Origin of the sequence: Nonomuraea sp. ZG12, assembly GCF_052068115.1 — a bacterium.
Taxonomy (GTDB): Bacteria; Actinomycetota; Actinomycetes; order Streptosporangiales; family Streptosporangiaceae; genus Nonomuraea.
Genome location: NZ_JBQHCW010000042.1, coordinates 1 through 52,036 on the forward strand (window position 1 = coordinate 1; position 52,036 = coordinate 52,036).

The window sequence follows — 52,036 nt, forward strand, 5'->3', positions numbered from 1 at the left end:
GGACGTCGCCAACGGGGTGGGCGGGTTCGACACCTGCACCGCCGAGACCGAAAGCGGTTGTGAAGCCTGAGAAGGTGCCGGCTGGGGCGGATCGTCCGCCCCAGCCGGTTTCCCCAGGCACTGTTTCGGGACGAGTGTCGAATTCCGAAGTCGCGTGCGCGGGTGTCCGAACTCCTCTGCGCGTCAGGCCGTCTTCAGCCCCCGCTGAGGCGTGCCTTTCAGCCGTTATGTCGGAGGTTCAGCGCTTCTCTGCCCCAGCGTCGTCTTCTCCCGTACCCCGGGCTCTTGGAGAACTCGCGTCCAGTCCTCCCATCGTTCTTCGCTTCCTCGGATACCAGCGAATCAGTGGACGACGCGCTCCCGGCGCGCTTCTCTGTGATCGTGCGAGTAACCATCGCTCTCGTGGTCGCCATCGGCTTCTTGACGCTGACGACCCTGGAGAGCCGCCGCTTGGCTTGGACCGTGGTGGCAGCGGCTGCTGCGGTGCTCGCCTTCTGGCTCTGGTCCGTGTGGGGACGGCGACTGGGGGCTCGCGCGCGTAAGTGGCGGCGTCGGCTGCTGTACTCAGGCGTAGGACTGGCGAGCATCGTCTTGGCACTGCTCAACGGACTGCCCGAGGTGGTCGAGCGGTGGGTCACTGGCGGAAGTACCGAGGAGCTCCAACTGGGGTTCACCACGATGGCCTGGTGGGGGAGAATCGGCAAGCTGCTGCAGTTCATCGCGGCGCTCGTCGTACTGATCGACCTGGCGGACTCCAACCGGCTGCGCGCGATCGGCGCGCGTGCTGGGCTACGGCAGCGCGGCATCGATCCCAAGATCGACCGCCGGACAGGCGTGTCTGCATACCTGCGCGCGGCCGACTGGCTGACGAGCCATGTGGTGACCCGGCGGGTGATGCTGGGCGCGTACGCCCTGGGCCATCAGCACACGACGACTGGCGATCCTGAGCTCGTCGACCCGCCGGTAACCCACGTGCCCGACCACCTGCCCCTCAGCGACCTCGACTACCACGTACTTCATGCCTGGTTCAAAGGCGAGGTCGCCGATAAGCCCATCGCGCCCGAGCATGAACGCCAACTGGAAGCCATGGCGTTGAAAGTGGTGACGGACCAGCTGTCCGATTCCGAGCGCATGCAGGTGGAGAAGGCTCGCCAGCGTCGTGAGCTGGCAGGCAGGGCGGTCGGCCCCGCCGTATTTTTCTTTGGTGCCCTGGTGTTGGGGATCCGCTTCGCGCTGGACCCTGGCGACTGGTACACCCTCACCCTGGCCGCGATCGCAATAGCCGGAACAGTCGGGCTCTCGCTCGGGGAAGGCAAGCTCTACGAGCGCTGGTTGCACGCGCTCTATCTTCCGCAACGCGTGGTGGCGGAGTCGCTGGCACAACTTCTCGACCGCGAGCGGCCCGCGCACCCGCTGCGTTGGCTGGCGTTCTTCATCTTCCTGTACGGCTTCGCCCTCGACCTGCTGGCGTCCTAGCGTCATTCCCTTGGATCGCCAAGGAGATCGAATCGGCGATGTGATCGCGGGCCCATTCGGTGTAGTCGCGGCGGGGGGCGTCCGGTGGCCTGCTCCACGTCCGGCCAGACGCGCATTCGGCGTAGCCGTCGTCGCCGGTCGCGGCGTCGCCGCTGTACTCGTCGAAGCCCAGCATCAGGTCGGCCGATTCGGCGGCGAACCCCCCTTGTGCCTTCATCAGCTCACGGGCGCGCTCGCGGCTGACCTCCTCGTAGCGGACCGGTTCGCCGAGCGCTTCGCCGATGGCCGCCACCTGCTCGCGCACCGTGACCAGTCCCGGCCCGGTCAGGGTGTACGCCCTGCCATGGTGACCGTCCTGCAGCAGCGCGGCGACGTGCTCTCGAGCTCCTCGCGCTGGCCAAGCGGGCGGGAGTGAAGCAAATAAGGCCGACCTGCTCGTAGCAGTGATGCGGGAACGCTCACCCGGCTTCACGCTGCTGGCACAGGCGCTGAACGGCAGGGCAGGCACAGGAGCTCTCGTGGACAACCTCACCGCCGTGGCGCGGGCCGCGATCGCCTTCTACGGCGAGGGCTTTCCCATGCTCGCCTCGATGTTCGCCGACCCGTCCACCCTCGCCGCGCACAAGGAAGAACTGCGGCACCAAGGCGCCGGCCCGCACAAGGCCAACGAAGCCGTCGCCGCCTACCTGCGCGCCGAACAGAACCTTGGACGACTGTGGCCAGAAGCCGACATCACCGCCGCTGCCGGACTGCTCCTCGGCGCCTGCTTCCAGTACGCGTTCCTGAGCCACATGTCGCTGTCCGCCGACCGTGACGACGATGAGGCCGCGGCCTCCTTCGCCCGCACCCTCCTCCAACAGCTCGCCCCCTGAGTGATAATCAAGGCCTCAACTCGTGAAGGGACAGCGTTGGCGGAGCCAGTTGACGGCTCATGCGCCTGGGGGCGTTCGCGTGCGGGTCCTCGACTGACACTGCCCTGTTCGGGATGGGGGATCGGGCAGAAGCACTTATCTACAACCCGCCAAGGCGTGATCTATTTAGAAGTACTTTGAAATGTCCGGATTCACATTTACAATATCGCGATCTATCACTAATCTGCTGACCGCAGGGGGAAGAGTCCATGGTCCTTCCGCCGTGGAGATGACGTGGATATGCGCATTCCGGAATCCACGTCATCCTACCGCCGAACTCAGACCCCCCTGACTCGTATCGACGACCAGATCGACGCAGCCTCCATACCGAGTACCAGGCACGACTGCTCGCGTCGACGTGGCAGTTGGCGGAGTGTGTAGGGGAAATCAGCACGATGAAAAATTTGAATTCGCAGGGGTTGGGGTGTACCTCAGGCCCATCGATAAACTACCCGGCTGTTACCGCAGATGTCGATCAGCTGCGAGAAATGCTAGAGCAGCATTACTCATCTTACTACCTTCAGATTATCAAGTCGCACCCGCACGGCGCTCGATACCAGCTTCTCCACAGGGGAAAGATCGCTCTGTACACCGCGTCATATGGGGCAGAGATTCGTACCGGGACGTCGGAGTCGTTCAACTTCTATGTGATCATGCCGTTGCGAGGGGCCGGAGAGGTGACGCTCAACGGGAGGGTCGTTACCGCACCGATCTCCCTCATAGGTCCCCAGCAGAAGATCGACATGCGTTGGAGCCTCGATCACGAAGTAATGCTGATGCAGATTCCGTCGGCACTCATGCAGGAGACGCTCGAGGCTTACCTGGGTGATCCTCCCAAGGAGCGACTGCGGTTCGAACCGGGGGTGGATGCCACCAGCGCGCTCGGTCACGCGCTGAGAATGCTGTCATCGGTCGGTACGGTCGGTACGCTGCCCTTCGCGGCCTCGAAGCCGGCCGAGCATCACTTCGAGCAGTTCCTGCTGCACACCTTGCTCTCCTCCCAGTCCCACAATTACTCCCACGAACTCGGCGAGCCCCCCGCCTCGTGGACCCCTGCCGCTCTTCGGCGTGCGACCCGCTATTGCGAAGATCACGCTGGCGAACCGATCTGTCTTGGCGACATCGCCGCCGCGGCCAGGGTCAGCGTCCGCACTCTCCAGCTCGGCTTCCGCGAGCATTTGCAGACCACCCCGATGGCCTATCTCCGTTCCGTACGGCTGGCTCACGCCCACGCCGATCTGGTCCGCATCGCCGAGACGGGCAGCCAGACAACCGTCACGGATGTGGCCCTCCGGTGGGGATTCACCCATCTCGGCCGTTTCGCGGCCCTGTACAGGCAGACCTACGGCCGGCCGCCGTCCAGCACCCGGCAAGGACACCGGTAAGCGTGGCAGCCGCTCCACTCGAGCAGGCCAGTTGGCCGGTGGTGACAGGAACACGGCGATCAGCAGCTTCATCCGCCGTACACACGATCACGCCCTCAGCACAAGATCTTCAGTGCACTGCTAGGCCTCCCGAACCGGCGACCCCTAACATTTTCCTTTTTTTCGAATAGATCCTGCCGCATTGCCGGATGCCGGTTTGATTCCCGCATGAGATCTATCCGACAGGGGGCCGTACTGGCCGCGGTCACGGTCATGACGGCGGTGGTCACTCCAGTGGCAGCGACGGCCGCGTCAAGCTCGTGTGAGGCGCCGCCACGCAGCAGCTCGGCCTACAACGACTTCGTGCTCACGTACAAGTCCAACTGCGCCACGAAGAAGAACTACGACCGGACGTTCCAGGACGTCACGGCGTCTGTTCTGGTCGACAAGCGCAACAGGCTGTCGGTCACGACGTCGACGGCGCTGGCCGGCGCGATCGCGTCGGTCAAGGTGAACAACAAGGAGTTCATCTCCAGCGGCGGCCACGGTGCCGCTTTCCAGTACGCCTTCCACGCCTGGCAGCAGGGTGAGGCGTCGACCGAGTGCTACAACCCCACGCAGGCCGGCACTCGCCTCGACGACGCGGGCCAGCCGCCGCCCTACCACGGTCCCAGCACCAGCGCGCTCTACACCATGGCCAGATCCGGCAGCTCCATCCGTACGGCGGTGCGGCCCGCGATGTTCGTCACCCTCGCGGACACGAAACCGGGCTGGGGCGACTGCCGCAGCGCCGACCACCAGGACAAGCGCGCCCCGTTCACCATGGGCCTGTCGCCGTACTGGCTGCAGACCGCGATCGAGCTCGCCACCGACCACGACGCGCCCACGCTGGACAACGTCTTCCGCGCCGCCGCCACGATCACCTCGGACGACGAACGGCACGACCACTTCAGCGGCGTCCTCGTCGCCTACCTGCAGCCGGATTTCACCAAGGTCTTCTCCTACAGCCCCGCCACCGGTCGCCTGTCGCCCAAGCCCGTGGACTCTCACACGAGCAAGGACCCCATGGTCCGTTGTACGGGCGACGGCGACTACTGCCTCGGCATGTACGTCAAGCCCGACGTTCTCGGCGACAAGGCCTACTACTACACGATGACCCGCCCGCCCATGGACTACAACGGCCACTTCGGCGAGAACACCATCCAGGTCACCAGCCCCAGCGGAGCCATGGACAAGGGAGACAAGGTCACCTACGAAACCTACGTGGTCGTCGGCAACAAGAGTCGCGTCGAACACACCATGACCCAGCTCCACCGCGCCTTCAGGTAGACGGCCCTCGGCCAGGGGGTCATACCGGCGCCGATGACGCCGCAGCCTTCGCGCCCCGCGCCCGGTGATCCGCCCAGCTGCGGCCTCTGTCAGCGGCGGAACAGCTCCAGCAAATCCTCCGCTCGGCGGGTGCGGGTGATCCATACCTCGCGGCCCCTGCGCTCCCGCATGATCAGCCGTCCGGCGCTCAGCCGGTCGCAGTGGTACGTCAGGCCGCTGGGCGCGATCTGCAGGTCCGTGGCCAGCATGCTCATGGTCATGGGCTGTTCCAGGGCACAGAGCAGGTGTGCGCGGACTGGGCCCAGGATCGCCGACAGCTCGTCCGCCGCGGGCGCGACGGGCTTTCGCCACAACGAGTCCGCGCCGGGCACCGGGTAGGCGATCCAGACGGCGTCCGGGCTGTCCAGGCTGACGATCACGGCGTCCTTGCCGGCCAACATGGGCACCAGAACGAGCTTCCTGTCACCCAGCTCGAAGGTGCTCGACTCCAGGTCGGAGATGAGCAGGCCGCGCTCGCCGTAGACGATGCGCTCGCTCAGCGCGCCCAGCAACAGCTCGTGGCCGCCCCGCACCGCCGCGACGCCCACCCGCTCGACCTCCCTGTCGAATAGCGGGCGGGCGCGTTTCCACAGCGGTTCCGTGGTGTCCCAGACGTCGGCCAGGGCGCTGGCGTACCCGCGCAGCCAGTGCCCGGGCCGCTCTGCCGCCGAGCGCCAGTGCGACGGCGGCGTCCCCGGGCCGAACGCCTGCTCCAGATCCTTGATCAGAGCGTCGGGCGAGATGTCCTGCAGGGCGCTGACCTGCGACTGCACGGTTACATCGCCGTCGGTGGGGGAGCGCGGCACGATGCTGTCCGGCGCGATCGAGCTGCCGGGTACGGCCAGCGGGCGCACGGCGTCCTGGCCGAGCGGGCCGACCCGTGAGGCGATCGCCTCACGCCACAATTCGGGCAGGCCACGGCGGCGCCCCGCAAGGGCGTCGGCGATCATGGCGAGCGCGGTCAGATTGGGCGAGATCGAGATCTGGAGCTGTGGCGTGGAGCTCAACCGCAACTCGCTCCACACACTGCTCTTCGTAGCTATTTGGGTCCCCACAGGAAGGACTTTAGACAGGGGCCGCATCCCCCTTGGAATGCTTCAGCGAAACTTGAAACATCCGATGCCGACGGGTGGCAGAGGGCGGCGGGAAAGCTCTTCCGGGGTTCGGCGAACGGTGAGCGACAACCGTTCGCAGGAGGGTGAGAGCCTGACGACCGAGACACGCGAGCAAGGGGACGGCGGCGAGCGGAGGTTGCAGCGGAAATGGGACTAAATGTCCCGATTGTCCAGAAGGGTGATCCGCACGCTGTCACCATCGGCGACGGCCGCACCAGCAGCCGCCATCGCGAAACCGCTGCCCTCGACCAGAACGGTCATCACGGTCGCAACGATGCGCTTCCGAACCGGCATGGCGGCCATGTCGCGCGAAGAGGTCAGACGATCGTGTATTGCGCTGCCTGCAGCCGGTACATGGACGCGTACGGCCCGTCGGCCCGCATGAGCTCCGTGTGCCGCCCGTGTTCGATGACCCGGCCGGAATCGAACACGTAGATGCGATCGGCCCGCGACACCGACGCCAGCCGGTGGGTCACGAGGATCACCGTTCGGCCGGCGGTCGCCAGCCCGGCGACCTGCTCGAAAATCTCGATCTCCGCCTTGGGGTCGAGCGCCGAGGTCGGCTCGTCGAAGACGACCACGGGCGCGTCCCTGAACCAGGCCCGGCCCAGGCCGATGCGCTGCCACTGACCCCCGGACAGCTCGGTCCCGCCCATGAACTCCCGCGCCAGCAGTGTCTCCCATCCAGCGGGCAGGGCGGCGACCACGGCGTCGCTCCCGCTGGCCACGCTCGCCCGCCACAGCCGCTCGCGGTCCCCGGCGTCGCCAGGACGGCCAAGAGTCACGTTGACGTGGGCGGTGGCCGGCCAGCGGGCGAAGTCCTGGGCGACCAGCGCCACGCGGTCGAACACCTCTCGCCGGCGCAGCCGCTCGATCGGGACGCCGCCCCAGCTCACCTCCCCGGCAGTCGGGAGGTACAGGCCGCTGAGCAGCTTGGCCATCGTGCTCTTGCCTGAGCCGTTGGCGCCGACGAAGGCGACGATCTCGCCCGGCCGGATCAGCACGTCGACGCGGTCCAGTGCGAGCCGGGACTGGCCGGGGTAGGCGAAAGTCAGAGCGTCGGCACGGATCTCGACCGGGCCGGCGGGCAGCGGCATCGGCCCGCTGCTCATCCGGTGCTGGGCGGCCTCTTCGCACGCGCGCTCCCATTCCAGGACGTACAGACCCTGTTCGTACACCTGGTTGATGGACATGACGAGGCTGAGGAGGCTCGCCTTCGCGGTGCGGATGGCGATCACGACCGCGCCGGCGACGGCGAGCGGGATCGTGCCGGAGACCAGTAGCAACCCGAGCGTGAGGTAGGTGAGCACGGCCGCGGCCCCGGAGGCCGCGTCGCCCGCCAGCCCCAGCCTGGCCTCCTCGCGGCCCAACCGGCCCTGCTCCGCCTCGGCCTGCCCCGAGAGCCGATCGTAGTGCCGAAGCAGGAATGCCGCCGCGCCGTGCGCGCGCACCTCCGTGGCCACCTCGCGGCCGGTGAGCAGACCGCTGAGGACGTCCAGCTGACGGCCGAGCTCCATGTTCCGCTTGGCGGAGGCGAACCTGGTACGGGCCGAGCAGACCGCGCTCCACCCCTTCGGCACCACCGTGGCCAGCAGCAGCGGCAGGAGCAACGGGTGCAGCACACCGAGCACCGTCCCCACCGCGACCAAGGTGGACAGACCGCTCAGCAACTGCGCCGCCTGCGTGATCACCACGCGGGCCGCCCTGGTGCCCTGCCTGGCGGCCTCCAGCAGGTTGTGGAACGCGGGCGATTCCAGCGCGCCCAGCTCGACGTCGGCCGCCAGGGCCAGAAGCCGGGTGTAGGCCAGGCGTTCGACCGTGGGGCCGAGCCGGCTGACAGCCGCCTTGCCGGCCGCGCGGGCCAGGCTGCCCGCCGCCGCGGCGGCGGCCATCACCAGCAGTGTCGGCACCGCCGACATCAGCCGTTCAGCCGACGGGCTGCCCGTCATGAGCGGCACCAGCACGTGGTACGTCGACAGCAGCGTGACGACCGTCGCCACCGCTGAGACGGACTCGGCCACCAGCACGGTCAGGAGCTGCTTGGGCGCGGCCTGCCTGGCCAGGCGGACCGTCACCGCGACCAGGCCGGGCAGCTCGCGGACCATGGACAGGAACCCCGTCCGCACCCCGGCGCCCTCGTGTTTGAGCTGGCCGTGCGAGGCGCGGATGCCACCGCCGAACAGAGGGTCGCGGACCTCGTCAGGTGCGTGCCCGTTGCGGTGGCGTCCCATCAGGCCGCCAGGAACAACGACGACGCGAACTGGTCCCCGGCGGTGACGGTCAGCAGGGCCAGGGCTATTCCGGCGGCGCCGGTGAGCAGTCCGGGGTCCGGCACGTCGTACCCGAGCGGCCGGCGGCCGTCATAGGCGTCGCAGAGGCGATCGAACAGTTCGTTCGTGGCCGCGTCCAGGCCGAAGGCGGCACTGATCAGCATGAGACCGGCCCATCCGTGGCAGATCCCCGGCGTGTCCAGCCCCCACACCGTGGGGGCCGCCACGAGGCGGTCCATCGCTTCGATGGCGACGTGCCGGTACCGAGGCTCGCCGACCGCGTCGCCGGCCAGCCACAGGGCGCGGGCCACCCCCGGCACTCCGTAGCACCAGGAGGCGCGGCGAGATGACGGATACCGGGTCGCACCGTCGACGCCCGCCGGCCAGACCGTCCCCCACTCGTCCTGTGTGGCCTGGGCCAGCAGCCAATCGGCGACCTTCCGGATCGTCCCGGACCGGTCCGTAACGTCGGCGACGTTCGTTCCGGCAGCGCCGTCCCTCACGAGCAGCGCCAGCACGGCCAGCGCACCGGCCACGCCGTGGGCCAGGCCGCAGTCGGCGTACCCGTCGGTGACCGACCACCCGGCGGGGATCCGGTGCACGGGCATCGGATACGGCGGGCTCGCGCCCGCGGATCGCACCAGAGCGGCCACCATGTCCTCCCGTTTCTCACCTGGCGGCCTGAGGAGCAGGTAGAGGCCCGCTCCCGCCGTCCCTGAGACGAGGTCATGGTCGGGCACCACCGCCACCGCCGCGTCCGTCCGGCCGAGCAGTCGCTCGTACGCGCCGGTACTTCCGCGGAGCGACGCGGCGGCCACACCCAGCCCCGCGATTCCGCCATCGAAAAGGCCCGCTCTCCCCGCCGCTCCTGCTTTCACCGCGTCCGCGAGAAAACGATGACCCACTGTATTCCAGCCGTCTTCCGGTGCAATTCTGCCAAGTGCGGCATAAAGCATGGCGAAACCCGCACCGCCATGTGACAGCGATGCGGGATGACGCCGCGCGGAATGTTCGCCGGCGGTGAGACGGGCTGCCAATTCCTGCGCGATGGACAGGGCGGCGGCTCGCCGGGAGGCACTCGTCAGTAGCACATGCCCGGGGCCTTGGCCCCATAGGTGGGTGAGCACGTCCCACAGTCCTGGGTGCCGCTGCACGTTCCGCTCCACGACACCTGCGTACCGCACGTGGAGCCGTTATCGCTGCACGCGTAGACGGGCGGGATCGCGTCGGTCTCGAGCAGTTGCTCGATGTCGAGATCGAAGACGTCCACGGCGAGGTCGGCCTGAGCGACTGGGCTCACTTCGTGTTCCTTTCCTCCGATGAGCCCCGATCGGGCTCATGGGTAAGGGAGCTTATCCAGCGTCGACGGCGGAATATCGTCCACTTACACAAAATTCTAAGTGTCCGGTTTTCGCGTTCGCCGATGTTACGCTCTCGTCCCCGATCAGCCGAGTCCGGCGAAGCCGTATTGCTCGCACCAGCCACTGATGAGAAGGCAAGGAATGGCAGAGTTCGACGTCGCCGATTTCGCGTTGCTGCGGATGAGTACGCTGCCCGCGGGCCGTGCGGCCCAGACCCGGACCGACAGCGGCGACCCGGCGGCCTACCTCCGGTCCATCACCGCCGATCCCTTGGTCAGGGAGGCCATCGCGGTGTCCAGCCCGTCGCTCGCCCGCACGCTGGACCTCGTGCACGAGGGGCGTGCCGTCGAAGGGAAGAAGCTACGGCGCGCCGTCGTGTCGGCGACCCGGTACCTGCTCCGGATGGCCACCAGACCCACCCCGTTCGGGCTGATGGCCGGGGTGGCGGAGGTGCGCTTCGACGACCTGGGCAAGCTCCGGCTGGGCGAACGGCACCAGAAGCTGACCCGGCCCGACACCGCCTGGCTCCTGGACGTCGTCCGCGGCCACGAACGCGACCTTGAGGTGCTGCGCCGGCTGCGCGTCGTGCTGAACGGCCTGTGCCAGGTGCGCGGCGATCGTCTGGCTCTGCCCCACCTGCCCCGCGACGGCGACGCCGCGGTGCGTGAACTGTCGGTCGGCATGAGCCCGCTGGTGCGGTCCGTCATGGAGCGCGCCCGGCGGCCCGTCGCCTACACCGAGCTGGTCGACCACCTGCTCATCTCTTTCCCGCAGGGCACGAGGGAGAGGGCGGAGCAGGCGCTGGCCAACATGGTGGAGCGGGCGTTCCTGCTGACCGACCTGGTACCGCCCGACGACGCCCCTGACCAGATCGCGCACGTCACCGCCCGGCTGCCCCCGGCCGCGCGGACCGGGCTGGAGACGAGCGCCGCAGCGCTGCGCGCCTACGCCGCCGTCCCGGCGGGCAGCGGCCTGCCCGCCCTGCGGCACGCGCTGAGCAGCGCCGAGGCCGTGCGCGCCGGTCATCACGCGCCGCACGTGGACCTCAGAATGGACGCCGACGTACGACTTCCGCAGGTGGTCGCGCAGGAGCTGGCGCACCTGGGCCGCACCCTGGTCCGCATCACCCCGCCCGAGGCGGGCATCGAGCACCTGCGCCGCTACTACGACGAGTTCCTCGACAGGTACGGCACCGCCCGCCTCGTTCCGCTGAAGGAACTGCTGGACGGCGAGCTCGGTCTCGGGGGTCCGGCCGGTTACCGCGCGTCCGAGCGCCCCGAGATCGACCCCGAGCAGGACCGCTACCGCAACCGGGTGCTCGGCGAGCTGGCCCAGGGGGCCGTGCTCGACGGCCGACTCGAGGTGGAACTGGACGATGCCACGCTCGACCGGCTGACCGACCGCGACGACGGCCGCCTGCCCGAGGTCCTGGAGCTCGGCGTCCACCTGCTCGCCGACTCGATGGAAGAGCTGAACGGCGGAGACTTCCGGCTCGTCCTGGCCAACATGCCGATCTCGCGCAGGTTGGGGGCTATGACGGGGCGGTTCACGTACTTCCTGGATGAGCTGCGCGAGCAGACGGCGCGCATGTGGCGCGAGAGCACGAACACCGTGCCGGCGCAGGTGACGTTCCAGCCCGCCTGGACCCGGATCATGAACGTGGCCCGGGTGCCGTCCCTGGTCGAGCGCACCCTGCCGGTGGGCAGGTTCGCCGATCCGGGCGACGAGGCGGTGCTGTCCCTGGACGAACTGGCGGTGGGCGCCTCCGGCGACCGGCTGTTCCTGTGGTCCACCCGGCTGGAGTCGGAGATCGTGCCGGCCACCCCGCACATGCTGGTCGTCCCCCGAGTGGCCCTGGACGCCGTCCGCTTCGTGTACGAGATCGGCGAGGCCAGGCACCGGGTCTGCAAGGGGTGGGACTGGGGGCTGGCGGGCAGGCTGCTGCCGTATCTGCCGCGCGTGCGGCGGGGCCGCTCGATCCTGGCCTCCGCCATCTGGCGGCCGGCCGCCGAGCTCAACGACGTCGCGGCGCCCGATGCCGACTGGGGCCGGCGCTTCGACGCCTGGCGGGAGCGGTGGCGGGTGCCGTCGCAGGTGTACCTGACCAACGGCGACAACCGTATCGGGCTCGATCTGGACGCGCCGCTGCACCGCGAGATCCTCCGTCACGAGCTGGCCCGCCGCCCCAGCACGCTCCTGGTGGAGGCGCCAGGCGGCGACGGCTTCGGCGCCGGCTGGCTCGGCGGGCGCGCCAACGAGATCACCGCGACGCTCCGCTCGACGGCGCAGGAGCCGCCGATCCGCACAGCGGCCCGGCCGGCCCCGCCGCCGCCGCGGCACCAGCCGGGCGGAGAGTGGCTGTTCGCCAAGCTCTATGCCTCGGCCGACCGGCACACCGATCTCATCAGGCAGTGGTTGCCCGTCCTACGCGCGGCGCTGCCGCCGGCCGTGGACCGCTGGTTCTTCATCCGCTACTTCGATCCTGGCCCGCACCTGCGCATCCGCGTGCACGCGGATCCGGGCACGCTGCATCGGGAGGTGCTGCCCCTGGTGCACGACTGGGCCGCCGACCTGCGCCGGGCCGGGCTGGCCCGTTCTCTCCTGCTCGACACCTACGAGCCCGAGGCCGACCGGTACGGCGGTGTGGAGGCGCTGGAGGCAGCCGAGCGGGTCTTCGCCGCGGACAGCGACGCCGTGCTGGCCCAGCTGCGACTGCGACCGAAGCTGACCCCGGAGCTGCTGGCCGCGGCGAACTACGCCGACCTCGCCCGCGCCTTCCACGGCGAAGGCTGGCAGGACTGGCTGCTGGCCGCCTACCCCGTCGGTGAGCACCATCGGGCGTTCCAGTCGATCCGGCGCACCGCCGTGGATCTGATGGCCGACGGAGACCCCCGCCTGGAGGAGGTCTGGCGCCCGCGCGTGCGGGCCGTCGCCGAGTACGGCGAACTGATCAGGTCCCTGCGCCGCCGGACACCGCTGCCCGCGCTGCTCCACATGCACCACAACCGGCTGATCGGGGCGTCGGAGATGTCCGAGGGCGCTTCCTACGCCATCGCCCGCGGCGCCGTGCAGGCTCTGCGTGACCGCGCCAGGCACGGGCGATGACGGCGGCGGGGGAGCAGGCCGCTCAGATCGCCGAGGAGGTGGCGCGGCGGCTGGCCGACCCGGCCGCGGTCGAGCGGGTGGCCGCGGCCAACACCGATCGGTTCGCGGACGGGCGGCGCCCGCTGGTCTGGCATCCGATGTCGCTCAACGAGGGCTACCTGGGGATCGCGCTTCTGCACAGCGAACGGGCGGACCGCGACCGGGCGCACGCCTTCCTGAGCGCCGCGGCCCGCACCCGGCCCGCCCGGCACGCCCTCCTCGACGGCCTGCCGGCCCTGCTGTTCACCACGAGGGCCGCCGCCACCAGGCCCGGCGACTACGCGAGCCTGCTGAACCGGGCCGAGCCGGCAGTGCGGGAGCTGACGCGGCAGCGCGCCGCCGCCGAGCACACCCGGCTGCGACCCCGGCGCGACGGAGTCGAGTTCGCCGCCTACGACGTCGTCGAAGGGCTCACCGGGCTGGGCCGCCTCGTGCTGGAGTACGGCGACACCGAGCCGCTCTCCTACCTCATCGCCCTGACCGAGCCCATCGAGATGGCGGGCACGACCGTACCGGGCTGGCTGGTCACGCACGCCGCGGTCAGGGGCGCCCAGGCGGGGGACGGGCACTTCAATCTCGGTCTCGCGCACGGTGTCCCCGGCCCGCTGGCCCTGCTGGCGATCGCGTACAGCCAGGGCCTGCGCCTGCCGGGCCACGCGCAGGCGATGGAGCGCGTGGCGGACTGGCTGCTCGACTGGGCGCGTGGCGGGTCATGGCCGCCGACGGTGCCGCTGCACCGGCAACGCGAGCGGGCGGCCGCACCGGGACAACGGCCTCACGATCACCGGGCGCCGATCCGCCCCGCGTGGTGCTACGGCACGGCAGGCGTGGCCCGGGCGCTCTTCCTCGCCGGGCAGGCACTGGAACGGCCCGACTGGCGGGAGGCGGCGATCCGGTCGTTGCACGAGACGCTGGCCCGCCCCTGGGACACCTGGGGAATGGTGGACGCCGGACTGTGCCACGGCTGGGCGGGCATGCTCCACATCGTCGGGCAGATCGGCCGCGACAGCGGCGACGAACGACTCCTGGCCCACGCCGACGCGCTGGCCGGCCGAGTGGTGGACGCGTTCGCCGAGGACGCGCCGTTCGGGTTCCGCTACGCCGCGTCGGGGGACGCCGAGGTGTCCCCCGACCGGGTCGGCCTGCTCGAAGGCGCCGCCGGCATCGCGCTCGCGCTCCATCACCACAGCAGCGGCACACCCTCCGCGACAGGCTGGGACACCGCCCTGCTGCTGAACTGACGAACCGATCACCGGCAAGCGAAAGGACCTAATCGCATGGTGGGGTTGCCCGCCCTCGTGGGCGACGTCGAGCAGTTCTTCACCCGGCACCTCGGGAAGAGACCGCTGTTGCGCGGCGGCGCGATCGCCGACGTCCGCGCGATCGCCTCGCTCGACGACATCGACCGCGTCATCACCGGCAGCGGCCTTCGTGCTCCGGGCGTACGCGTCGTGAAGGAGGGCACGGTCATACCCCAGGACCGCTACACCTCTCCCTCCACCCTCGGCTACGCCGGCCTCACGGACGTCGTCGACCCCGCCAAGGTGACGCGACTCTTCCTGGGCGGGGCCACGATCGTGCTCGGCACGGTGGACCTCCTCCTGCCCCGCCTGCACGAGCTGTGCAAGAAGGTCGAGATGGACGTCGGCCATCCCGTGGACGCCAACATCTACATCGCCCCGCCCGGTGCGAACGCCTTCCAGGTCCACTGCGACGCGCAGGACATCCTCGTCATCCAGGTGCACGGCGGCAAGCGATGGACCTTGTTCGACCACATCGTCCCCAACCCCGGCGGCGGCAGGATGCTCCCCGGCCTGGACGCCCCCTCCACCGTGTACGAACTGCGCAGCGGCGACGTCCTCTACGTCCCGCGCGGTATGCCGCACCTGGTGCGCACCGACACGTCGTCCTCCGTCCACGTCACCCTCAGCATCAACACGCTGACGTGGGCGGATCTCCTGACCGACCTCACCGCGCAGATCATGCGCTCCGACGCCTACACCCGTCCCCTGCCCATGGGCAGCGATGTCGCCCGTCAGGCCGAGCCCCTGCTCAAGCACTATGCGGACGAGCTAGCGGCGAGGCTCGCCGACAGCGACGCCGCCGTCCTGCACCGTGCGATCTACAGCCGCCCCGCCTTCGCCGAGGGGGACCGGGCCGGGCTGCTCCGCGACGCGCTGCTCGATGCCCCGCTACCCGGTCGGCAGGACCGCATCGCCCTGCGACCGGGCATCTGGCCGGTCATCGCCGAGCAGGACGCGATGGCGGAACGTCCCGACGCGCAGGGCCGAGGGGAGGCCGTCCGTATCGAGGCCGGTGGCCGGGCGTTCCATGTCGCGCCCGAGGTGGCCGACGCCTGCCGCCGTCTGCTCGACGGCGGCCCGCTGCCCGTCGAGGCCTTGTCGGCGGATCCAGTCGACGGGGCCCGCATCGCGGAGGTCCTGCTCGGGCTCGGGTTGTGCATGATGTCACCGCACTGACAGCTGCGCCGGGACGCCGCTGGCTGGAGAGCGCCCGCTACCTTGCTTATGTGACCCTCAGGAAGATCAACGGCAGCTGGGTCGGAGACGACATCAATGACCTGGGCACCTATTTCGGCGCCGATCCGCACGAATATGTCGTGCATCAGGTGGTTGCGGCACATTGCACTCACTGCACAGGTCAGGTCTTCGTCCTCGAGACCGACGAATCCTCGACATGTGTGCGCCGCACATGCTCCCAATGCGACGAGGCCGCCTACATGCTCGACTGCGAGGAGCACTGGCCCACTACAGAGGAAGAGGCTGAGGCCGGCTACTTCGTCGAATGCACCTGCGGCTCGGACCAGTTCGAGACGGCAGTCGGCTTCACGTTCTATGACGACACGCCGACCTCTGACATCCGCTGGGTCAGCATCGCGGTCCGATGCACGACCGACGGGCTCATCGGATACTGCGCCGGCTGGAAGATCGGCTATGGGCCATCACATCAGCTGGTCGACTCGGTCTGAAACGCCGAGCTCGGCGCTGACACCAGGGTGAGATTCGCCCCGGAAGACCGGGCCTTTCTCGCCGCGCATCGAGCACGCCACCCGCGTGGTCCACGTCGCCGGTGTCACGGCGTCACTCGGCGCCCGCGTCATCAGAGCACCGGTTCGCGCTCCGCAGGCGAACGCGATAGCCGAGCTGGGTCGGCACCGTTCGGAAGGGAATGCACCGATCGGCTGCTGATCTACGATGAAGGCCATCTCCGCAGCGTCCTGCGAGCATACCAACGGCATGACGACCGGCACCGTCCCCATCGCTCACGAGACCGTCGACCACCTCAACCGCCACATACGCTTGCTCCGCCCGAAAACCTCGATCAGATCCACGACGGCCTGGTCCTGCTGGACACCGGAGCCGGCTGCTACTTCCAGCTCAACACCACCGCCGGCGCCATCATGCGTGCGTTCCCCTCACCGCCCGGCAGGCCCAGGCCGGCATCACCGGCCTGATCAACCATTTCGCCGAGGCCCGCCTCATCGTCGGCAGTGCCCTCAACGATCGGGCCAGGTCCCGATCCGCTCCCCGGTGCGTAGAGATAGGTTTCGCAGGCTGTGGTTGAAGATCGCCGGGTCTTCGGTGCCGCGGGCGAAACGCATGGCGCTCAGTGCCGGCTCGGTGCGGGGAAACGGCAAATCGCCGAAGGTGTCGTTCGCCTGGGTCTTCTTGAGGTTGCCGATCAGGGATGGCTTGCTCGGGAACGGTCACGCAGTTGCCACAGCGCGAGGAGCCCGCCGATGGCGGGGATGGTGGCGCGCCAGCGGGCGCCGGATGGGGCTGGTGGCCGGGTCAGCAGGGTGGCGGTGATGACGGTGAGGTAGGCCGTGCCGTGCAGCGGGCCGATGAGGGAGGGGATCGCTGTGATGTGGGTGGTGAACAGGTTGATCATCAGAACCATCGAGGAGACGGCCTCAACACCGGCCGCTGTCCGCAAGGTACGCACTCCGGATCACGCTTCCGGGGCATAGCCGGGACGTACGATCATCAAGACGACGACGACGGCCCACAGCAGGTTGTAGATGCCGGCGAGCATGTGCAGCGTGCGCAGCCGGTCACGGTCGCCGGGTTCGGCGAGCGCGTCGCGCTGGCGCGGATAGATCTGCAGCGCCAGCAGGACGCCCGCGGCGGCGGTGAGGACCATGGAAACGACGATCCAGATCTCTCCGCTGCGGCCTTGCATGAAGGCCAGGACGATACCGACAGCGGGCACGATCAGGCCCAACGCGCTGTAGCCACGGGTGATGCGGTGCAGCGCGACGGCCACAGCCCGGTTGCGCTCTCCTGACGCCTGCGGTGTTTCGGACGGCAGGGTGGAGTGGGCGCCCGGCACGGCTGCGCCGGCCGGCACGCCGACGATGACCGGAACGTAGCGGGGAAACAGGCTCGTCGCGACTGCCGAGCCTCCGACGAACACGATGCCGGCCATGACATGTACCGACAGCAGCAGATATTCCATGAGTTCTCTTTCTGTCCTTCAGGGTGCCTGAAGCTCAGTGCGCGGCGTCAGGCATCCTGGAAGAGGTGGGGTCAGCGAAATCACGCATGTGACCAGCGCGAGGGGGTGCGGCGACTGCGTCGATCCGAAGCAGTCACGTTCGTGCATGGGTTCGGACGAGGGCAACTGCTCAAGGGGTTGACACGTGCCGTCAGTCGTCCCAGCCGCTGGCGTCGAGGAAGCCTTCCCAGGTGGTGTAGGGAACCTCAGGATGCCGCTGGTGCAGGATCTCGCCGGGCAGGGTCATGGGCGGTGCCTTGCGCGGGTCGGCGAGGGACTGCCTGATCATGGCGTCGGTCAAGGTACGGGCGCCGCCGTGGCGAGGATAAGCGGCGTGCACGCGTTCGGCGTACCCGGCGGGCAGTTGGTCGGGGCCGCCGGTCAGGTCGATGCCGATGCCGTCCTGGGCGATCGCGATCTCCGGCGGGCGGCGCCGCGCGAACACTGGCGACTGGTGGAAGCCGAAGGAGGTGTGCAGGGCGATGCCGTCCCAGACGGTGTCGACGCGGCGGTCGGTGATGCCGTGCTGCTCCAGGAACCGGGCGGCGAAGTCGGCGCCGTCGAGTTCGAATCGCTGGCTGGTGGCGGCGCGTTCGGTCAGGCCCATGTCGTGCAGCACGCAGATGAGGAACATGACTTCGGCGTTGTAGTCCTGGCCTGCTCGGCGACCGGCCTGGGCGGCGGCTGCCCGGCCGAACAGGAAGCTGCGCAGGCTGTGGTTGCGCAGGTACGGCTGCTGCGTGTCCGCCACCAGTTGCCGGGCCGCCCGGGCGATGCGCGAGGGGGGAAAGGAGAGGTCAGCGTACTGGTTCCCGGTGTCGGCGGCTGAAGGGGGAGGCGTACCGACCGTCAGCCCCGCTACGCCGGCGAGGCCGGCTCCCAGAACTGTACGGCGGGGCAGGAATGAGCTCATGCGGTCTCCTTGAGACGTCATTCGGTGAACGGGATGGCGTGGGAGGTGTGGAAGCGTTGGCGATAAGCGGTCGGCGTCGTGCCCAGAACCTGCAGGAACGTCCGGCGCATCGTCTCGTCGGACCCGAAACCACAACTGCGGGCGACCGAGGCCACGCCGGCGGCACTGGTCTCCAGGAGGACCTGCGCCGCCTCAACCCGGATCCGCTCGACGTACTGGCCGGGGGTGAGCCCGACTTCGCGGCGGAACAGCCGGGTCAGATGACGCTCGCTCACCGCGGCACGGGCCGCCATCGAGGCGAGGGTGTGCTCTCCCGCCGGTTCGGCCGCGACCGCGTCCAGCAGCCGGCGCAACGCGGGATGGCGTGGCGTGGCGACGGCCGCGCGAACGCTGAATTGCGACTGGCCGCCTGGGCGTTGCAGGAACACGACCAGGTATTTGGCCACCGCTCGCGCGAGGTCCGGACCGTGGTCCTCCTCGACGAGTGCGAGCGCCAGATCGATTCCAGCGGTGACGCCGGCCGAGGTCACCACAGGCCCGTCACGAACGTAGATGGCATCGGGTTCCACGGCGACCCGCGGAAACCGGGACGCCAGGTCAGCGCAGGCGGCCCAGTGTGTCGTGGCCCGCCGCTCATCGAGCAGACCCGCCTCCGCCAGCAGCAACGCCCCCGTGCACACCGATGCCACCCGGCGCGCACGATGGCTGATGTCGCGCAGCAGGTCCAGGAACGCCTCGCCGGGGCGGTCACCATCGGGGTGCGCGTAACCCGGTACGAGCAACGTGTCGACCGGTCCCTCGACGTCGTCCAAGGCCAGGTCGGCCCCTAAAGGCACTCCGATGTCCGTACGCACGGACCGTCCATCGACCGAAGCGAGCCGTATGCGGTAACCGCCGGACCCGTGCAGAACCTGCACCGGTCCGGCCGCGTCCAGCAGCACCACCCCGTCATAGACGGCCACAACCACATCTCTCACACCACCAGCCTTGTGGCTCGCCGGAGATGTCCACAAGGACCACTAGCCCACAGATCCGGACATGGGGGGCGCAGGCCACGAAACGGACCTGGTTGCGACCCTCGTTCGGTGCCTTGTACCGGCGGGCGCGGCTTGGGCCGCCTGGGCGAAGACCGGAAAGATGCGCTGGTCGCGCAACAAGTACAAGCGGTTACGGAGTCGGAAGAAGGCTCAAGCCCAGTGGGGAAGGGTCGTGAAGTTCTTCGCGCACTAGATCTGGGTGAGACGCCCGGGGCGACCCGACCGGTGGCACTCGCAAGAGAGCAGCTCGCGGACCAGCGTCTCGCTCCACCACTGCTCGACGCGATCGGGCGACCAGTCGCGTTCGGCGGTGAACGTGGTGTAGACATCGATGCCGCACAGGCCCGCGTAGATGTCGACGGCGTGCTGTACGTCCAGGCCCGGGCGGAGGGTGCCGGCCGGCCAGGAGGAGAACACCGCCACCCGGGTCTCGTCGGCCCGCCTGCGGCCGTCGCGGTAGACCGCCGCCAACTCGGGCTCGGTGCGGCCGGCTTCGCGCAGCAGTGTGATGACGTCTCCGGCGCGCTCGTACAGCCGCCGGTCGTAGGCGGCCATCGCGGCCAGCTGCCGCTCAGGGCTCGCCGCCGCGGCTTCCAGCTGCGTGACCTGCTGCGGCAGGTCGGCCGACAGGTCGGCGGCGTCGGCCAGTGCCCGGGTCAGCCCGGCCTTGTTCCCGTACACCGAGTAGATCGTCGGCACGGAGACACCCGCCTCGCGGGCCACGTCGCGCACGGTCGTCGCCGCCCAGCCGCGGGCGACGAAGAGCCGGCGCGCGGCCTGGGCGATCTCGGCCCGCGTGTCCAGTGCCTGCGCTGCGCGGCGCAGCGAGTCGTAGCGCCGTCGGCCCACTTCTGCACTCATGTTCTGCACCTTAAAGGGTTTACGCTGCTTATAATGAATATAAGGCACGTAAACAAGGAGGCTTCGCATGCGCTTCTCCCGGATCAGTGGCTTCGCCGCCATCGGCTTCGCCATCACGATCGTGGGCGGCAACCTGATCATGGCCCCCGCAGGTCTGCCACTGGCCGGCGCGGAGATGGCCGAGGTCAACGCGTTCTTCGCCGAGCACGGCGACTTGGTCGGTCTTGTGTCTGGGTTCCTCCCCGCCGCCTGGGTGCTGGCGACCCTGTTCGGTGCGGGCGCGGTCGCCGCGCTGTGGACATCTGAGCGCAAGCGCGGTGAGGCCTGGTCGCTGGTCGGCTTCGCCGGCCTGATCATGCAGAACATCACCTTCACCGGCGTCATCACCGCTCGCCTCGCGCTGGCCAGGACGGCTCCGCACGACACCACCGCCACCACCGGACTCTGGGCGTTACATGACGCGCTGCTCACCCTCAACGGCACGTTCCTGGCAACCGCCCTCGTCGGCCTCTCCGTGGCCGGCCTACGCGCACAGTTCATCCGGCCCTGGCACGGCGGGCTGGGCTTCCTGGCCGCCGCACTCCAATTCACCTCGGCCAGCCTCGCCTTCCTGGTCATCAAGGAGGAGAGCCCGCTCGGGCTCATCGGCCTCACCGGCTGGCTGATCTGGGTGGTCTGGATAGTTCTGTACGGCATCCGCCTGATCCGCACGACGGCGGCGTAGCCATCCGGCCTCGACGCCCGTGACGGGCCACGTTGTTTGTCGCGCCTGCACATCCACCGCCCTGTCCCGCTCGGAAATACGGTTTCGTGCTCTGTACTCGGGTTCTGCTGCGTGATCAGGGCGGCGGCTGCGACTGTCGCGGGGTGTTGTTGTCGCTGGTCTTCCGGTCGGCGCGGTGCTTGTTCGGTCTGCTGGCGGTGCTGGTCCGCGCTGATCTGTCCAAGGATGTTGAGCGGTTGATGCTCCGCCACGAGAATCAGGTGCTGCGTCAGTTCGGTGGTCGGCCGCGGTGGGGTCACGCCGACCGGCCTTGGCTTGCGGCCGTTGTCGAGACTGGTCCACGCGGTGAGAACCGCGGTCATGGCGGCTGTCACCGTGATCGTCATCGCGACCATGTCGTCGGTATCCTCAGTGTCGGCGGGATGGTCATCCTCATCCGGCCGCCGGCTTCGCCCCCCGTCCGCCTCTCGGACCGCTGGCGGGCGAGGCACCATGCGCTGCCTAGGCGGCGACGGCGATGCGCCCCGAGAACCTCATGTCGGCCGTCGACAAGAACGCCCTCGCCCGTGCGCACGCGGCCTGCGTCGGCCGGTGAGCAATTCGAGAGACAGCGGCATGCCTGCACTGTTACGAAGCCGATATTCGATGACTCAGTTTTCGAGGCACACCATGTCATGTTATGGGAGGCAATCGGCGAGGGAGAGGGCAAGTAAATGGCCAGATTGGTGATTGTGACAACCGGCGGTAGCCAGCAGGACTATCGGGCTTTTCGTAGCTTGCTCATGAGAAGCGTCGAGAGCGTGCGGATACTCCCTGGCAGGAGACGTCTTCGGGCAGAGTTCGCTTCCGCAGACGACGTGAGCAACTTCATGCTTGTGCTCGTTACCTGGCTAGGTGAGCGACCTCAGATGGCATTCCATCTGATTACCGAAGGCGGGGAGATTGTCCTCGACGGCGACGCAAGCCCGACACTGGTGGCTCAAGCGGTGGGTGACCTTGTGGGGCAACGTCACGAGGCGGACGAGGTCCTTCCTCCAGGGGTCCTTGGTGCCCCTCGTGTGCAAAGTGAGATCGCCTGGCCTGGTCCAGTCCCCGTCGACAGCGTGCTGACGGCCGCGATCGGCCTGGCAATTCATGATCACCTCAAGCATGCCAGGGCAGCCTCAACGACGCTCGCACCAGTGACCATCTACCTCGATGATGCAAGCGGCAGTTCGCGGGTCGAGCAAGCTGTCAGGGAACTCGCTGCTGCCTTTGAGGCGGAGGCTGTGGACTGGGAACCGGCTATCCGCGGCTCCTGGTTCAGGAAGTTGTTCCTGCGCGGCAAGGAACTGGCGAACACACAGATCGCACAGGAGATCGGGAGTGAGGTCAGGCGAGCTGTCGAGCTACACGGCCTGCATCTGGCGCAGGCCGAAGTCGACGAGAAGAAGGCTGCCGCTGTCAGCAATCTCATCCAGGCGCTCCCAGAGCAGGGCAACGCGGCCATCATGATCGGCTCGATTTTGCTCCTGAAGGTGGAAGGTGCCCTTGTGGTGCGGGAACTCACCCAAAAGGAGCTCGCGCATCTGGAGCGTAATCCAGCGCTGTTCAAGGAGCCCACCGCGCTACTCGCTGCCCTGCAGCACGCCTCATGCAACGCTCCTCAGGGTCTTGGAGATGCGCTGCGCGCTGGTCCGGGTTCGCTGGAACTACCGGAGTAGCGCGAGGCCCGGCAATTCCGCTGATGGATCACTGTCGGATCGTCGACCTTGGATCACTCCGCCGTGGCGGCTTCCCCACGGCTGAAGTGGCGCAGCAGGCCGCCCGTGATCTCGCTCAGTCGCCGGAGGCGGCGCCCATGACCGGATTCTGCACGGTCGCCCAGTGGCTGCGCTCATGGCTGCCGGGGGTTGAGTAGCGGATTCGGCCGATCTGCACCTGCCGAAAATTACATCCGCCCACGTCATTCCCCTGTGAGGGCTTCGCCGTGGCGTGCGCGAGTTCCGACCATCAGGACAGGGAGGCAAGTGCGGAATGATGACCTGCAGCGAGGCGCAGGTCAGCGCGGCATCGTGGTGCTCAGACGTGGCGTAGCCGAGCAGCCGGCGCGAGAACAGGTCCTCGACCGTGGCCAGATACAGCTTGCCTTGGTCGGTGTCGATCTCCGTCACTCGCCAGCCCGCCTCATGCAGGTCACGGGTGATGCGCGGCGAGCCGTAGGTGCCGCCCGAGGCCTCGAACAGGCGGGTGATCTCCGCATCCAGGTCAGCGCGCCTGCGCTGGCGAGCGGTCGGCGCGTCGTCGCCGCGTTCCTTCTGCCACGCCGCCTTCTCCGCGGTGTGCTGCTTGACCAGCGCGGCCTTCTCCCGCCGCAGCCGGGCCAGTTCCTCCCGCTCCGACTCCTCCAGCGTTCCGCTCCCGTTGCCGTTGCACTGCTCGTCCAGCCGGTCCATCTGCACCCAAATGTGCAGCGTGTACGGGCTGATCCCCAGATCCCGCGCCACCTGGGCCACAGGCTTGCCGGTCTCCTTGACGATACGCACCGCGCCCACCCGGAACTCCGGACCAAAGCGCCGCCGCGTGACTGCTGCCACGACCAAACCTCTCCCGGCTCGGTCTCCACGTTAAGAGGGGAAGCTCAGTACCGCATTTGCGGGTGCGTAGTAAGTCGCCCTTCGAGCCGGCGGCTTGCGGGCGGCGATTGCAACCTGTAGGTTGCCAATCAATGGCAACCTACAGGTTGCGAAGGAGGGTGGGGCATGGTTTCGGACGCGATCGAACGTGTGGCGGTGCTGCGGCACCCCATCGAGCGGGTGTGGGCCGCGCTGACCACCGCGGAAGGGCTCTCGCGGTGGTTCGGCTCGGTAGCGGAGATAGATCTGCGGCCCGGCGGGCGAGCGTTCTTCCGTTGGGACGACCTCGGTGAGGAATCCGTCGCCACGATCGCGGTGGTCGACCCGCCACACCGTTTCGCGTTCAGGTGGGGAATCGAGGGCCTGCCGGCGGATGACGCACCCCAGACGCTGGTGGACTTCACCCTGGAGCCGGTACCGGACGGCACGCGGCTGCGCCTCGTGGAGAGCGGATTCGCCCAAGCCGCCGACGACATGGCCCGCTCCGCCCACAAGGCAAACAGTCAGGGATGGGACACGGAGCTCGTCGACCTGGAGACCTACCTCGATGCGGCCGCCTGATTCAGAAGGGCAGGCCGTTGCGGTGTTCGCGGCGCTCACCGATCCGACACGGCGGGCCCTGCTGGAGGAGCTCGCCCGCGGGGGTCCCGCAACCGTCACTGATCTGGCGCGGCGGTTGCCGGTCAGCCGCCAGGCGGTCGCCAAGCACCTCGGCCAGCTCGCCGAAGCAGGCCTGATCAGCACCGGCGAACCGGTCGGCCGCCGCCACCCCTACCGGCTGGAGCCAGCCGCTATCCGCACGGCCCAGGTTTGGCTGGCCAGGCTCGCCAACAGGTGGGATGACCGGCTGGCCGCGCTGGAACATGCACTGGACGCCACTGACATCGACGCCACCGACACGAACCAAGGAGTCGCGCAACCATGAGCAAGCCTGAGTTCACGGCCGGCCTGAACATCGCCATGAAGATCCCCAAGGCACAGTACGAGGCCACCGTGGCCTTCTACCGCGACACTCTGGGCTTCGACGTCAAGGAGGACGACGTCTCCTACGCTCCGACCGTCTCGAGAACTCATTCGGTGCGGTTCGGTCCCACTACGCTGTGGCTCGACTGCGTCGACAACTACAGCCAGCCCGACCTGTGGCTGCAGCTCCACACCGATGACCTGGACGCGGCGACGAGCAAACTGGCCGGCATCGGTATCCACCCGTGTGACGAGGTGGAGCCCCTGGAGAACCTCGATTCCAGAACCCACTGGATTAAGAATCCGGCCGGTGTCGTACATCTGCTCGCGGAGTCCGGCTGATCCCGATCTCCCGGTGAGGCATCCCCGTGAGGTGAGCAGCCATTCCCGGCGTAGCGCGGAGCCAAACGCCCGGCCTCCCGAGTCGCTCAAGCTTCGATGACACAAGCCCAAGGTTCCCTGTCGCAGGACATCCGCGTCCTGGTTGATCACGATTGAGTGGCGGAGCGGCTCGCCGTCGTGACATGGGAACGGCCATCGCCGATCTTTCTTTCTGCGAAGAAACGAAGATCAAACCGGCGGCCGTGGAGTTCGGTATGACGGTTGCGCCGCTGCGAGCGGGAGTGGCATCGGCGAGGAATTCGCCTGGGTGGAGCGCCTTGTGCCTCACCGAAGCCGGCATCCAGACCGTGCTGACCGGGATTCGGATGCCGCGGATGAACTCCATCATGGAACGCTGGGTGCAGTCCTGCCGCCACGAACTCCTCGACCGCTGCCTGGCCCGGAACGAACGCCACTTTGTGACACGCCCTACGCGAGTACGAACGGTTCTACAACCAGCACCGAGCCCACCAAGCCCTGAACCAAGACGCCCCGCTGCGCACCGTCCCGGAAACGATCACGGACCCCCAACGAATCACCGACCTGAACATACGCCGACGAGACCGCTCGGCGGAGTCCTCCACGGGTACTCAAATGCCGCTTGACCTGCATGGATGGAATTCTCGGCAGGTGCAGTGCCATCTCATCGTGCATCCCGAACGGTGGTTGCTCAATGAAGCACCTTGCTGAGCTCAGCACGGGATCGGATGTCAAGTTTCGGATAGACCTTGTACAGGTGGTACTCGACGGTGCGCGGGCTGAGGAAGAGTTGTGCCGCGATGTCGCGATTGGACAGGCCGGTTGCGGCGAGTTCGGCGATCTGCAGTTCCTGCGGTGTCAGTCGGCTCGCCTCGGCCGGCGTCGTACGTTGCTGGCTCGAGCCGTCGATCGCGGCCAGTTCACCCGTTGCACGCTCTACCCAGGGCCGGGCGCCCAACTGGTCGAACAGATGGCGTGCGACGTCCAGGTGCTCGCGGGCCTGGGTCTTGCGACGGGCGCGGCGTAGCCATTCGCCGTATAGCAGGGTGGTCCGGGCGCGATCGAAGGGCCGTTCGTCGACCGAGTGACATGCAAGTGCTTGAACGTACAGATCCTCCGCCGAAGCGTCAGTCGCAAGCAGGGCCCGGCACCGCAACACCAAGGCGTCGGTCCACGGCTCGCCCATGACCGCTGCCCAGGTTTCGCAGCGCCGCATCGCCTCGGCCGCATCCTCGGCACGGCCGATTCGGACGGCGGCTTCAACAAGGTCGGGCACGCTGCGTTGGACGGTGGACAGGTGCCGGGTTGGTCCCCGTTGCACGCTGGCGAGACGTTCGTACGCCTCAGCGATCCGGCCAAGTCCCAGGTAGAGCAGGCCGAGGGCCGCGCGGGCCTGGGTGCCGGTCGCCCGCTCGTCACCCAGCGAACCCGCGTCGGTGCCCGCCATCGCGAGGCAACGCGTCTCATCACCTTCGATCGCCGCCAGGTAAGCCAACGCGGAGCTCGCGTACACAGACCAGAGCTGTTGACCGGTGTCACGGCCCAGCGTGACCGCTTCGGTGCCGCTGATCAGCGCATCCCGGTGCCGACCCAGAAAGACCTGGCTCAGGCAGAGTTGGGCGAGCGCCGATGGGAGCACCGCGACCGCGCCCCGCTCGCGGGCACCCTGGATGAGCTCGGCGGCGATCTCCGCCGATGTTCTGTCCCGATTCAGCATTACCGCGAAGCTCATCACCTCGGCCAGGGCCTCGGGTCCACGTTCCCTGGCGACGCAGGCTGCGCGGAGGAGCAGCGGATCCAGTTCGGGGTAGTCGCGCGGGTCCGCCACGAGGGCCGCCACCGCAGCCCATTTCGCAAGCCACGCAACAGCATCCAGTGACGTGCCCGCGGGCGCCAACGAAGCAAGGTGATCGACAGCGGTGACGAGCTTCTCCGGATCGGTGGGCATCGACCAGACGGTGTGCACAGCGGTCAGCCCCAGCCAGAACGCACGCTCGCCGTCACCTGCCGCCATCGCGTCGCTGGCCGCCAGGAGATGGCCATAGGCCTCCTGAAGGTCACGGGCCGCGAATTCGGCCCGACCGGCAACCTCGAGTAACCGTGCGTGCTGCAACGGGCCGCCGGCCGTCGGAAGGGTCTGCAGCGCCGTCACCCTGGCCCATTCGATCCTGCCCGCATCGACAGCCGCTTCGGCTGCGTCGGTCATGCGGCGTACCGCATCGCCCGCCTCGGTCGAAAGCTCAGCTGCCCTCCCGAAGGCCGACGATGCCGCACCGTGGGCACCCCGAGCCGCCGCACGCCTGCCCGCCTGCTCCAGCGCGTCGGCGATGGCGTCGTCGCGTCCGATCGTCGCCGCAGCCAGATGCCAGACGCGCCGATATTCGTTGCCGGTGGCCGCGGCCAGGGCGCGATGGGAATCCAGCCGATCGGCCAGTGCCGCACCGTGATACGCGGCAGACCGCAGCAGCGGGTGCCGGAAGATCAGCGCGCCCTGTGCCACTCGAACCAGTCCGGCTGATTCTGCCGCAGTCAGATCGGCGAGCGATGTATCGACCGCCGGAGCCGCCCGGTGAATGGTTGCGAGATCACCGGTGTCGTCGGCCGCTACGAGCGTCAGGAACCTGCGCGTACTGGGCGGGAGTGCCCTGATCTGGCGACCGAACGCCTGCAACAGGCGATCGGTCAGCCGTACCGGGCCTTCATACGACATCGGGCCCGCGGTTGCAAGTTCATGCAGCGCCAAGGGGTTGCCTTCGGTCGATGCGACCAACTCGGTCAGGGCGACGCCTGTGAAACCGAGATCATCGAGCAGCAGCGCGGCTTCGTCTGCCGGAAGCCCGGCGAGTGTGATCTCCGGGAGTCCGGTCCCATCCGGCGCGCCGGGCTCGTCCCGGGTGGCGATCAGTACGCCGACGGCCTCGCGCCCCAGCCTGCGCGCGGCGAACATCCACGCATCCAGCGATGCCCGGTCCAGCCAGTGCGCGTCGTCGATCAGAACCAGCAGCGGTGACACTTCGGATGCTTCGGCCAGCAGCGACAACACCGCCGCGCCGATCATGAACCGGTCTCGCGCAGCCTCCCCGAGCCCGAACGCACCGGACAATGCCCGGCGCTGCGGTTCGGCCAGCGCCGGGAGATGGTCAAGGACCGGGCGGAGCGCCTGGTGCAGCCCGGCGAACGGCACCTGGCTCTCCGACTCATAACCCATGCACTGCAGTACGCGGACGTCCTCGTCCACTGCGCCGAGGGCGTACTCCAGCAGGGCGGTCTTCCCGATCCCGGGCTCCCCGCGCACCAGCAGCACACCACTCACCCCGCGCCGGACCTGCTCGAGCAGGGTGTCGATGGCAGCACACTCAACCTGCCGGCCGCGAAGCATGACGGCCAGACTACCGCCGTACTCGCCGTGCGATCACTGATACCGATACGGATTCGGGTACCGGTCGACCGCCCTAGCGTCGAGACACCACCGGCGGATTGGTGGACCAGGGCCAGGCACCACTGACTGGAGTAGATCGTGACTACTGGGAATGCGGGACCCGGAGCCGGGTGGCGGGAATGGGCTGGGCTTGCCGTGCTCAGCGTGCCCACGTTCCTCGTGACGATGGACTTCTCTGTGCTGTACCTGGCTGTACCACGCCTCACCGCCGACCTCGCACCCAGCGGCATCCAGCAGTTGTGGATCGTGGACATCTACGGCCTCCTGATCGCGGGTTCGCTGGTCACCATGGGCACCATCGGTGACCGGATCGGCCGGAGGAAGCTGTTGTTCATCGGCGCCGCGGTGTTCGGCATCGCCTCGGTGGCGGCGGCGTTCTCCACCAGCCCGGAGATGCTCATCGCCAGCCGTGCGTTGCTCGGCGTGGCAGGTGCCGCGGTGACGCCGTCGGTGCTGGCCCTGATCACCGGCATGTTCACCGACCCGCGGCAAAGCCGCCGCGCCCTGGCCGTCTATCTGGCCTGTTTCATGGGCGGGGCGACGCTCGGCCCGCTCGTCGGTGGCATCCTGCTGGAGTACTTCTGGTGGGGTTCGGTCTTCTTGGTGTCCGTGCCGGGGATCGTGGTGCTGCTGGCGTTCGGCCGCTTCCTGCTCCCCGAACAGAAGGCACTACGGGCGGGCAGGCTCGACCCGGTCAGCGTCGTGCTGTCCCTCGCAGCGATCCTTCCGTTCGTCTACGGGCTCAAGGAGCTTGCTCGCAACGGCTGGGAGTGGTTCCCCGCCGGTGCACTGGCGTCCGGCATCGCGGTAGGGCTGGTGTTCGTCCAGCGGCAGCGGCGCCTGGAGCACCCGCTGCTCGATCTGCGCATGTTCGGTAACCGCACGTTCAGCTCCGCTCTGACCTTGATGTTCGTCACCGCCGTCGTGGGTGGCGGCACCCTCTTGCTCGTCACGCAGTACTTGCAGAACGTCGCCGGTCTCACCCCGCTGGCGGCCGGCTTGCTCCTGCTGGTGCCCAACGTGCTGATGATCATCGGCAATCTGGCCACTCCTGCGGTGGCGAACCACATCCGTCCGGCGTACTTGATCGCGGGTGGACTGATCGTCGCGGGTGCCGGCTACATCATCTTCACGCTGGCCGACTCGACGTCCGGCCCGATGACGATCTTCATCGCGATGTGTGTCGTCATGCTCGGCACCGCTCCGCTGGCTGCGCTCTGCAACCACCTCGCCATGGGCGCCGTGCCGCCGGACAAGGCCGGTTCGGGGGCGTCGATCGTCCAGACGTCCGCCGAATTCGGGATCGGGTTCGGCATCGCCACGCTCGCAACACTCGGGGCCGCGGTGTACCGGCGCAACGTGGAGGGCGGTCTCGGCACGACACCTCCTGATGCGGCGGACGCCGCCCGGGAAAGCATCGACCGGGCGGTCGCCGCGGCCGGTCAGCTGCCCGCAGAGCAGAGCGGCGACCTGCTGGCCGCAGCCCGCGACGCCTTCACCTCCGGCGTGCACGTGGCGGGCATCGTCAGCGCCGTCCTCTACGTCGGCCTGGCCCTCCTCGCTGTGCAGGCGTTCAAACACGTGCGGAACTCCTACGGCGACGACACGACAACGGACGTCGGCCCGCTGCCCGAAGCCAGATCGGCCACACCGGCCACCCCCGAGCCATGAGCGCTCCCAGCCGAGCGGGCCGGACGGGATCACCGGCGGCATCGGCTCCGGTGACGGCGGTGACAGCCGGCACGTCACCATCTATGTCGAGGTGCCCGATGTCGGTACGGCTCTGGACAGGGCCGAAGAGTTGGGTGGCCGCCGGTTGTCCGGCCCGGACATCGTGCCGGGAACCAACGTCGAGGTGGGCCGGTTCACCGACCCTGAGGATCACGTGATCGGCCTGACCACCACAATCACATCCGATCAACCGCACACAAGGAGAGCATCATGACCGTTACCTACACCTGGGACGTCTACTCCACCCTCGACGGCTTCGGCTCCTACAACAGCAGCGGCGACTGGGGCGGCTACTGGGGCAAGCAAGGTCCCGATTTCCTCGACCGCCGCCTCGCCCTGTACAGCGAGGAGCAGCGGATGGTCCTCGGGGCCAACACCTTCCGGCAATTCGTCCAGGTGCTAGGCCCGAGCACCGAGGAGTCCAAGGTAAGTGACCCGGTGAACACCCGTCTGAGGAACATGCCGACAACGGTGGTGTCCACGACACTCGAAGGACCCCCCACCTGGCCCAACGCGACCTTGGCGGGCGGTGACGCCGTCGACGTCGTCGCCCGGCTCAAGAAGGAGTCCGCGGTGCCGTTGCGCTCACACGGCAGCCTGTCGATGAACCGGGCACTGATGGCCGCCGGCCTGGTCGACCTCGTCCAGCTGACGGTCTTCCCAGTGATCTCCGGTCAGACCGGAGTAGAGCCGATCTTCCAGGGCGCGGCCGACTTCGACCTCGAGCTGATGGAAAGCCGGACGCTTGACGACCACACCCAAGAGCTCATCTACCGGCCCACCCTGCACGGCTGAGCCGAGGGCACCCGGATCGGCTCGTTCCGCTTCCTCATCCGCGACCGAGATGCCGAGTTCACCAAGGTGTTCGACGAGCTCTTCGCCGTCGAGGGCGTGACGGTGGTGAAGACACCACCATCACGCCGCGGCGCCGACTGCTGTGCCGAGCGGTGAGTGCGCACCGTACGGGCCGAGTGCACGAGGCAGGGCATGCGATCGCCGGTAGCGCACGCGCGCCATCCACGCGCCAGGAGAACTGGCGCCGGTCTCCATCGACGGGCTGCGCTCACCGTGCCCACCTCCTGCACCTCCTGGTTCAGGGCGCCAAGGTGCGGATCAGCTTCTTGTTGACGAACTCCTTGATGCCGGGGCGGCCGAGTTCGCGGCCGAAGCCGGAGCGTTTGACCCCGCCGAAGGCAGTTCCGCGCTTTCGGCCAGGACGCCGTTGACGAAGACCATGCCCGCCTCGATGCGGTCGGCGACGCGTCCGGCTTGTCGAGGGTCGGTGCCGAACCCACCCGAAGACCACGCGGTAGGCGGGAATCTCTGCCCTTTTGAGACGGAGCGGAGGTCAAACTCCGCAGATCAAGCACCCTGCGATAGCCGGAAGTCAGCGAGGTTTGCCCGGGGGGTGGGTGATGGCGGGGCGGTCGTCCTCACGCAGGACGTCGTCGGCCATCTGGTCGTACTGGGCCACCCGAGTCCGCCCGGCCTCGCCCAGGGCGTCGACGACGGCCGCGATCAGGGTTTCGAGCAGTGCGACCGCCGGGGTCAACGAGTCGAACGGCGAGGGTGAAGTGACCTGGGCGGGCAGCACGACGTCCGCCACGGCTGAGACCGGCGACAGCCACGGGTCGGTCAGCAGCACGATCTTGACGTTGCGGGCTGCGGCGGCGTTCGCGAAGGCAACGGTCTCGCGCTGGTAGCGCCGGTAGTCGAAGAGCACCAGTACATCCCGTCGGCCCAGGTCGAGCAGGTGGGCGGCATGGTCGGCCGTGGACCCGGCGATGTAGGCCGTGCCGGACCGCAGCTGCTGCAGGTGCGCCACGAGGTAGTGGGCCAGGATCGTGCTGAATCGGCCGCCGGCCGCCGAGATGCGGCGGCTCGGGTCGGCCAGCAGTTCGGCCGCCCTGGTCAGCTCGCCTTCGGGAACCTGGTCGAAGGTCATGGCCGTGGCTTTCAACAGCACCTGGCGGGACCGGCCGAGCACGCCGTCCGGGTCCACCTCGTCGCCCGCTCCGGCGGAGTCGTACTGGGCCAGGGGAGAGGAGTAGCGCTGCTGGGTCTCGCGCTTGAGCGCCTGTTGAAGCTCGGGGTAGCCGTCGAAACCGAGCCGGTAGGCCAGCCGTAGCACGGTAGCCGGGCTGGTCTGTGCCTGGCGGGCGACGATCGCCAGCGGCTCCAGCCCCGCGGTCGGGTAGCCCGCCAGGAGAGCGCGGGCCACCCGCTGCTCCGCACGCGGCAGTTGCGGCAGCACGTCGCGCAGTTGTGCCGCGACTGTGCGGGGTTCGGTCGGGGGGGACACTTGGTCTCCTTCTGGATGGTCGGTGACTCGAGTGGCGCGTCACCGGGTATGGATCATGCCACGACGCGCCGGGAAAGAGAACGCTGGTCAGCGGCGGCCTGCTCACGCCGTGGCGTGGCGGAACGGTGGATGTCGGTGAGCGGCCGTCAGCGGCCGTCAGCGGGCTCGGCGAGCCCGCACCACTCGATCGCGGCTAGCGCGTACGTCTTCGCGGCCTGGACGAGCTGGGCGATCTCGACGTACTCGTTCTCCGCGTGAGCCGTGTAACCGACGCCGGGACCGTACACCAGCCCGGCCAGGCCCTTGCGGTCCATCCAGGTCAGGTCGCAGACGCCCATGAAGCCCGTCGACAGCGGCGGCCGGCCGTCGGCGGCGGCGGCGTGTGCGCCGGCCACCACGGCGCCCAGCGGCGCGTCGTCGGGCAGTGAGTACGGCGCCCACAGCAGCTTCCACTCGAAGACCGGCGGGTGCTCGCGCAGCCACGGGTCGGACTTGCAGGCGTCGGCCACGCGGCCCTCGATCTCGGCGATGACCTCCTCGTTGGTCCGGTCGGGGTGGTGGTAGACGCAGTACTCGACGGTCAGCTCGTCGGCCAGGAAGAACGGCACGTAGATGCCCGACGGGTTGGCCTGGAGCACGCCGGGCAGCAGGTTGAAGTAGCCGGGCGGGAAGAGCGGGTGCCGGTAGTGCCGGGCCCACTCGTCCTCCAGGGAGCGCAGCGCCTGGTAGACGATCCAGAACTTGTCGACGGTGTTGACCCCGAGCGCGTCGCCCTCCAGCGTCGGGTGCACGGTCATGCCGCGCAGCCCGGAGTGGGCGGTCTTGCCCTCCATGGAGATGCTGAACCAGAGCAGGCCGGGAGTCACCGGCACCGACGCGGGCAGGGTGCCCGCCTGCCCGGACGGCTCGCAGACGATGGCGGCGTCCGCGCCGAACCCGGCCTCCAGCACCGCGGTGGTGCCCGCCTCGTGGTCGCCGACCTCCTCGCCGACGACGGCCTGCAGCACGAGGTCACCGGCCAGGCGCACACCGGCGCGGCGCAGGGCCACGGCGGCGTAGGCGGCGGCGACCAGGCCGCCCTTCATGTCGGTCGCGCCGCGCCCGATCACGGTGTCGTCGGTGACCACGGCCCGGAACGGGTCGCCGCGCCACTTGTCGAGCCGGCCCGCGGGCACGACGTCGACGTGCCCGTTGAGCAGCAGCGACCGTCCGCCACCGGCGCCGGTGATGACGCCGCACGCGTTGTCGCGGCCCTTCTCCACCGTCACCTTGGTGACATCGGCCCCCGCCTCGGTGTAGAGGTCGGCCAGCAGCGCGCTGACGTCCCCCTCCGCCCCGACGACCTTGCCGTACTCCTGGCCGGGGTACTTCGGGTTGACACTGGGTACGGCGATCGCGTCGGTCAGGCTGGAGACCAGGCGTTCGGCGAGCCGGTCGACCTCGCGGGTCACGTCGCGGGCGCTGTCCTGTGCGGTCATGACGTCTCCTTCACAGTGGTGGAACTGGTGGTCACGGGTTTGCGGAGCCGGTGGCGCGCCGCGTCGAAGAGGGAGCGGGCGATGCCGGCCAGGCCCTTGGGCGCGAGCCACAACACCACGAGGATCAGCGAGGCGACCACGATGTCGCGCCAGGCGCCCGCGTCCTGGAGGGCGTCGGAGACCAGGGTGACGACCACCGCGCCCGCGATCGGCCCGTAGACGCTGCCGCTGCCGCCCAGGAAGATCATGCTGAGCAGCAGAGTGAGCTGGCCGAAGCCGAAGATGTCGGTGCTGACGACGCCGTTGAGGTAGGCGTTGAAGCTGCCGGCCACCCCGGCCACCCCCGCGCCGATCATGAAGACGATCAGGTGCTGCCGGACCCGGGAGACGCCCCGGCTGGTGGCCAGCGGCTCGTTGTCCCGCAGGGCGACCAGCGACATGCCGAGGGTCGAGCGGGTCAGGGTACGCACCAGCACGGTGACGGCGAACAGCAGCGCCGCGCCGAGGAAGTAGTAGCCGATCCGGCCGTCGGCCCGCAGGTTGAACTCGCCCAGGCTGAGCCGGGGGATGCCGACGATGCCGTTGGAGCCGCCGGTCAGCCCGGCCTGGCCGAGCACCAGATAGATGCAGAGCTGGGAGAACACGTACGTGGCCAGGCCGACGTAGATGCCGCGCAGCCGCAGCACCGGCAGGAATGCCACCAGCGAGGCCAGCATCGCCGACACCCCGGAGACGCCCATGGCCAGCCACGGGTCGACGCCGGCGCGGGTGACCAGGATGGCCGTGGTGTAGGCGCCGATGCCGAAGAAGCCGATCTGGGCGAAGTTGAAGATGCCGGCGAAGCCCAGGGTGAGGTTCCAGCTCAGCGCAAGGACGCCGTACATGGTGATGAGGATGAGCAGCAGCCGGCTGTGCGGGTCGGTGAAGACCAGCGGCAGGGCCACCAGGACGATCGCGTAGGCCGGCCAGCCGAGCAGGCCGCGTAGTTTCGGCATGACGTTCACGCGCTCCTCACCCGCGTGTGCAGCAGCCCCTCCGGCTTGACCAGCATGATGACGATCATCGCCAGGAAGACCAGGACGGGGCTCCAGGACAGCCCGAAGTAGTAGGTGGTGACGGCCTCCAGCAGGCCGATCGCGTACGCGCCCGCGATGGTGCCGGCCAGGCTGCCGGCGCCGCCGAACGCGAGCACCACGAACGCCCGCAGCAGCGGGTCGCTGCCCATCCCCGGGGAGATGAACTGCATGCTGCCGAGCAGGGCGCCCGCCACGGTGGCCAGGGCGACGGCGGCCATGACCACGAACAGGTACACCCGTCGCGGCGCGATGCCGAGCAGTTGCGCGTGCTCGCGGTTCTGCTCCAGCGCCCGGACGGTCAGCCCGATGCCGGAGCGTTTGAGCACCAGCGCGAGCAGGCCCACCAGCAGCGGGGCCAGCACGATGGTGACGAGCTGGGTGCCCTGGACGACGGCTCCCGCGATCTCCACCCGGGCCTGCCCGAACTGCGGGAGCTGCTTGATCTCCGGACCCCAGATCAGCTGGGCGCCGCTCTGCAGCAGCATGGTCGCCGCGAGCGTGGCCACCATCACCAGCATGTCGCCGTTGGGCCGCCTGATGAACGGGCTGACCAGCAGGAACTCGTAGACGGCGCCGATCAGCGCCATCACGACGACCGCGCAGATCAGCGACACCACGAGCGGCAGCCCGGTCGCCTCCAGCACCGTCCAGGTCAGGTAGGCGCCGAACATGAGCAGCGCGCCGTGCCCGAAGTTGAAGACCCGCAGGTTGGCCCAGATCAGGGTCAGGCCCGCCGCCATGAGCAGGTAGAGACCGCCGAGGACGAGCGTGCTCGTCAGGATGACGCTAATGCCGCCCATCAGCGGCCCCTCCCAGAAAGAGCGACATCATCTCGTCGCGGCTCCGGGTGCTGTCCGACACGTCGCTGTGGACCACGTCGCCGTGCAGGACGACGTGGTAGCGGTCGGTCAGGGTGAGCACCAACTCCATGTCGCCGTCGACCAGGATGATCGACGACACCTCCGCGCGGACGCGGACGATGCACTCGCTCAGCTCGTGCTTGACCTTGGGTGACAGGCCCAGCGTGGGCTCGTCGAGGATGAGCAGCGTGGGCCGGGCCATCAGGCCCATGCCGAGGCTGGCCATCTGGCGTTCGCCGCCGCTGAGGGTGCCGGTGAGCTGCCTGCGGCGCTCCTTGAGCCGGGGGAAGACGGAGAACACCTGGTCGATGCCGTCGCGCCAGTCCCGGGCGTGCCCGCTGGAAGCGGCCGAGAGCCGGAGCGCCTCCTCCACGCTGAGCTGCGGGAACAGCCGCGAGCCCTGCGGCACGTGCACGAGGCCGCGCCTGACCAGGTCGCGCGGCGACCGGCCCCGGGTGTCGCGGCAGGCGAACGCGATCGTGCCCGACGAGGGCCGGTGCACGCCCGAGACGCAGCGCAGCAGGGTGGTCTTGCCGTGGCCGTTGGGTCCCAGCAGCCCGACCGCCTCGTTCTCCGCGACGCTCATCGAGATGCCGCGCAGCACTCCGGCCTGGCCGTAGCCGGCGGTCAGGTCCTTCACGGTCAGCAGATCGGTCAGCAGATCGCTCATCATGCGGCTCCCGGTCCCAGATAGGCCTCGACGACCCGCGGGTCCGACAGGACCTCGGCCGGACCGCCGGTCACGATGATCCGGCCGCTGTCCAGCACCGCCATCCGGCCGGCCAGCGCCTCCAGCACCGACAGCACATGCTCGATGATCACCATGGTGACGCCGGACCCGTGAATGCGGGACAGCAGCCGGATCAGCGCGTCCTGGTCGGCCGGGTCGAGGCCGGCGGCGGGCTCGTCGAGCAGCAGCAACGACGGCCCACTGACCAGCGCGCAGGCGATCATCAGGCGTTTACGGTCGATCAGCGACAGCCCGTCGGCCGGGCGGTCGAGGTCGCCGCCCAGCTCCACGACGTCCAGCGCCTCGCGGCAGCGGGCGGCGTCCCAGCGCACGGCCCGGCCGGCGCCGCCGTAGGCGTGGCCGACGCGGACGTTCTCCATGACGCTCAGCGACTCGAAGACGGCCTCGGTCTGGAAGGTGCGCTTGAGCCCGGCCTTGGCGATCCAGCGGGGCGAGCGGTGCTGGACCTCCTGGCCGTCGAAGAGCACCTTGCCGGTGTCCGGCCGGATGGGGATGCCGGTGAGCAGGTTGAACAGCGTGCTCTTGCCGGCGCCGTTGGGGCCCGCGAGGCCGAACACCTCGCCGCGGCGCACCTCCATCGAGACGTCGTCGACGGCCTTGAGGCTGCCGAACGACTTGCCGACGTTCTGAGCGGCGAGCAGTGTCGCCGCGCCGCCGCTCATGCGGCCTGCCCGGGGCCGCGCCAGTCGCCCTGGGCGAGGAAGCCGCCGCCCACCGGGAGCAGCACTCCGGTGACGAACGAGGCGTCCGGGGAGGCGAGGAAGGCGACCGCGACGGCGATCTCGTCCGGTGAGCACTGCCGGGCGATCGGCTGCCGGGCGGCCGCCGCCTCCCGCTGCCGCAGCGATTCGGCGGCGGCCTCGGTGTCGAGCAGGCGGGTCAGGTTGGCGATGGAGCCCTTGGCCGCCGAGTAGGCGGGGAAGGCGGGCAGCCCGGTGACGCCGAAGATCGACGACAGGTTGACCACGGTGCCCTCGCTGGCCACGTCCACCGCCTGGAACACGCACGGCTCGCCGAGTTCACGGGCGGTGCGGGCGCCGCCCGTGGCGTCGATGTCGGCGATCATGACCCGCGCCCCGTCCCGGAGCAGCCGGCGGGCGATGGCCGCGCCGATCCCACCGGCGGCGCCGGTGACCAGGGCACGCCGCCCCGTCAGAGTGCTCGCCATAGCGATATCTCCCTCAATCCACTGGTAGGTCTGGTCGGTCGTCGAAGGGCATGCCGACGCCGTACGGCTTCATCCGGTCCACGCCGGGAGCCCAGCCCGCGCCGCCCCGCCGGGCGATGCCGTTCGGGCGGGCGAAGTGCCAGGTGGTGGGCTCCTCCGAGACGACCGCGACTCCGAATCCGGCGGCGGTCAGGTCGGCGGCGGCTCCGGCGTCGCGCCGGTCCAGCCAGACCCGATCGCCCTCGGCGTGCACCCGGGGCGCGGAGATCGCGTCCTGGAGGTCCGCGCCGTCGCGCCAGCGGGCGATGATCTGGGCCACGGCGGAGATGATCCGCCGCCCGCCCGACGCGCCGAGCGTAGCCTCGGCCCCACCGGGACCGGTCAGGATCACCGGGCTGACCGCGCTGAGCCCGGCCGCGCCAGGGGCGACGCTGGCCACCCGGCCGGGGCGGGGGTCGAAGTACATCATCCCGTCGTTGAGCACGATGCCCGTCTCCGGCTCCACCAGGCGGGAGCCGAACAGGTCGAGCACCGTCTGGGTGAGCGACACCGTCATGCCGTCGCCGTCGACGGCCGACAGGTGGGAGGTGCAGCCGGCCCGGCGGGGACCGCCGGGCGCCGCCGGGGAGGAGTTCCGCCCGGACAGCCAGCCGTCCAGCACCTGGCCGGCGTACTCGGGGGTGGCCAGCCGTGCCCACGGCGCCGGCCCGTCCTCGGCCGTGGTGACCTCGCGCAGCCGGTCCTCGAACGCGCGCGACAGCACCCGGGCCCACAGCCGCGGCCCTGGATCGAGGCCCCGTTCGCGGGCGGCCTCGACGAGCAGCAGCGCCTCGGCGACCGAGATCACGCCGGTGGACAGCGGGCCGAACAGCCGCAGCGGGCCGATCGCCACGGGGGAGACCTCCTCCTCCGTCGCCGCGTATCCGGCCAGGTCCCGCTCCGACAGCAGGCCGCCGGCCTCGGTGACGGTCGTGGCGATCGCACGGGCGGCGCGGCCCCGGTAGAAGGCGTCCGCGCCACCGGCGGCGATCTCCCGCAGCACCTCGGCCAGCCGGGGCTGGATCAGCGGGTCGCCTGGCCCCTGCGACGGGCCGCGCAGCGGCAGGCCGCCGGGCAGGAACACCCTGGCGCTGGAGGGGAAGTCACGCAGCAGCCGGGCCTCGCCGCAGATCGCCGACGACGCGAACCAGTTGGTCTCGTGACCCGCCTCGGCCAGCTCGATCGCCGGGGCGAGCACCTGGCCGAGCGGCAGCCGGCCGAACCGGGCGTGCGCCCGGCAGAGCGCGGCGACCGCCCCGGGGACGCCCACCGACAGCGGACCGACGATGTTCGCGTCGCCGCGCACGGCGGGCCAGCCGTACAGGCCGGTGCCGGGCGCGGACGGGAGCACGTCGTACATCTCCGGGTGGGCCAGCCGGGGCGCGCGGATCGGCCCGCTCACCGTGGTCGCGACCGGCGCGCCCGGCTCGCGCACCACCAGCCACGCGCCGCCGCCCAGCCCGCTCATGTACGGCTCGACCACGCCGACGGCGAAGGCGGTGGCGACCGCGGCGTCCACGGCGCTGCCGCCCGCGCGGAGCGTCGACGCTCCGGCGCGGGCGGCCCGAGGATCGGGCGCGGTGACCATCCCGCCGCCGGGACGACCTCGCTCAGCCCTGCCAGGCATCGGCGATCTCGCTCAACGTCGCGAACCACACGTCGCCCGCCGCCAGCATCCGCTCCATCAGCGTCTCCAGCACGAGCAGGTGGTGGGCCCTGCCGATGGTCTGCGGGTGCATGGTCAGCACGTAGACCGCGCCGGGCACCCGCTCATGGGCGTAGCCGAAGATGGTGTTCCAGCGGTCTTCCATGTCGCGGTGCGAGCCGAGTGCCGAGACCCCTGCGACGTACTCCACCGCCGGCCAGTCGTCGAGATACCACGAGACGGGGATCTCGATGATCCGGCTCTCCGGCCCGAACTCGCTGGCCGACTCGTAGTTGACCGTCACCGGCCGCGGCCGGTACGGCTCGAACTCCCGGCCCATCAGCGAGCTGTCCCAGTCGAAGCCGTACTCCTCCAGCAGGCCCAGCGTGGACTCGGAGAAGTCCCACGCGGGGGAGCGGTAGCCGCGCGGCCGGCGGCCGACGACCTGCTCGTGCTGGCGCAGCGAGAGCTCCATGAGCCGCCGCTCCTCGTCGGCGCCCAGGCTGGGGACGACCTCGTGGTAGCAGCCGTGCGCCGCGATCTCGTGCCCGGCCGCCAGGATCTCCTCGATCCGGTGCGGGAACGTCACCAGGTCGTGGCCGGGCGTGGCCCAGGTCGCCGGCAGGCCGTGGCCGCCGAGCAGCTCCAGCAGCCGGGGCACACCCTGCTCGGCGCCGAAGTCGCCGCGTGACAGGTAGGACGGCGAGGTCCGGCCGAGGGTGCCCATCCAGGGGGAGTGGGCGTCGAAGTCGAACGTCAGGGCCACCGCCATCCGCTTGCCGGGCGGCAGCGCCAGAGTGCCGGTCGCCGTCACTTCTTCATCCACGGCGGGAGCTGGAAGGAGCCCGACTTGTACTTCTCGGGGGCGATCAGCACCCGCTTCTGGTCCTGGAACTGGAAGGACTGCAGCGGCACGAAGTCGTCGCCCTGCTTGGCCAGGTGGGTGGCCTGATCGAAGACGATCCGGCCGGACGCCTGCTCGGTGTCGATCTTGCCGATCGCCGCGCCCATCGCGAGGGCGTCGTCGGGGTCGCCGACCTGGCGCAGCGCCTCGGCGTAGATCATCAGCTCGACGTACGTCATCACGCCCTGCGGGTCGACGTTCTCGGTCCCGTACGCGGCCTTCCAGTCCTTCTGCAGCTGGGAGGCGGGGGCGAAGTCCGCCGCGGGCACCAGGCCGGCGAGGTTGTTGAACAGCACGCCCTCGGCCTTGTCCTTGGTCAGCTCGAAGAACTGCGGCTGGTTGGGGCCGTACTGCATGAAGACCAGCGACTGGGAGGGGTTCTGCAGGAACTGCTGCATGAAGCTGGCCTCGTTGGAGACCTGGTAGTCGGTGTTGACGATGAAGTCGGGGTTCGCCGAACGGATCTTGGCGATGATCGTGCCCCAGTCGTTGACCGGGCCGAACGGCACCTTCTCCTCGCCGGCGATCTTCCAGCCCTTCTCCTTGAAGGTCTTGACCAGGCCGTCGGCGATGCTCTCGCTGTAGGGGTTGTCGGAGCGGACGATGAAGGCCGACCTGTCGCGCGGCTTCCACAGGTCCTGCTCGGCCCAGGCCTCCGCCAACTCGACCGGCTCGGTGCCGTAGGCGTCGTAGTTGGGGGTGATGGACCACACGGTCGGGTACTTGGCCGGGTCCTTCTCGATGATCTCCTGGGTCTGCGCGGTGTTGCCGCCGAGCAGGTAGATCTTCTCCGCCGCCGCGAACTCGTCGATCTCGAAGTTGGAGGTCGAGGCGTAGCCGGTGACGACCGCCTTGACCGCCTCGTCGTCCGTGAGGGTCTGCACGCCCTTGGTGACCGCGTCGTTCGACTGGCCCTGCACGTCCACGGTCTTGAGCTTGAACGTGTAGCCGTTGACGCCCCCGCGCTCGTTGAGCTGCTTGACGGCCAGCTCGGCGCCCTGCTGCATGCCCTTGCCGTCGGAGGCGGAGCCGCCGGTCAGCGGGGCGAGCAGACCGATCTGGATCTCCTTGGCGCCGCCGTCTCCGCCATCTTCGGAGGCGGACGTGGTGGAGGACGAGCAGGCGGTGAGCGCCGTCAGGGCGCCCACGACCGCGATGGCGCTGACGGCCCGGAGGGGGGTCCGGGTACGACGGAATGGGGAACGGGCCACGGGTGAAGCCTCTCTGCGTCGGTGAGGGCGAGGGGGCGAACGCACTCAGGAGGTGTGTCGAGGATGGCGTTCCACGCCTGTATCGCGACGTTCTGTCACGTTCGTCATTGAAACGTACGTTGCATCTTGGTGCCAAGAGTAGGTCTGTAAAATGTCTGTTACTCAAATGTGTTCAACGTCGCAGCGTTGAACTGGCAAAATGCCGATCAGCTCGGCGGCAGGGTCGTTCCGGCCAGGAAGCCGCCGTCCACGTCGAAAACACTCCCTGTGACGAACGAGGAATCGGGATCGGCCAGGAAGAGGCAAGCTCGGGCGATCTCGGCCGGCGTGCCCATGCGATGCACCGGCTGCCCGGCGACGAGCGTGGCCACGTACTCGGGGGTCAGCGCGGCGGTCGCCGGCACCTCGATCAGGCCCGGCGCCACGGCGTTGACCGTGATCCCCGACGGCGCCAGCTCCAGCGCCAGCACCTTGGTGAGCATCTCCACCGCGGCCTTCGACGAGCAGTAGTGGGCCGCGCCCACCCGGGCCGACCGGGCCGCGCCCGAGGAGACGTTCACGATCCGCCGGCCGCCCGCCCATCTGCCGGAGGCGCGGGCGAACGCCTGCGAGGTCAGCATCACGCCGCGGACGTTCACCGCATAGACCTCGTCCCACTCGGCGAGGGACAGGTCGAGGAGCGAGGTGTTCGGGTAGATCCCGGCACAGTTGACCAGCGTGTCAAGGCCGCCGTACCGGCTGGTGATCTGCTCGAAGGCGGCCGTCACGGACGCCGGGTCGCGCACGTCGAGTCGCACCGCCTCCGCCCGTGCCGGGTGGGCGGCGTCGAGGTCGGCGACGACGACGGTCGCGCCCGCCGCGTGGAACGCCTCGGCGATGCCCCGGCCGATGCCCTGGGCGCCTCCGGTGACCATGACGACGGCCCCGGAGAACCGGCCAGGAGGAGGTTTTTCCGTCATAGCGACCTTCCCATGGTGTGCGGCAGGAGCATCCGTGACCTGGGGATTTCTCTCCGGTCACGGTAGGTAACATGCATGATAAATTTCATTCCGCTGCCTTGACCGGACATTTGAATCATATGTTTCACTAGGCTCCACCGGTTCGCGAGCGTGCGAACCGGACTGGGAGGAGAGAGTGCCGATGACGACGGGGACCGTCTTTGTGGCGACCTGTGATCTCGCGGGACAGGTTCGGGGGCGAGCGACCCCGGCGGCCCAGCTGGAGCAGACGCTGCGCACCGGTGTGGGCTGGGTCCCCGCCAACCTGGCGCTGAACTGCTTCGGCGAGCTAGCCGAAGAGAACGTCTTCGGCTCGGTGGGCGACCTGCGGCTGATCCCCGACCCCGCGACGGGCATCGACCTGCCGGCCGACGACCGGACGCCCGGCACCCGGCTCTACCTCGCCGACCAGACCGCCCCCGACGGCTCCCGCTGGCCCGGCTGCCCGCGCGGATTCCTCGCCGACGCCCTCGACGACCTCAGGGAGACCGCCGGACTCGAGGTGCACGCCTCCTTCGAGCACGAGTTCATGCTCAAGGGCCAGGGCGACTGGCCGCCGTTCTCGTTCCAGCGGCTACGCGGCGCCGAGCCGTTCGGCACCGACCTGGTCGCGCTGCTGGAAGCGACCGGGCTGGAGCCGGAGAGCTGGCTGCCCGAGTTCGGCGACGGCCAGTTCGAGATCACGCTCCGCCCCGCCACCGGCCTGACCGCCGCCGACCGGGCCGTCCTGCTGCGCGAGCTGGTACGCGACCTCGCCCACCGCCGGGGACACCGGGCCACCTTCGTCCCCATCGCGGACCCCGCCGGCGTCGGCAACGGCGTCCACGTGCACTTCTCGCTCCGGCAGGCCGGCGGCGGCCCGGTCATGTACGACGGCGACGCCCCCGGCAGACTGTCGTCGACCGCGGCCAGGTTCGCCGCCGGCATCCTGCGGCACGCCGGCGCCGTGGTCGCCGTCACCGCGCCCAACCCGTCGTCCTACCTCAGGCTCACCCCGCACCGCTGGAGCGCCGGCGGCGTCTTCCTCGCCGAACGCAACCGGGAGGCCCTGCTGCGCATCGCCCCCACGATCGAGATCGGCGGCGCCGACCCCGCCGCCCAACTGCACCTGGAGTACCGGGCCGCCGACGCCACCGCCAACCCGTGGCTCGTGCTGGGCGTGCTCGTACGGGCAGGACTCGCCGGGCTGGCCGGCGACGAGCCCGCCCGGGTGTGGCCGGAGACCAGCACCGAGGCCGACCTGGCCGGGGAGCCCTCGCTGCCCGGATCCCTGACGGAGGCGCTCGCCGCACTGGAGGCCGACGAGGTCGCCCGCGGCTGGTTCCCGCACGAGCTGCTCCACACGTTCCTCACGGTACGGCGGGCCGAGCTGGCCACCGTCTCCGACCTGCCCACTCACGAGCTCTGCCGGAAGGTCGCGGATGTCTACTGAGAGCAGCACTCTGGAGGCCGCGCTCGCCGAGCTCCCCCTGGTCGACCACCACGTGCACGGAGCCTCCTCCGACGACCTCGACCGGGCCACGTTCGAGACGCTGGTGACCGAGTCGGACCGGCCGATCCCGGCGTACATGACCCAGTTCGACTCCCAGATCGGCTTCGCGATCCGCCGCTGGTGCGCGCCCGTCCTCGGGCTGCCCGCCCACGCCTCGCCCGAGGACTACCTCGCCCGCCGCGCCGAGCTGGGCGCGGCCGAGGTCAACCGGCGGCTGCTGGCCGCGAGTGGCATCGGCCGCTACCTGGTGGAGACCGGCTACCGGGGCGACGACGTGCTCGGCCCCGCCGCGATGGCAGCCGTCTCGGGACGCCCCGCACACGAGGTCGTCCGCCTCGAACGGGTGCTGGAGGAGACCGCCGCCTCCGGGGTCTCGGCCGCCGACCTGCCCGCACGCTTCCGCGAGGAGCTGGCCCGCCGCGTCACGGGCGCGGTGGGGCTGAAGAGCATCATCGCCTACCGGCACGGCTTCGCCTTCGACCCCGAGCCGCCCGGAGACCGGGAGGTCGTCGAGGCCGCGGGCCGCCTGCTGGCCGCCGGTGGGACGAGCGGCGAGTGGCGGGTGGACGACCCCGCGCTGTTGCGCCTCGCCCTGTGGGCAGGCGTGGAGCACGGCCTGCCATTGCAACTGCACGTCGGCTACGGTGACCCTGACGTCGAATTACGGCTGAGCGACCCGCTGCTGCTCACCCGCTGGCTCAAGCTGGTCGAGCCGCACGGCGTGGACGTCATGCTGCTGCACTGCTACCCCTACCACCGCAACGCGGGCTACCTCGCGCAGGTGTTCCCGCACGTCTACTTCGACGTCGGCCTCGGCGTCAACTACACCGGCAGCCGCTCCGACGCCCTGATCGCCGAGTCGCTGGAGCTGGCCCCGTTCGCCAAGATCCTGTTCTCCTCCGACGCCTGGGGGCCCGCCGAGCTGCACTTCCTGGGAGCCCACCTGTTCCGCCGGGGACTCGGCCGGGCGCTGCGCGACTGGATCGACGCCGGGGAGTGGACCGAGGCCGACGCGATCCGGGTGGCGACCATGATCGGCGCCGGCAACGCCCTGCGCGTCTACGGCCTGGAAGAAGACGGCGCGAGCCCGGGCATTCATGACACGGACCACGCCGGATGAGCGCACGTCTCGCCGCGCGACTGCTGCCCGCGCTGGAGAAAGAGCTGCCCGCAGCCGGTGAGCTACGCCGCCGGCTGCACGCCAGCCCCGACCTGTCCGGACAGGAGGGCCCGACCCGCGACCTGGTCCTCACCGAACTGCCCGGCGACGAGGTGCACGAGGTGGCCGGCACCGGCGCGCTGGTCCGCATCGGCGGCCCCGGCCCCGCGATCGGCATCCGGGCCGAGCTGGACGCGCTCGCCGTGACCGAGCTGACCGGCGTCGTCTGGGCCTCCACCCGGCCGGGCCGGATGCACGCCTGCGGGCACGACGTGCACCTCGCCGCCCTGGTCGCGCTCGCCCGCGCCGTCGCCGCCACCCGTGACGCGGTGCCGCTGGTCGCGGTGCTCCAGCCGCGCGAGGAGACCTACCCCTCCGGCGCCCGCGACATCGCCGAGTCACCCCTGCTCGCCGGAGAGCGGCTCACCGCCATCATCGGCGCGCACGTCCAGCCCACGCTGCCCAGCGGCGAGGTCGCCGCCACCCCCGGCACGGTGAACGCCGCCGCCGACGAGTTCACCATCGTCGTCAGCGGCCGCGGCGGCCACGCCGCCTACCCGCACCTGACCAGCGACCCCGTCCTCGCGCTCGCGCACGTCATCGTCGCGCTGCAGCGCGTGGTCAGCCGCGACGTCGACCCGACCAGCTCGGCCGTCCTCGGCGTCTCCACGCTGGCGGCCGGCAGCGCCCCCAACGTCGTCCCGGACGAGGCCTCCGCCAGCGGCACCCTCCGGTCGATGAGCGACGGCGTACGCGAACGGGTGCACGACAGGCTGAGGGAGATCGCCGGGCTCGTCGCGCGGGCGCATGGCTGCGAGGCCACGGTGACCATCACCCACGGCGAGCCCGTCCTGCACAACGACCCCGGCCTCGCCGCCCGTGCCGGCGCCCACCTGGGCATGCTCGGCCTGACCCCCTCTCGCACGCTGCAGTCGTTCGGGGCCGATGACTTCTCCTACCTGTCAGCGGTGCTGCCGGGCCTGATGATGTTCGTCGGGGTGGACGACGGCTCGGCCGCCCGCCTGCACGGCGCCCGCTTCCTCCCCGACGACGACGCCGTACGGAACGTGGCCCGCGCCATGCTGGCCGGCTACCTCGCGGCGGCAGAGGCGATGTAGCGGACGACAGCCCCCAGGTTTCATGGCCTCCCAAAAGGGACATTCAGGGATGCCAACCAGATATGTCGGATCGTCCACCCGCTCGGCGTTGTCGCCAAAGGACCGACGTGGTACCTCGCCACCAACACTGACGCCGGTCGACGGACGTTCCGGATCGACCGCGTGTCATCCGTCGAGCCGACCGACGATCCCGTGCACCGACCCGGCGGGTTCGACCTCGCTGAGAGCTGGAGGGAGATCGCCGACGTAGTCGACCGAAAGCGAACACCCTCGAAGTCCGGGCCGTGTGCACTCCCGAAGGGATCGGCAAGCTCCGAATGGCGCTTGGGGACCGGCTTGAGGTTGGAGGTTCCACGATCGACGGCCGCATCGAGGTCGTGATCCACGGCTACAACGAGTACGCGCTCGCGGGCGAGCTCGCCGGACTGGTCGAATGGCTCGAAGTGACCGACCCACCTGGTGTGCGGGACCACCTCACCTTGATCGGCAACGCGCTCCTCGAGCGATACAGCTGAGACAGCCCCAACGACCCGCCATCCGGGACCTGTTGACCTGGGATATCGCGCCCGGAGGAGGTCAAAATGGGAGAGAAGGGGGTCACCATGTCTGGACTGATCGTTGTAGGTGCCGACGGCTCGGCGGCCGCCACCGCCGCTGTGGCGTGGGCCGCCGATGACGCCCTCAGGATGCGTGCGCCGCTGCGCATCGTTACGGCGGTCCATCGCCGGCCGTATGACGCTTCGAGGCTCGCCGGCCCCGACTTGCACGATGCCCTGACCAAGGCCGGGGACGAAATCCTGGCGCAGGCCGAGGCCACCGTGCGTTCCCGGCAACCGGACGTCGAGGTCACCACCCAGCTCATCGAGGGCAACCCCGTGGCCGTGTTGCGCGACCAGGCCAAGGACGCCACCGAGATCGTCCTCGGCAGCGGAGGGCTCGGCGGGCACACCGGCACGGTGCTCGGTTCGGTGAGCATCCACGTGGCCGGGCACGTGCACTGCCCGGTCGTGGTGGTGTGCCCCGAACAGAATGTCCCGCATCGGGAGATCGTGGTGGGCATCGAGGACTCCGAAGCCGACGACGCCGCACTTGGCTACGGGTTCGAGCAGGCCCGGCTGCGCGGTAGCCGACTGCGTGTGATCCACGCCTGGCAACTGCCGATTCATTCCTCCGGAATCTCCTACGACATGAACGAGGTCCGCGCCGCCCGGACTCAGGCCGTGGTGGACCGGCTCGCCCCGTGGCGCAAGCGGTACCCGCAGGTGCCCAACGTGGAGGATGTGCGCTGCGCCGACCCAGTCGAGGCCCTGGCCGACGCCTCCGCCCATTGCGACCTGATCGTGGTCGGCTCGCACGGGCGCGGTGCCATCCGTTCGATGCTGCTCGGCTCGGTCGGCCGCGGCGTTCTGCACAACGCTTGCTGCGCTGTGGCGGTAGTCCGTACTTAGCTTGTCATTTAGGGTTCCGCTCCCATGAGCACCCACATTCGATCTTGCTGGGCCATCGATGTACCGGATAACGCGCATAAGTGGCGCGGTCGCCGTCCTGGCGAACCCCCAGGTCGCTCCTCTGTGACAGGTGACCACGTACGAGATGACCATCTCTTATCCCGTACCTCGCCCTGTACGCTCCCCGCAGTATCGGCGCCCCTTTGACCGGCAGGAACGCGGGTGAATGTGGTTTTCTGCTGATGTGGGGTCGGCCCCCTACCGGTCCGTCGTGCGTCCGGATACCGTCCTGCGCTGGCACCGCGATCTGCTCAAGCAGCGTCACGCCCGCGCCTGTCGGAACAAGCGGCCGGGGCGCCCGCCCACCGTGCGTTCCATCCGCGTGCTCATCCTGCGGCTGGTCCGGGAGAACCCTGCATGGGGGTACAGGCGCGTGCACGGCGAACTCGCCAACCTCGGCATCAAGATCGCGCCTTCCACCGTCTGGGAGATCCTCAAGCGGGAAGGCATCGATCCCGCTCCCGAGCGGGCATCGACCACGTGGGCGGACTTTCTGCGCTCCCAAGCCGACGCGCTGCTGGCCTGCGACTTTATCGAGACCGTCACTTTGAACGGGCAGCGTCAGTACATTCTGGCCGTCATCGAACACGCCACCAGGCGCGTCCGTGTGCTCGGCACCACCGCCCACCCGACCGCGGCCTGGGTCAGTCAGGCGTTCAAGAATCTCGTGATGGATCTGGAGGACACCGGCTGCCGGGCGCGCTATCTGATCCGAGACCGGGATGGGAAGTTCCCCGCTCTTATGGAGGAGATTCTCGCGGACGCCGGCATCCAAACCGTGCTCACCGGCGTTCGCGTGCCGCGCATGAACGCGGTCATGGAGCGGTCCTGCCGCCGCGAACTCCTGGACCGCTGCCTGCTCTGGAACGAGCGCCACCTGCGGCATGCCCTGCGCGAGTATGAGGAGTCCTACAACGAGCACCGAGCCCATCAAGCCTTGGCTCAGGCGGCTCCGTTACGTCCCGTCCCGGATCCGATCAACGATCCGGCCAGAATCGTCAACCTTAACGTACGCCGACGAGACCGGCTCGGCGGAGTCCTCCACGAATACTCACATGCCGCTTGAACTGCACGGACGGAGTTTTCGGCAGGCACAGGGCCGGGGTGGCTCACTACCTCGGCCAAAAGCGGCTTTGCCAGCGCTTGGACAGGTCTGCGATCAAGGCGGACGCGGCCCGCCCGCCGGCCCTTCCACCGGGCACTTCCCTTGACCTTCTGGCGGGTCTGGCTTTATCTGCCAGGCTCGGGCGGTTCGCAACCGCCCGCGCAAAGCGGTGCATTCGCCCCACGCTGTTCGCCCGCTGGCGTGCCGGACGCGTGCCGAAGAGCACGTGACGAGCATGAACTCGGCCATCTTCGCCTCTCAGAGACGAGTCGAGAATCGAGAAAGCCCAGGTCGGATGGGGTGTTGAGTGGTAGGGCGCCCGGGGCTCGAACCCGGAACCTACGGATTAAAAGTCGGTTCGATCAGGGCTGCTGAGTGCCGTGGGATGACGCTTTCTTTCGCTCTGTCCGCGATTATCCCCATCATCGTGCCGGGAAGTGGCGATGGATGCCGCGCTGTATCGCGTACACGCGAGCAACCACCGAGCAACCATGCGTTCTTGACCATCGCCATCATGTGTCATTTTGTCCCCCACTCGGCACGGCTGTGCAGAGCCAGGACTTCGTGACGAGACCCGAGCCCCACGGCAGATCGAACGCGTGCGAGCAGTCATCGGCAGGCGACGTGCGTCTGCTCGCCAAGATGACTTGTAGTCGCTACGGAAGCGATGCAAAGACTCTGGCGGCGGCCTGCCTGCTCGTCCCGCTCGCCGCCTGCACCTCCGCTCCCGCTCCTGCTCCTGCTTCCGCTTCCGTCCGGCCGTCGCCGATAGCCGTTCCGGAGACGCCTGCTGGCGTACAGCGCTATCACGCCACCGAGTTACGGCCTGGCGACTGCATCGACCCGATCCCCCAGAACTTCGAGGTGACCGTCGTCCCGTGCGACGTGCCGCACGTGGCGGAGTTCGCCGCCACCTACGTGCTGCCCGATGGGCCGTTCCCGGGGGCGGACATGCGCCGCCTCGTGGAGAACGGATGCCTGCCCCGGATGCGTATCAAGGACGACAAACGCGATGCGGTCGCGTTGCTGGGGTTCGGGCCGACGGCAGCCGACTGGCCCCGCTACAGGACCGTGTACTGCCTGGCCATGTCCGTGGACTGGGAAAGGACGACGGGCAGGGTGGTCAAGTAGCCGGGTAATGGATCATCCGCGGGGTGGCCTGCTGATCAGCCCGGCCAGCTCCACCGGCTTGGTGATCACCGGCCCAGTGGCCTGCTCACCGCCGACACGTCAGTGCTGCTGCAGCTCTATACGAGAGAGCTCGGGTCACCGCCCGGCTTGTCCTCAATGCAGTTCGCAAGACCGCGCGTGAGGTGAACAACGTGCGCTCTGGTACGTGACCCGAGTTGGGTCCGCGAGCGCGACGCAGGTGCAGTGGCTGATCAGTCGCCATCGTCGAGCACCCTTCAGTTCGGGAGCTGAAAGGTGCCATACAGCGACTCCCGGGAGCCCTTGTCCACCCACGACCGTGTACGGCCGTGGCTTCGGAGCTCTAGCCTGGCTGGCATGAGCGGCGGGCATGCGCACTACGTGATCGTGGACGATGCGGGTCACCGCGTGTGGTCACGCAACCGGGGCGCCAGGACTCTCTACCACGACGTCCTCACGGGCCCGGACCACATGATCGCGTTTGTCCACGATCAGGAGGGCGGGCACCACGACTTCTGGATGAACGCGGTCTGGTGGCAGGGGGTGGCGCTGCTCGACCTCCGTGAGCGCCATCTGCTCGTCCATACCGTTGAGCACATTCCTGGGCGCGATCGCAGGACCTCGCTGCTGGAGGTCCGCGCATGGCTGAGGCTCGTCGTGTCCGCCTGGCCGGGCTGGCGGGTGACGTGGGCGTCGCGGGGGTTGCACGAAATAATGGATCACCTGGGCTTGCCGTACGACACCGTGCTCTACTTGGGCGAGTCGCTGGACCTGCCGCCTGCCTGGGCTCTGGCTCCCACGGAGGACGACGACGACCTGTCGATTGTCGCCGAGGCCGTTATCGCCGTGCGCAGCGACGACGGGCGCCTGTCCTTCGGAGGTGTGTGGAGCACCGGACTGGACGTCCCGCTGCTCGCCGGTCCCGAACGGCTCCTGTCCCCCCAGGACGAGGCCTGGCCGTTCGCGGCGCTGGACGCCGTTCCCTGGAGCGGCGCCTACGTGGACGCCCCGAACCGGACGCTGGACTGGTGGTCGCTCGACTGCTCCCTTGATCCGCGTGAATTGGCTGCCCGGTGGGCCGGCTGGCGGCTGACCAGCCACGAGGACCGTTTCGAGGACGTGGCCAGGCTCGTCGGCCCCGAACTCGTGCTCGACGTGGGCACCGACGAGGAAGCTTTCGAGCGGGTGGCCACCTGGTTCGACGCGAGTGCCGGCCCCGCCGGGTGGACGCCGTGACCGGCCTGTGGGTGCCCGAAACTCGGCCGTTGGGGCTGACCTGGGGTTTGGTGTTCTCGTTCTGGGGGGCATGATCGCTGTTCATGGCACTGAGGTTGCTTTACCTGATCTTCGTCCGGCTCGCGGGTTGGCTGGTGCTGGCTCGCTCGCAGCAGTCGAAGGACGCGGAGATCCTGGTCTTGCGTCATCAGCTCGCGGTGTTGCGTCGGCAGGTGGCAAGGCCTCGGCCGTCGTGGGCGGATCGGGCGGTGATCAGCGCGCTGGCGCGTCTGCTGTCTCCAGCAGGTTGCGGGTGCCGAGAATTCATCCGTGCAGGTCGCAGCACTGTCTGGCGATCATGCAATTCGCGTCTGGAGGTCGCGGGGCCACACCGGAAACGGGATGATGATCTATCGTGCTGAGCCTGGCCTCCCTCGCCGTCACGAACACCTTCTCGTTCATGCGGCTCCTACCGATGGCCGATCGTGACAAGGAGATCGAGATCCTGGCGCTCCGGCAGCAGCTGATGGTCTTACAGCGGCAGGTGGCCAAACCCATATTCACTCCGGAGGACCGATTTCTGCTCTCAGGACTGCTCCACCGTCTGCCCATGGACAAGCTGCGGCAGTTGGTGCTGCTGGTCCGCCCGGACACTCTCATGCGCTGGCATCGCGACCTGCTCAGGCGT

General features: G+C 69.2%; 49 protein-coding genes. 25 read left to right on the top strand and 24 right to left on the bottom strand.

Annotated elements, in window-relative coordinates; all coding sequences use genetic code 11:
• The first annotated feature begins 345 nt into the window (after positions 1–345).
• Positions 346–1,476, top strand: a complete 1,131-nt coding sequence (locus ACTMTF_RS46855) for a hypothetical protein (protein WP_441116565.1) — start codon at positions 346–348, stop codon at positions 1,474–1,476.
• On the opposite strand, the gene ACTMTF_RS46860 is transcribed toward ACTMTF_RS46855, so the two are convergent.
• Entirely contained in the window at positions 1,433–1,780 is a 348-nt protein-coding gene (locus ACTMTF_RS46860; RefSeq protein WP_441116566.1) for a hypothetical protein, read from the bottom strand. The two genes, ACTMTF_RS46855 and ACTMTF_RS46860, sit on opposite strands and share 44 nt — an antisense overlap.
• A gap of 142 nt (positions 1,781–1,922) precedes the next feature.
• On the opposite strand from ACTMTF_RS46860, the gene ACTMTF_RS46865 reads away from it, so the two are divergent.
• The 3 genes from ACTMTF_RS46865 (at position 1,923) to ACTMTF_RS46875 (ending at position 5,080) form a co-directional block, all read left to right on the top strand.
• Positions 1,923–2,348, top strand: coding sequence for a TetR/AcrR family transcriptional regulator C-terminal domain-containing protein (locus ACTMTF_RS46865; protein WP_441116567.1), 426 nt, complete (start codon positions 1,923–1,925; stop codon positions 2,346–2,348).
• A gap of 527 nt (positions 2,349–2,875) precedes the next feature.
• The gene (locus tag ACTMTF_RS46870) at positions 2,876–3,772 is read left to right on the top strand and encodes an AraC family transcriptional regulator (protein WP_441116568.1); all 897 of its coding nucleotides are present in this window, start codon (positions 2,876–2,878) and stop codon (positions 3,770–3,772) included.
• A 207-nt stretch (positions 3,773–3,979) separates the two neighbouring features.
• Positions 3,980–5,080 (top strand): hypothetical protein, encoded by a 1,101-nt coding sequence (locus ACTMTF_RS46875; protein ID WP_441116569.1) that lies wholly within the window; start codon positions 3,980–3,982, stop codon positions 5,078–5,080.
• An 89-nt stretch (positions 5,081–5,169) separates the two neighbouring features.
• On the opposite strand, the gene ACTMTF_RS46880 is transcribed toward ACTMTF_RS46875, so the two are convergent.
• From ACTMTF_RS46880 to ACTMTF_RS46900, 5 genes are all read right to left on the bottom strand, one after another.
• Positions 5,170–6,126, bottom strand: coding sequence for an ArsR/SmtB family transcription factor (locus ACTMTF_RS46880; RefSeq protein WP_441116570.1), 957 nt, complete (start codon positions 6,124–6,126; stop codon positions 5,170–5,172).
• 261 nt (positions 6,127–6,387) lie between these two features.
• Positions 6,388–6,537 carry a hypothetical protein gene (locus ACTMTF_RS46885; protein ID WP_441116571.1) on the bottom strand — a complete coding sequence of 50 codons (150 nt, stop codon included), beginning with the start codon at positions 6,535–6,537 and terminating at the stop codon, positions 6,388–6,390.
• 14 nt (positions 6,538–6,551) lie between these two features.
• A complete protein-coding gene (locus tag ACTMTF_RS46890; protein ID WP_441116572.1) occupies positions 6,552–8,465 on the bottom strand; it encodes an ATP-binding cassette domain-containing protein in 1,914 nt (637 codons plus the stop codon).
• Positions 8,465–9,688: a lanthionine synthetase LanC family protein gene (locus ACTMTF_RS46895; RefSeq protein WP_441116573.1), complete on the bottom strand. Its 1,224-nt coding sequence runs from the start codon at positions 9,686–9,688 to the stop codon at positions 8,465–8,467. The genes ACTMTF_RS46890 and ACTMTF_RS46895 overlap by 1 nt, the downstream gene beginning before the upstream one ends.
• Complete coding sequence (locus ACTMTF_RS46900) at positions 9,586–9,804, bottom strand: hypothetical protein (protein ID WP_441116613.1); 219 nt, start codon at positions 9,802–9,804, stop codon at positions 9,586–9,588. Before ACTMTF_RS46900 ends, ACTMTF_RS46895 begins: the two co-directional genes overlap by 103 nt.
• A 202-nt stretch (positions 9,805–10,006) precedes the next feature.
• Between ACTMTF_RS46900 and ACTMTF_RS46905 the strand changes: the two genes are divergently transcribed.
• Genes ACTMTF_RS46905 through ACTMTF_RS46920 form a run of 4 tightly spaced genes read left to right on the top strand, consistent with a single transcriptional unit; the run spans position 10,007 to position 15,998 of the window.
• Complete coding sequence (locus ACTMTF_RS46905) at positions 10,007–12,970, top strand: lantibiotic dehydratase (RefSeq protein ID WP_441116574.1); 2,964 nt, start codon at positions 10,007–10,009, stop codon at positions 12,968–12,970.
• Positions 12,967–14,250 (top strand): lanthionine synthetase C family protein, encoded by a 1,284-nt coding sequence (locus ACTMTF_RS46910; protein ID WP_441116575.1) that lies wholly within the window; start codon positions 12,967–12,969, stop codon positions 14,248–14,250. The genes ACTMTF_RS46905 and ACTMTF_RS46910 overlap by 4 nt, the downstream gene beginning before the upstream one ends.
• Positions 14,251–14,286: 36 nt before the next feature.
• Positions 14,287–15,489: a JmjC domain-containing protein gene (locus tag ACTMTF_RS46915; protein ID WP_441116576.1), complete on the top strand. Its 1,203-nt coding sequence runs from the start codon at positions 14,287–14,289 to the stop codon at positions 15,487–15,489.
• Positions 15,468–15,998 carry a hypothetical protein gene (locus ACTMTF_RS46920; RefSeq protein ID WP_441116577.1) on the top strand — a complete coding sequence of 177 codons (531 nt, stop codon included), beginning with the start codon at positions 15,468–15,470 and terminating at the stop codon, positions 15,996–15,998. Before ACTMTF_RS46915 ends, ACTMTF_RS46920 begins: the two co-directional genes overlap by 22 nt.
• A gap of 713 nt (positions 15,999–16,711) precedes the next feature.
• Here ACTMTF_RS46920 and ACTMTF_RS46925 read toward each other — a convergent pair.
• The 5 genes from ACTMTF_RS46925 to ACTMTF_RS46945 all read right to left on the bottom strand — a co-directional run bounded on the left by ACTMTF_RS46925 (position 16,712) and on the right by ACTMTF_RS46945 (position 20,338).
• Positions 16,712–16,930 carry a hypothetical protein gene (locus tag ACTMTF_RS46925; RefSeq protein WP_441116578.1) on the bottom strand — a complete coding sequence of 73 codons (219 nt, stop codon included), beginning with the start codon at positions 16,928–16,930 and terminating at the stop codon, positions 16,712–16,714.
• A gap of 51 nt (positions 16,931–16,981) precedes the next feature.
• A complete protein-coding gene (locus ACTMTF_RS46930; protein ID WP_441116579.1) occupies positions 16,982–17,488 on the bottom strand; it encodes a hypothetical protein in 507 nt (168 codons plus the stop codon).
• A 190-nt stretch (positions 17,489–17,678) separates the two neighbouring features.
• Positions 17,679–18,440: an HD domain-containing protein gene (locus ACTMTF_RS46935; protein WP_441116580.1), complete on the bottom strand. Its 762-nt coding sequence runs from the start codon at positions 18,438–18,440 to the stop codon at positions 17,679–17,681.
• A gap of 17 nt (positions 18,441–18,457) precedes the next feature.
• Positions 18,458–19,417 carry a GlxA family transcriptional regulator gene (locus ACTMTF_RS46940; RefSeq protein WP_441116581.1) on the bottom strand — a complete coding sequence of 320 codons (960 nt, stop codon included), beginning with the start codon at positions 19,415–19,417 and terminating at the stop codon, positions 18,458–18,460.
• A gap of 249 nt (positions 19,418–19,666) precedes the next feature.
• On the bottom strand, positions 19,667–20,338 hold the full coding sequence (locus tag ACTMTF_RS46945; RefSeq protein WP_441116582.1) for a TetR/AcrR family transcriptional regulator: 672 nt from the start codon (positions 20,336–20,338) through the stop codon (positions 19,667–19,669).
• 67 nt (positions 20,339–20,405) lie between these two features.
• On the opposite strand from ACTMTF_RS46945, the gene ACTMTF_RS46950 reads away from it, so the two are divergent.
• Together ACTMTF_RS46950 and ACTMTF_RS46955 are read left to right on the top strand one after the other, a co-directional pair.
• Positions 20,406–21,062 (top strand): hypothetical protein, encoded by a 657-nt coding sequence (locus ACTMTF_RS46950; protein WP_441116583.1) that lies wholly within the window; start codon positions 20,406–20,408, stop codon positions 21,060–21,062.
• Between the two features lie 857 nt (positions 21,063–21,919).
• On the top strand, positions 21,920–22,765 hold the full coding sequence (locus tag ACTMTF_RS46955; protein ID WP_441116584.1) for a hypothetical protein: 846 nt from the start codon (positions 21,920–21,922) through the stop codon (positions 22,763–22,765).
• Here ACTMTF_RS46955 and ACTMTF_RS46960 read toward each other — a convergent pair.
• Positions 22,754–23,638, bottom strand: a complete 885-nt coding sequence (locus ACTMTF_RS46960) for a transposase (protein ID WP_441116585.1) — start codon at positions 23,636–23,638, stop codon at positions 22,754–22,756. The two genes, ACTMTF_RS46955 and ACTMTF_RS46960, sit on opposite strands and share 12 nt — an antisense overlap.
• Before the next feature lie 165 nt (positions 23,639–23,803).
• On the opposite strand from ACTMTF_RS46960, the gene ACTMTF_RS46965 reads away from it, so the two are divergent.
• The 3 genes from ACTMTF_RS46965 to ACTMTF_RS46975 are packed head-to-tail and all read left to right on the top strand — an operon-like array spanning position 23,804 to position 24,982.
• Positions 23,804–24,238 carry an SRPBCC domain-containing protein gene (locus ACTMTF_RS46965; protein ID WP_441116586.1) on the top strand — a complete coding sequence of 145 codons (435 nt, stop codon included), beginning with the start codon at positions 23,804–23,806 and terminating at the stop codon, positions 24,236–24,238.
• The gene (locus ACTMTF_RS46970) at positions 24,225–24,602 is read left to right on the top strand and encodes an ArsR/SmtB family transcription factor (RefSeq protein WP_441116587.1); all 378 of its coding nucleotides are present in this window, start codon (positions 24,225–24,227) and stop codon (positions 24,600–24,602) included. Before ACTMTF_RS46965 ends, ACTMTF_RS46970 begins: the two co-directional genes overlap by 14 nt.
• The gene (locus ACTMTF_RS46975) at positions 24,599–24,982 is read left to right on the top strand and encodes a VOC family protein (protein WP_441116588.1); all 384 of its coding nucleotides are present in this window, start codon (positions 24,599–24,601) and stop codon (positions 24,980–24,982) included. The genes ACTMTF_RS46970 and ACTMTF_RS46975 overlap by 4 nt, the downstream gene beginning before the upstream one ends.
• Before the next feature lie 709 nt (positions 24,983–25,691).
• On the opposite strand, the gene ACTMTF_RS46980 is transcribed toward ACTMTF_RS46975, so the two are convergent.
• Positions 25,692–28,379 (bottom strand): ATP-binding protein, encoded by a 2,688-nt coding sequence (locus ACTMTF_RS46980; protein ID WP_441116589.1) that lies wholly within the window; start codon positions 28,377–28,379, stop codon positions 25,692–25,694.
• A 204-nt stretch (positions 28,380–28,583) separates the two neighbouring features.
• On the opposite strand from ACTMTF_RS46980, the gene ACTMTF_RS46985 reads away from it, so the two are divergent.
• Both ACTMTF_RS46985 and ACTMTF_RS46990 read left to right on the top strand, forming a co-directional pair.
• The gene (locus ACTMTF_RS46985; RefSeq protein ID WP_441116590.1) at positions 28,584–30,110 is read left to right on the top strand and encodes an MFS transporter; all 1,527 of its coding nucleotides are present in this window, start codon (positions 28,584–28,586) and stop codon (positions 30,108–30,110) included.
• A gap of 270 nt (positions 30,111–30,380) precedes the next feature.
• Complete coding sequence (locus ACTMTF_RS46990; RefSeq protein WP_441116591.1) at positions 30,381–30,965, top strand: dihydrofolate reductase family protein; 585 nt, start codon at positions 30,381–30,383, stop codon at positions 30,963–30,965.
• Between the two features lie 592 nt (positions 30,966–31,557).
• Here ACTMTF_RS46990 and ACTMTF_RS46995 read toward each other — a convergent pair.
• From ACTMTF_RS46995 to ACTMTF_RS47045, 11 genes are all read right to left on the bottom strand, one after another.
• A complete protein-coding gene (locus ACTMTF_RS46995) occupies positions 31,558–32,472 on the bottom strand; it encodes a MurR/RpiR family transcriptional regulator (RefSeq protein WP_441116592.1) in 915 nt (304 codons plus the stop codon).
• Positions 32,473–32,618: 146 nt separating this feature from the next.
• Entirely contained in the window at positions 32,619–33,950 is a 1,332-nt protein-coding gene (locus tag ACTMTF_RS47000) for an ArgE/DapE family deacylase (protein WP_441116593.1), read from the bottom strand.
• Positions 33,947–34,945 (bottom strand): branched-chain amino acid ABC transporter permease, encoded by a 999-nt coding sequence (locus tag ACTMTF_RS47005; protein ID WP_441116594.1) that lies wholly within the window; start codon positions 34,943–34,945, stop codon positions 33,947–33,949. Before ACTMTF_RS47005 ends, ACTMTF_RS47000 begins: the two co-directional genes overlap by 4 nt.
• Positions 34,946–34,950: 5 nt before the next feature.
• Positions 34,951–35,826 carry a branched-chain amino acid ABC transporter permease gene (locus ACTMTF_RS47010; RefSeq protein ID WP_441116595.1) on the bottom strand — a complete coding sequence of 292 codons (876 nt, stop codon included), beginning with the start codon at positions 35,824–35,826 and terminating at the stop codon, positions 34,951–34,953.
• Complete coding sequence (locus tag ACTMTF_RS47015) at positions 35,813–36,559, bottom strand: ABC transporter ATP-binding protein (RefSeq protein ID WP_441116596.1); 747 nt, start codon at positions 36,557–36,559, stop codon at positions 35,813–35,815. The genes ACTMTF_RS47010 and ACTMTF_RS47015 overlap by 14 nt, the downstream gene beginning before the upstream one ends.
• On the bottom strand, positions 36,556–37,299 hold the full coding sequence (locus tag ACTMTF_RS47020) for an ABC transporter ATP-binding protein (protein ID WP_441116597.1): 744 nt from the start codon (positions 37,297–37,299) through the stop codon (positions 36,556–36,558). The genes ACTMTF_RS47015 and ACTMTF_RS47020 overlap by 4 nt, the downstream gene beginning before the upstream one ends.
• Positions 37,296–37,805 (bottom strand): SDR family NAD(P)-dependent oxidoreductase, encoded by a 510-nt coding sequence (locus ACTMTF_RS47025; protein ID WP_441116598.1) that lies wholly within the window; start codon positions 37,803–37,805, stop codon positions 37,296–37,298. The genes ACTMTF_RS47020 and ACTMTF_RS47025 overlap by 4 nt, the downstream gene beginning before the upstream one ends.
• Positions 37,806–37,818: 13 nt before the next feature.
• Positions 37,819–39,471, bottom strand: a complete 1,653-nt coding sequence (locus ACTMTF_RS47030; RefSeq protein WP_441116599.1) for a gamma-glutamyltransferase family protein — start codon at positions 39,469–39,471, stop codon at positions 37,819–37,821.
• Positions 39,455–40,315 carry a polysaccharide deacetylase family protein gene (locus ACTMTF_RS47035; RefSeq protein ID WP_441116600.1) on the bottom strand — a complete coding sequence of 287 codons (861 nt, stop codon included), beginning with the start codon at positions 40,313–40,315 and terminating at the stop codon, positions 39,455–39,457. Before ACTMTF_RS47035 ends, ACTMTF_RS47030 begins: the two co-directional genes overlap by 17 nt.
• The gene (locus tag ACTMTF_RS47040) at positions 40,300–41,604 is read right to left on the bottom strand and encodes an ABC transporter substrate-binding protein (RefSeq protein WP_441116601.1); all 1,305 of its coding nucleotides are present in this window, start codon (positions 41,602–41,604) and stop codon (positions 40,300–40,302) included. Before ACTMTF_RS47040 ends, ACTMTF_RS47035 begins: the two co-directional genes overlap by 16 nt.
• Before the next feature lie 206 nt (positions 41,605–41,810).
• Positions 41,811–42,563, bottom strand: a complete 753-nt coding sequence (locus tag ACTMTF_RS47045) for an SDR family NAD(P)-dependent oxidoreductase (RefSeq protein ID WP_441116602.1) — start codon at positions 42,561–42,563, stop codon at positions 41,811–41,813.
• A gap of 181 nt (positions 42,564–42,744) precedes the next feature.
• On the opposite strand from ACTMTF_RS47045, the gene ACTMTF_RS47050 reads away from it, so the two are divergent.
• The 10 genes from ACTMTF_RS47050 to ACTMTF_RS47095 form a co-directional block, all read left to right on the top strand.
• Positions 42,745–44,034 carry a glutamine synthetase family protein gene (locus ACTMTF_RS47050; RefSeq protein ID WP_441116603.1) on the top strand — a complete coding sequence of 430 codons (1,290 nt, stop codon included), beginning with the start codon at positions 42,745–42,747 and terminating at the stop codon, positions 44,032–44,034.
• On the top strand, positions 44,024–45,214 hold the full coding sequence (locus ACTMTF_RS47055; protein WP_441116604.1) for an amidohydrolase family protein: 1,191 nt from the start codon (positions 44,024–44,026) through the stop codon (positions 45,212–45,214). The genes ACTMTF_RS47050 and ACTMTF_RS47055 overlap by 11 nt, the downstream gene beginning before the upstream one ends.
• Positions 45,211–46,371, top strand: a complete 1,161-nt coding sequence (locus ACTMTF_RS47060; RefSeq protein WP_441116605.1) for a M20 metallopeptidase family protein — start codon at positions 45,211–45,213, stop codon at positions 46,369–46,371. The genes ACTMTF_RS47055 and ACTMTF_RS47060 overlap by 4 nt, the downstream gene beginning before the upstream one ends.
• Before the next feature lie 69 nt (positions 46,372–46,440).
• Positions 46,441–46,752, top strand: a complete 312-nt coding sequence (locus ACTMTF_RS47065) for a WYL domain-containing protein (protein ID WP_441116612.1) — start codon at positions 46,441–46,443, stop codon at positions 46,750–46,752.
• Complete coding sequence (locus tag ACTMTF_RS47070) at positions 46,689–46,886, top strand: hypothetical protein (RefSeq protein WP_441116606.1); 198 nt, start codon at positions 46,689–46,691, stop codon at positions 46,884–46,886. Before ACTMTF_RS47065 ends, ACTMTF_RS47070 begins: the two co-directional genes overlap by 64 nt.
• Positions 46,887–46,973: 87 nt before the next feature.
• On the top strand, positions 46,974–47,819 hold the full coding sequence (locus ACTMTF_RS47075) for a universal stress protein (protein ID WP_441116607.1): 846 nt from the start codon (positions 46,974–46,976) through the stop codon (positions 47,817–47,819).
• 271 nt (positions 47,820–48,090) lie between these two features.
• On the top strand, positions 48,091–48,945 hold the full coding sequence (locus tag ACTMTF_RS47080) for a helix-turn-helix domain-containing protein (protein ID WP_441116608.1): 855 nt from the start codon (positions 48,091–48,093) through the stop codon (positions 48,943–48,945).
• 681 nt (positions 48,946–49,626) lie between these two features.
• Positions 49,627–50,115 carry a hypothetical protein gene (locus tag ACTMTF_RS47085; RefSeq protein ID WP_441116609.1) on the top strand — a complete coding sequence of 163 codons (489 nt, stop codon included), beginning with the start codon at positions 49,627–49,629 and terminating at the stop codon, positions 50,113–50,115.
• Positions 50,116–50,490: 375 nt separating this feature from the next.
• Positions 50,491–51,369: a hypothetical protein gene (locus ACTMTF_RS47090; RefSeq protein WP_441116610.1), complete on the top strand. Its 879-nt coding sequence runs from the start codon at positions 50,491–50,493 to the stop codon at positions 51,367–51,369.
• A gap of 394 nt (positions 51,370–51,763) precedes the next feature.
• Positions 51,764–52,036: hypothetical protein (locus ACTMTF_RS47095; RefSeq protein ID WP_441116611.1), on the top strand; the 273-nt coding region annotated here is incomplete at its 3' end.

Coding starts and splice junctions, on each gene's coding strand:
- ACTMTF_RS46865 (WP_441116567.1), top strand. CDS start 1,923: ATGCGGGAACGCTCACCCGGCTTCACGCTGCTGGCACAGGCGCTGAAC.
- ACTMTF_RS46870 (WP_441116568.1), top strand. CDS start 2,876: ATGCTAGAGCAGCATTACTCATCTTACTACCTTCAGATTATCAAGTCG.
- ACTMTF_RS46875 (WP_441116569.1), top strand. CDS start 3,980: ATGAGATCTATCCGACAGGGGGCCGTACTGGCCGCGGTCACGGTCATG.
- ACTMTF_RS46885 (WP_441116571.1), bottom strand. CDS start 6,537: ATGGCCGCCATGCCGGTTCGGAAGCGCATCGTTGCGACCGTGATGACC.
- ACTMTF_RS46890 (WP_441116572.1), bottom strand. CDS start 8,465: ATGGGACGCCACCGCAACGGGCACGCACCTGACGAGGTCCGCGACCCT.
- ACTMTF_RS46905 (WP_441116574.1), top strand. CDS start 10,007: ATGGCAGAGTTCGACGTCGCCGATTTCGCGTTGCTGCGGATGAGTACG.
- ACTMTF_RS46910 (WP_441116575.1), top strand. CDS start 12,967: ATGACGGCGGCGGGGGAGCAGGCCGCTCAGATCGCCGAGGAGGTGGCG.
- ACTMTF_RS46915 (WP_441116576.1), top strand. CDS start 14,287: ATGGTGGGGTTGCCCGCCCTCGTGGGCGACGTCGAGCAGTTCTTCACC.
- ACTMTF_RS46925 (WP_441116578.1), bottom strand. CDS start 16,930: ATGGTTCTGATGATCAACCTGTTCACCACCCACATCACAGCGATCCCC.
- ACTMTF_RS46930 (WP_441116579.1), bottom strand. CDS start 17,488: ATGGAATATCTGCTGCTGTCGGTACATGTCATGGCCGGCATCGTGTTC.
- ACTMTF_RS46935 (WP_441116580.1), bottom strand. CDS start 18,440: ATGAGCTCATTCCTGCCCCGCCGTACAGTTCTGGGAGCCGGCCTCGCC.
- ACTMTF_RS46945 (WP_441116582.1), bottom strand. CDS start 20,338: ATGAGTGCAGAAGTGGGCCGACGGCGCTACGACTCGCTGCGCCGCGCA.
- ACTMTF_RS46950 (WP_441116583.1), top strand. CDS start 20,406: ATGCGCTTCTCCCGGATCAGTGGCTTCGCCGCCATCGGCTTCGCCATC.
- ACTMTF_RS46965 (WP_441116586.1), top strand. CDS start 23,804: ATGGTTTCGGACGCGATCGAACGTGTGGCGGTGCTGCGGCACCCCATC.
- ACTMTF_RS46970 (WP_441116587.1), top strand. CDS start 24,225: ATGCGGCCGCCTGATTCAGAAGGGCAGGCCGTTGCGGTGTTCGCGGCG.
- ACTMTF_RS46975 (WP_441116588.1), top strand. CDS start 24,599: ATGAGCAAGCCTGAGTTCACGGCCGGCCTGAACATCGCCATGAAGATC.
- ACTMTF_RS46980 (WP_441116589.1), bottom strand. CDS start 28,379: ATGCTTCGCGGCCGGCAGGTTGAGTGTGCTGCCATCGACACCCTGCTC.
- ACTMTF_RS46990 (WP_441116591.1), top strand. CDS start 30,381: ATGACCGTTACCTACACCTGGGACGTCTACTCCACCCTCGACGGCTTC.
- ACTMTF_RS47000 (WP_441116593.1), bottom strand. CDS start 33,950: ATGACCGCACAGGACAGCGCCCGCGACGTGACCCGCGAGGTCGACCGG.
- ACTMTF_RS47005 (WP_441116594.1), bottom strand. CDS start 34,945: ATGCCGAAACTACGCGGCCTGCTCGGCTGGCCGGCCTACGCGATCGTC.
- ACTMTF_RS47010 (WP_441116595.1), bottom strand. CDS start 35,826: ATGGGCGGCATTAGCGTCATCCTGACGAGCACGCTCGTCCTCGGCGGT.
- ACTMTF_RS47015 (WP_441116596.1), bottom strand. CDS start 36,559: ATGATGAGCGATCTGCTGACCGATCTGCTGACCGTGAAGGACCTGACC.
- ACTMTF_RS47020 (WP_441116597.1), bottom strand. CDS start 37,299: ATGAGCGGCGGCGCGGCGACACTGCTCGCCGCTCAGAACGTCGGCAAG.
- ACTMTF_RS47025 (WP_441116598.1), bottom strand. CDS start 37,805: ATGGCGAGCACTCTGACGGGGCGGCGTGCCCTGGTCACCGGCGCCGCC.
- ACTMTF_RS47030 (WP_441116599.1), bottom strand. CDS start 39,471: ATGCCTGGCAGGGCTGAGCGAGGTCGTCCCGGCGGCGGGATGGTCACC.
- ACTMTF_RS47045 (WP_441116602.1), bottom strand. CDS start 42,563: ATGACGGAAAAACCTCCTCCTGGCCGGTTCTCCGGGGCCGTCGTCATG.
- ACTMTF_RS47050 (WP_441116603.1), top strand. CDS start 42,745: ATGACGACGGGGACCGTCTTTGTGGCGACCTGTGATCTCGCGGGACAG.
- ACTMTF_RS47055 (WP_441116604.1), top strand. CDS start 44,024: ATGTCTACTGAGAGCAGCACTCTGGAGGCCGCGCTCGCCGAGCTCCCC.
- ACTMTF_RS47060 (WP_441116605.1), top strand. CDS start 45,211: ATGAGCGCACGTCTCGCCGCGCGACTGCTGCCCGCGCTGGAGAAAGAG.
- ACTMTF_RS47070 (WP_441116606.1), top strand. CDS start 46,689: ATGGCGCTTGGGGACCGGCTTGAGGTTGGAGGTTCCACGATCGACGGC.
- ACTMTF_RS47075 (WP_441116607.1), top strand. CDS start 46,974: ATGTCTGGACTGATCGTTGTAGGTGCCGACGGCTCGGCGGCCGCCACC.
- ACTMTF_RS47085 (WP_441116609.1), top strand. CDS start 49,627: ATGACTTGTAGTCGCTACGGAAGCGATGCAAAGACTCTGGCGGCGGCC.
- ACTMTF_RS47090 (WP_441116610.1), top strand. CDS start 50,491: ATGAGCGGCGGGCATGCGCACTACGTGATCGTGGACGATGCGGGTCAC.